The 57,671-nt window shown below is 44.2% G+C and carries 47 protein-coding genes and 1 pseudogene (1 of these 48 running past the window's edge); 19 read left to right on the top strand and 29 right to left on the bottom strand.

All coding sequences use genetic code 11. The features are described from left to right. Together A7325_RS12775 and A7325_RS12770 are read left to right on the top strand one after the other, a co-directional pair. Window positions 1-45 carry the final stretch of a hypothetical protein gene (locus tag A7325_RS12775; protein ID WP_068408717.1) on the top strand. 309 nt of this gene lie to the left of the window's left edge, so the window shows 45 of its 354 coding nt (coding positions 310-354); its start codon lies beyond the left edge, outside the window; its stop codon occupies window positions 43-45. Then, window positions 42-398 (top strand): TusE/DsrC/DsvC family sulfur relay protein, encoded by a 357-nt coding sequence (locus tag A7325_RS12770; protein WP_369811270.1) that lies wholly within the window; start codon window positions 42-44, stop codon window positions 396-398. The genes A7325_RS12775 and A7325_RS12770 overlap by 4 nt, the downstream gene beginning before the upstream one ends. Before the next feature lie 111 nt (window positions 399-509). Here the strand turns inward: A7325_RS12770 and A7325_RS12765 are convergent, their stop codons facing one another. Further along, complete coding sequence (locus tag A7325_RS12765; RefSeq protein WP_068408715.1) at window positions 510-1,082, bottom strand: tRNA (cytidine(34)-2'-O)-methyltransferase; 573 nt, start codon at window positions 1,080-1,082, stop codon at window positions 510-512. Between the two features lie 254 nt (window positions 1,083-1,336). On the opposite strand from A7325_RS12765, the gene A7325_RS12760 reads away from it, so the two are divergent. Then, window positions 1,337-1,477: an entericidin A/B family lipoprotein gene (locus A7325_RS12760; RefSeq protein ID WP_068408713.1), complete on the top strand. Its 141-nt coding sequence runs from the start codon at window positions 1,337-1,339 to the stop codon at window positions 1,475-1,477. Between the two features lie 69 nt (window positions 1,478-1,546). Here the strand turns inward: A7325_RS12760 and hemW are convergent, their stop codons facing one another. After that, window positions 1,547-2,869: a radical SAM family heme chaperone HemW gene (gene hemW / locus A7325_RS12755; RefSeq protein ID WP_082894411.1), complete on the bottom strand. Its 1,323-nt coding sequence runs from the start codon at window positions 2,867-2,869 to the stop codon at window positions 1,547-1,549. Window positions 2,870-3,153: 284 nt separating this feature from the next. Here hemW and A7325_RS12750 point away from each other — a divergent pair, with 284 nt between their 5' ends. The 5 genes from A7325_RS12750 to accC all read left to right on the top strand — a co-directional run bounded on the left by A7325_RS12750 (window position 3,154) and on the right by accC (window position 8,759). Then, window positions 3,154-3,645: an EVE domain-containing protein gene (locus A7325_RS12750; protein ID WP_068408711.1), complete on the top strand. Its 492-nt coding sequence runs from the start codon at window positions 3,154-3,156 to the stop codon at window positions 3,643-3,645. A 149-nt stretch (window positions 3,646-3,794) separates the two neighbouring features. After that, on the top strand, window positions 3,795-4,835 hold the full coding sequence (locus A7325_RS12745; RefSeq protein ID WP_068408709.1) for a hypothetical protein: 1,041 nt from the start codon (window positions 3,795-3,797) through the stop codon (window positions 4,833-4,835). A gap of 347 nt (window positions 4,836-5,182) precedes the next feature. Further along, entirely contained in the window at window positions 5,183-6,550 is a 1,368-nt protein-coding gene (locus tag A7325_RS12740; protein ID WP_068408707.1) for an MATE family efflux transporter, read from the top strand. Window positions 6,551-6,804: 254 nt separating this feature from the next. After that, window positions 6,805-7,233 carry an acetyl-CoA carboxylase biotin carboxyl carrier protein gene (accB, locus tag A7325_RS12735; RefSeq protein WP_068408705.1) on the top strand — a complete coding sequence of 143 codons (429 nt, stop codon included), beginning with the start codon at window positions 6,805-6,807 and terminating at the stop codon, window positions 7,231-7,233. A gap of 158 nt (window positions 7,234-7,391) precedes the next feature. Further along, window positions 7,392-8,759, top strand: coding sequence for an acetyl-CoA carboxylase biotin carboxylase subunit (gene accC, locus A7325_RS12730; protein ID WP_068408703.1), 1,368 nt, complete (start codon window positions 7,392-7,394; stop codon window positions 8,757-8,759). A 124-nt stretch (window positions 8,760-8,883) separates the two neighbouring features. Here accC and A7325_RS12725 read toward each other — a convergent pair whose 3' ends face one another. Further along, entirely contained in the window at window positions 8,884-9,495 is a 612-nt protein-coding gene (locus tag A7325_RS12725; protein ID WP_068408701.1) for a hypothetical protein, read from the bottom strand. A 287-nt stretch (window positions 9,496-9,782) separates the two neighbouring features. Next, window positions 9,783-11,567 (bottom strand): 2-isopropylmalate synthase, encoded by a 1,785-nt coding sequence (gene leuA / locus A7325_RS12720; protein ID WP_068408699.1) that lies wholly within the window; start codon window positions 11,565-11,567, stop codon window positions 9,783-9,785. Window positions 11,568-11,794: 227 nt separating this feature from the next. Here leuA and A7325_RS12715 point away from each other — a divergent pair, with 227 nt between their 5' ends. Further along, complete coding sequence (locus A7325_RS12715; RefSeq protein WP_068408697.1) at window positions 11,795-12,283, top strand: Lrp/AsnC family transcriptional regulator; 489 nt, start codon at window positions 11,795-11,797, stop codon at window positions 12,281-12,283. Here A7325_RS12715 and A7325_RS12710 read toward each other — a convergent pair. The 5 genes from A7325_RS12710 to A7325_RS12690 form a co-directional block, all read right to left on the bottom strand. Further along, on the bottom strand, window positions 12,280-13,608 hold the full coding sequence (locus A7325_RS12710) for a YbfB/YjiJ family MFS transporter (protein WP_068408765.1): 1,329 nt from the start codon (window positions 13,606-13,608) through the stop codon (window positions 12,280-12,282). The two genes, A7325_RS12715 and A7325_RS12710, sit on opposite strands and share 4 nt — an antisense overlap. A gap of 119 nt (window positions 13,609-13,727) precedes the next feature. Beyond that, the gene (locus tag A7325_RS12705; RefSeq protein WP_068408695.1) at window positions 13,728-15,083 is read right to left on the bottom strand and encodes an ABC1 kinase family protein; all 1,356 of its coding nucleotides are present in this window, start codon (window positions 15,081-15,083) and stop codon (window positions 13,728-13,730) included. 69 nt (window positions 15,084-15,152) lie between these two features. Further along, the gene (locus A7325_RS12700; RefSeq protein WP_068408693.1) at window positions 15,153-15,947 is read right to left on the bottom strand and encodes a HesA/MoeB/ThiF family protein; all 795 of its coding nucleotides are present in this window, start codon (window positions 15,945-15,947) and stop codon (window positions 15,153-15,155) included. Window positions 15,948-16,049: 102 nt separating this feature from the next. Then, window positions 16,050-16,958 carry a peptide chain release factor N(5)-glutamine methyltransferase gene (gene prmC, locus A7325_RS12695; RefSeq protein WP_068408692.1) on the bottom strand — a complete coding sequence of 303 codons (909 nt, stop codon included), beginning with the start codon at window positions 16,956-16,958 and terminating at the stop codon, window positions 16,050-16,052. 65 nt (window positions 16,959-17,023) lie between these two features. Continuing rightward, window positions 17,024-18,940, bottom strand: coding sequence for an AmpG family muropeptide MFS transporter (locus A7325_RS12690; protein WP_068408690.1), 1,917 nt, complete (start codon window positions 18,938-18,940; stop codon window positions 17,024-17,026). 474 nt (window positions 18,941-19,414) lie between these two features. Between A7325_RS12690 and A7325_RS12685 the strand changes: the two genes are divergently transcribed. The 3 genes from A7325_RS12685 (at window position 19,415) to A7325_RS13815 (ending at window position 21,875) form a co-directional block, all read left to right on the top strand. Further along, window positions 19,415-20,344, top strand: coding sequence for a LysR substrate-binding domain-containing protein (locus A7325_RS12685; RefSeq protein ID WP_068408688.1), 930 nt, complete (start codon window positions 19,415-19,417; stop codon window positions 20,342-20,344). A gap of 328 nt (window positions 20,345-20,672) precedes the next feature. After that, window positions 20,673-21,674 carry an LLM class flavin-dependent oxidoreductase gene (locus A7325_RS12680; protein ID WP_068408687.1) on the top strand — a complete coding sequence of 334 codons (1,002 nt, stop codon included), beginning with the start codon at window positions 20,673-20,675 and terminating at the stop codon, window positions 21,672-21,674. Window positions 21,675-21,722: 48 nt separating this feature from the next. Further along, the gene (locus A7325_RS13815; protein WP_156508559.1) at window positions 21,723-21,875 is read left to right on the top strand and encodes a hypothetical protein; all 153 of its coding nucleotides are present in this window, start codon (window positions 21,723-21,725) and stop codon (window positions 21,873-21,875) included. A 119-nt stretch (window positions 21,876-21,994) separates the two neighbouring features. On the opposite strand, the gene A7325_RS12675 is transcribed toward A7325_RS13815, so the two are convergent. From A7325_RS12675 to ispF, 6 genes and pseudogenes are all read right to left on the bottom strand, one after another. Beyond that, the gene (locus A7325_RS12675; protein ID WP_068408685.1) at window positions 21,995-22,954 is read right to left on the bottom strand and encodes an AEC family transporter; all 960 of its coding nucleotides are present in this window, start codon (window positions 22,952-22,954) and stop codon (window positions 21,995-21,997) included. Between the two features lie 223 nt (window positions 22,955-23,177). Continuing rightward, window positions 23,178-23,381: a ChaB family protein gene (locus A7325_RS12670; RefSeq protein ID WP_068408683.1), complete on the bottom strand. Its 204-nt coding sequence runs from the start codon at window positions 23,379-23,381 to the stop codon at window positions 23,178-23,180. A 203-nt stretch (window positions 23,382-23,584) separates the two neighbouring features. Then, a complete protein-coding gene (mnmG, locus tag A7325_RS12665) occupies window positions 23,585-25,480 on the bottom strand; it encodes a tRNA uridine-5-carboxymethylaminomethyl(34) synthesis enzyme MnmG (protein ID WP_068408681.1) in 1,896 nt (631 codons plus the stop codon). A gap of 258 nt (window positions 25,481-25,738) precedes the next feature. After that, window positions 25,739-26,287 carry a hypothetical protein gene (locus A7325_RS12660; RefSeq protein WP_068408763.1) on the bottom strand — a complete coding sequence of 183 codons (549 nt, stop codon included), beginning with the start codon at window positions 26,285-26,287 and terminating at the stop codon, window positions 25,739-25,741. A 201-nt stretch (window positions 26,288-26,488) separates the two neighbouring features. Continuing rightward, a complete protein-coding gene (gene grxD / locus A7325_RS12655; protein WP_068408679.1) occupies window positions 26,489-26,839 on the bottom strand; it encodes a Grx4 family monothiol glutaredoxin in 351 nt (116 codons plus the stop codon). A gap of 217 nt (window positions 26,840-27,056) precedes the next feature. Continuing rightward, window positions 27,057-27,533 (bottom strand): annotated as a pseudogene (ispF, locus tag A7325_RS12650) (2-C-methyl-D-erythritol 2,4-cyclodiphosphate synthase); the annotation flags it as partial. 289 nt (window positions 27,534-27,822) lie between these two features. On the opposite strand from ispF, the gene mnmA reads away from it, so the two are divergent. After that, complete coding sequence (gene mnmA / locus A7325_RS12645) at window positions 27,823-29,049, top strand: tRNA 2-thiouridine(34) synthase MnmA (protein WP_068408677.1); 1,227 nt, start codon at window positions 27,823-27,825, stop codon at window positions 29,047-29,049. Window positions 29,050-29,059: 10 nt separating this feature from the next. Here mnmA and A7325_RS12640 read toward each other — a convergent pair whose 3' ends face one another. Further along, window positions 29,060-29,833, bottom strand: a complete 774-nt coding sequence (locus A7325_RS12640; protein WP_068408676.1) for a hypothetical protein — start codon at window positions 29,831-29,833, stop codon at window positions 29,060-29,062. 133 nt (window positions 29,834-29,966) lie between these two features. Next, a complete protein-coding gene (locus tag A7325_RS13810; protein WP_156508558.1) occupies window positions 29,967-30,323 on the bottom strand; it encodes a hypothetical protein in 357 nt (118 codons plus the stop codon). A 209-nt stretch (window positions 30,324-30,532) separates the two neighbouring features. On the opposite strand from A7325_RS13810, the gene purB reads away from it, so the two are divergent. After that, on the top strand, window positions 30,533-31,924 hold the full coding sequence (purB, locus tag A7325_RS12630; protein ID WP_068408672.1) for an adenylosuccinate lyase: 1,392 nt from the start codon (window positions 30,533-30,535) through the stop codon (window positions 31,922-31,924). Window positions 31,925-32,069: 145 nt separating this feature from the next. Here the strand turns inward: purB and A7325_RS12625 are convergent, their stop codons facing one another. Then, window positions 32,070-32,261: an NF038104 family lipoprotein gene (locus A7325_RS12625; RefSeq protein ID WP_068408670.1), complete on the bottom strand. Its 192-nt coding sequence runs from the start codon at window positions 32,259-32,261 to the stop codon at window positions 32,070-32,072. Between the two features lie 152 nt (window positions 32,262-32,413). Between A7325_RS12625 and A7325_RS12620 the strand changes: the two genes are divergently transcribed. Continuing rightward, on the top strand, window positions 32,414-33,586 hold the full coding sequence (locus A7325_RS12620; protein ID WP_068408761.1) for a cupin domain-containing protein: 1,173 nt from the start codon (window positions 32,414-32,416) through the stop codon (window positions 33,584-33,586). Window positions 33,587-33,684: 98 nt separating this feature from the next. Here the strand turns inward: A7325_RS12620 and guaD are convergent, their stop codons facing one another. The 7 genes from guaD to A7325_RS12585 form a co-directional block, all read right to left on the bottom strand. Further along, window positions 33,685-35,130: a guanine deaminase gene (gene guaD / locus A7325_RS12615; RefSeq protein ID WP_082894410.1), complete on the bottom strand. Its 1,446-nt coding sequence runs from the start codon at window positions 35,128-35,130 to the stop codon at window positions 33,685-33,687. A gap of 70 nt (window positions 35,131-35,200) precedes the next feature. Beyond that, entirely contained in the window at window positions 35,201-36,193 is a 993-nt protein-coding gene (locus A7325_RS12610) for an XdhC family protein (protein WP_227515020.1), read from the bottom strand. Next, window positions 36,186-38,756 (bottom strand): xanthine dehydrogenase molybdopterin binding subunit, encoded by a 2,571-nt coding sequence (gene xdhB / locus A7325_RS12605; RefSeq protein ID WP_068408668.1) that lies wholly within the window; start codon window positions 38,754-38,756, stop codon window positions 36,186-36,188. The genes A7325_RS12610 and xdhB overlap by 8 nt, the downstream gene beginning before the upstream one ends. Before the next feature lie 40 nt (window positions 38,757-38,796). Then, window positions 38,797-40,461, bottom strand: coding sequence for a xanthine dehydrogenase small subunit (locus A7325_RS12600; protein ID WP_068408667.1), 1,665 nt, complete (start codon window positions 40,459-40,461; stop codon window positions 38,797-38,799). Window positions 40,462-41,160: 699 nt separating this feature from the next. Beyond that, complete coding sequence (locus tag A7325_RS12595) at window positions 41,161-41,853, bottom strand: 1-pyrroline-5-carboxylate dehydrogenase (RefSeq protein WP_068408665.1); 693 nt, start codon at window positions 41,851-41,853, stop codon at window positions 41,161-41,163. An 11-nt stretch (window positions 41,854-41,864) separates the two neighbouring features. Next, window positions 41,865-45,113, bottom strand: a complete 3,249-nt coding sequence (gene putA, locus A7325_RS12590; protein WP_068408664.1) for a bifunctional proline dehydrogenase/L-glutamate gamma-semialdehyde dehydrogenase PutA — start codon at window positions 45,111-45,113, stop codon at window positions 41,865-41,867. A 928-nt stretch (window positions 45,114-46,041) separates the two neighbouring features. After that, window positions 46,042-47,337, bottom strand: a complete 1,296-nt coding sequence (locus A7325_RS12585) for an NCS2 family permease (protein ID WP_068408663.1) — start codon at window positions 47,335-47,337, stop codon at window positions 46,042-46,044. 520 nt (window positions 47,338-47,857) lie between these two features. Here A7325_RS12585 and tolQ point away from each other — a divergent pair. The 4 genes from tolQ (at window position 47,858) to A7325_RS12565 (ending at window position 51,599) form a co-directional block, all read left to right on the top strand. Then, window positions 47,858-48,607 carry a protein TolQ gene (gene tolQ / locus A7325_RS12580; protein ID WP_068408659.1) on the top strand — a complete coding sequence of 250 codons (750 nt, stop codon included), beginning with the start codon at window positions 47,858-47,860 and terminating at the stop codon, window positions 48,605-48,607. Beyond that, window positions 48,604-49,062 (top strand): protein TolR, encoded by a 459-nt coding sequence (tolR, locus tag A7325_RS12575; protein ID WP_068408657.1) that lies wholly within the window; start codon window positions 48,604-48,606, stop codon window positions 49,060-49,062. Before tolQ ends, tolR begins: the two co-directional genes overlap by 4 nt. Before the next feature lie 94 nt (window positions 49,063-49,156). Further along, window positions 49,157-50,173, top strand: a complete 1,017-nt coding sequence (locus tag A7325_RS12570; RefSeq protein ID WP_068408655.1) for a cell envelope integrity protein TolA — start codon at window positions 49,157-49,159, stop codon at window positions 50,171-50,173. 133 nt (window positions 50,174-50,306) lie between these two features. Then, window positions 50,307-51,599: a PD40 domain-containing protein gene (locus tag A7325_RS12565; protein ID WP_068408653.1), complete on the top strand. Its 1,293-nt coding sequence runs from the start codon at window positions 50,307-50,309 to the stop codon at window positions 51,597-51,599. 181 nt (window positions 51,600-51,780) lie between these two features. Here A7325_RS12565 and A7325_RS12560 read toward each other — a convergent pair whose 3' ends face one another. The 4 genes from A7325_RS12560 to A7325_RS12545 all read right to left on the bottom strand — a co-directional run bounded on the left by A7325_RS12560 (window position 51,781) and on the right by A7325_RS12545 (window position 57,312). Further along, window positions 51,781-52,413, bottom strand: a complete 633-nt coding sequence (locus A7325_RS12560) for a c-type cytochrome (protein WP_068408754.1) — start codon at window positions 52,411-52,413, stop codon at window positions 51,781-51,783. 76 nt (window positions 52,414-52,489) lie between these two features. Then, a complete protein-coding gene (locus tag A7325_RS12555) occupies window positions 52,490-54,091 on the bottom strand; it encodes a flavin monoamine oxidase family protein (RefSeq protein WP_068408651.1) in 1,602 nt (533 codons plus the stop codon). A gap of 209 nt (window positions 54,092-54,300) precedes the next feature. Then, window positions 54,301-55,755 carry a cytochrome c gene (locus A7325_RS12550; RefSeq protein ID WP_068408649.1) on the bottom strand — a complete coding sequence of 485 codons (1,455 nt, stop codon included), beginning with the start codon at window positions 55,753-55,755 and terminating at the stop codon, window positions 54,301-54,303. Window positions 55,756-56,688: 933 nt separating this feature from the next. Next, window positions 56,689-57,312 (bottom strand): flavodoxin family protein, encoded by a 624-nt coding sequence (locus A7325_RS12545; RefSeq protein WP_068408646.1) that lies wholly within the window; start codon window positions 57,310-57,312, stop codon window positions 56,689-56,691. Window positions 57,313-57,671 lie beyond the last annotated feature (359 nt).

Genomic DNA, 57,671 nt, shown 5'->3' with positions numbered 1-57,671 from the left:
GCGAATGGCGCTACCTTTGATAAAGTGGTAACAATTGCTCTATGATGAATCCTAAAGATGATATTACACCTGCTGAGAAGATGACTGCAGTGGACTTAGACCAAGACGGGCATTTATGCGACCATACAGTTTGGACGCCTGCGATTGCGCAGCAGCTCGCGAATACTCTAGATGTAACTTTAAATGCTGAACATTTAGCCATCTTACAGCAGGTACGCGCATTTTTTACCAAATTTAATCACGCGCCAGCGACCCGCCCGCTGATTAAATGGCTACAGCAAACCTTGCCTGAGCATGACATCAGCAATCAAAAGCTCCAGCAGTTATTTAATACGGGTTTGGTTGCCCGTCATGTCAATCGTCTTGCTGGCTTGCCAAAACCGCCAAATTGTTTATAAAACACGTGGTTTATAAAAAAAGTAGCAAAAAAGCGGTTAAAGAAAATTAAACGACTGATTTTCTTTAACCGCTTTTTACCCAATCACCCTGCTAGCTTCTCTATCTCTACTCTATTTTGGGTCATAAACGGTCAAGGTGTCATAACCGATACTGCGACCTTCATCGCCGTCAAACCCTTGCTGTCGCCAAACCTCATACAAACATATTGCCACGCTATTAGACAAATTTAAACTGCGCGAATCCGCAAGCATTGGTAAGCGTAGCCAGTTATCAGCGCCGATATCGGTACGGATATCCTCTGGCAGCCCTGCCGTTTCAGAACCAAAAACCAGCGCCACATGATGTGATGATGGGCTATTAGACGCACTGCTATCTAAATGCTGAGTTGTTTGCCTGCTAAAATCATAGTCATAAAACGGTTTACTCAGCTTGGTCGTCAGCGCGGTGATAATCTCGCAACCAGCCGCTTGTAGCGCTTGCTTGGTCATTGCCCAATCGTCATGTACTTGCAGATGAGCGTATTCATGATAATCGAGACCTGCACGGCGTAGCTTCTTATCGTCGAGTTCAAACCCTAACGGCCTGACCAAATGTAACTGCGCCCCACTATTGGCACATAAGCGGATAATATTGCCAGTGTTGCTAGGCATTTTTGGCGCTACCAGCACGATATGAATGGTCATAAAAACTCCGTAAATGATTTAAGCGTATTGTCTAAACTTATATGGCAGACGTAATCAAAAGTTACAGTTTACTGCCAATAATTACATTTTGATACTGGGCACTGATTTTAACTTTGATTATCATGACCCTAATGGATAGCGAGATAATTTAAAAACATTGTTCTTGTATCCTGTAACCCCTCAGTGAAACTTATGTAAAACGCTAAGTTCCATTGTTATGACTTATAACACTCTATCTTTTTGAGGAAAATATTATGAAAAAATTAGTTATCGCATCTTTGACTGCTATGTTTGTACTAACTGGTTGTAACACTTTTAAAGGTCTAGGCCAAGACGTATCAAGTGCTGGTGATGCTGTTACTGGCGGCGCACAAGACGTACAAAACAAAATCTAAGTCTGAGCCTTTTTAGACTTATATTAAGGAAGCTTATCATTTGGTAAGCTTCTTTTTTATCTGCCCACTTTATAAAAATACTCTTAATATCTGATTAAGATACCTTCTACCCAATGCTGTTGGCTGTAGGTGCTCATTATCATCTATCAATAGCCCTTGTTTAATAAGTTGATTTACTTCTAGAGCAATATTGTCATAGCTCAGCCCTGTTCGAGCTTCAAACAAAGACCATGTCACGCCTTTATGTAAACGTAAGGCATTAAGCATAAACTCACTGACCAGCTCATCACTCGCAATTGCCTGCCAGCCGACCATTTTTGGCGCGCTTTCTTTTTTTATATTATTCATCGTGTCGATATCAAAAGTCATATAGTCTTTTGGCATACGAGATTTGCTAAAGCGATAAATACCCGTCTCTGTTGATACCTTTTTCAATACCTCATCAGACACTTTATCAGCCGTTAATGTTTGATTTCCATATCTATCATCAATGGTGACTTTACCGTGCGCACCAGCACCAATCGCTAAATAATCACCAAATTGCCAATAATTGACGTTGTGACGGCAAGGTTTATCGGACGCACCTGCCCAGGCCGACACTTCATAGTTGTCATAGCCCAAACGCTCAAGCAATGTCTGCCCCGCTTGCTCAATATCTGCCAAACTATCTTCATCGGGTAAAATCGGCTGACTGCGATAAAACACCGTATTTGGCTCAATCGTTAGCTGATACCAAGAAATATGCGTAGCACCTGCCTCATGCGCCATTTGAATATCGTTCAGGGCTTCACTCATCGTTTGCTGCGGTAGCCCATGCATCAAATCGACGTTGACACGTTCAAATCCAGCGCGACGAGCGGCTTTAATTGCTGATAATGCTTGGGCGGGATTGTGAATACGCCCCAGCGTGGTGAGCTGGCCAGCAGCAAAGCTTTGTACGCCAATCGACAAACGATTGATGCCTACATCTAAATACTGTGCAAATGGTGCATGCTCAAGGGTGCCTGGATTGGCCTCCATCGTCACTTCAATGTCACCGGCAAACTGAAAAATCTCACGCAAACCGTTAAATAAACGCTGATACTGGGCAATGGGCAGTAGCGACGGTGTACCGCCACCGATAAATATTGAGCTGATTTCTCGTCCTTGGGTTAACGCTTGCTGTGACGCTGCATCAAGTAATAGCGTATCAATGTACTCATCGTACATAGACAGCTGACTGTCCATCGGCAGCTCATGCGAATTAAAATCACAATAAGGGCACTTTTTCACACACCAAGGAATATGGATATAAAGTGCTAACGGAATATCTTTCACTATAAGCGCACTTGTTTCGTTACGACTACTAGCGTCAAGATTACTCGAAAAATGAGAAGATTTGATATTTGACATAAGCGGACTTATCTATAAAGGAGTAGCTGCGGTCGTCAGCAGAAAGTAGCGCTAGGATAACGGCTGGGCGCGCTAAAGAAAAGCCTAATCAGCATAAATTGGCCATAAAAGTATTGGGAACAATCGGCGTTTGCAGCAATAGCTGATAGTGGTAATGCTAGATAAGCTCGATAACTACAAAGAATAGAAATGAACACACAATGAAAATAAATGATGAGCAGCTTTTAAAGCCATCACTATTAAATCGTTATGATTACACTAATAATTTTACAAGGATAAAAACCATGGCATATTGGCTTATCAAATCCAATCCTCGCTGTTTTAATATAGAAGATTTACAACGTGCAGGCACGGAGATGTGGGATGGGGTACGTAATTATCGCGCCCGCAACTTTATGCGTGACGATATGAAAGTTGGTGACAAAGCATTTTTTTATCACTCTAGCGCCAAACCTTCTGGCGTCGCTGGTATCGTCACTATCAGCAAAGCTGGTTATCCCGACCCAACCCAGTTTCACCCCGAACATCGCCATTATGATCCTAAAGCAACTGAAGATGAGCCGCGCTGGTACATGGTAGATGTGACTTTTGAGCAGGCTTTTACGGATATACTGCCATTAGCGCAGCTTAAATTTTTGCCGGCGCTTGAGGACTCTTTATTGCTAAGAAAAGGCTGTGAGCAGCTGACTATTTTGCCGCTTGAACCCAAGCATTGGAACACGATTATGGATATGGCAGAAGAGCTGAATCTGTTGCCAGAGAATGATAGGATTTGACGGTAACGATGGCGTAAGAATTTTTATGGTATGAGTGCACATTTATCCACGCACATACCTGATAGATTTTGCTATATTTATGCACAGAAATTATTTTTTATTTACGCTTCTCTCTTATTGTTATAGCAATCGACCATCAGGACTCATTTATGAGCGCACCCAAGCTACTATTATCTGTGTTAACCGCCAGTATCCTTAGTCTAACTCTCAGCGCCTGCGGCAGTGATGGCGATAAAGTTAAGAAAGAATATGATCGCGTAGAAGATCAGGTAAAAGACGAATACGATCGCGTGGAAGATAAAGTCAAAGAGAGATATAAAGAGGTCGAAGACAAGTTAAGCGATGATGAAAAATCCATGGCTGAGATTTTGGAGTCGGTCTTTTTACCAGAAGAATCGCTTGATAAGTTCTTGGATAAACTAACGCCAGAAGGCGGTCGCGGCGGTCTTTATGTGGGTCACTTTGTCGAGATTGATGATGGTGACGACAGCGATATCGATATAGGTGCGGTATACTTTGATATCAGTAAAGATGGCGCTGGTAGTGTTGATGGTAGCTTTAGTTATCAGCAGCAAGCTTGCCAAGAAAACAATGTGTTAGGTATCAATTCAGCAATTAAAGTCGACAACTATATCGCTGGTAAAGTAACGGGTAGCCTTGATACATTAAAATTTTTAGATATTAAGTATGTCAGCGATTTAGGCATAGAGACACCAAACCTATTAACAACTTTTGCTGGTAACTTTGCAAAAAATGAAGCCGGTGCGCCTTGGAAAGGCAGTTTTGAGTACCAAGACGGTCTGGGCGGCAAGAAATTATCAAGCGGGCAAGATAACTGTAATGTCAGCTATACCATCAGCGACCGCTCTAACTTTAAGACTTACCCACTTGATTATCAACTTGGCGAGCTAAACCTAAATATTACCGGTAATGGTAGTCAAAAAACTGTTACTTGGCAAAATCCTAGCAACACTAAGCACGTCTTAGTCAGTCAAATTGATGTTAATAAAGCAGAATCGGGCGCTAACGGTTATGTTCAGAATCTGCTATTAAGTAATCTTGAAACTCAGTTTGCGCCTGTTATTCCCGATCACTCAACCAATTATGCGATTGTCGTACAAGCATTCGATGCCAATAACAGCTTGATTGGCTATCAAGCGCTGGTGCATGATTTACCTGAATCGTTGTAAATAGTTGCTTTTGTCTGTACTGCTACCCTAGCTAAAGAAGAGCCAAGTATGAACGAACACTGTTAAACCACTAACCCCATGCTTTAGCTTATGTGCTATTTTTCTGATGATGACCTGTCAATTCTACTTACGGATTGACGGGTCATTTTTCATTTTGGTCTTAACTGTTTAATTTTTTACTCTGTCGGCATGTTGTTATTAATAATCATTAAAAATGGACTTGCTCATATTATTTATCGGAGTATTATCGTCGCACCAATCCTATTTCACTGTTTCGCTATTAACTTGTTGATGGCAGCATTTGCTCATCCACAATAATTACTGCAAAGAATAAAAAGTTGCTCATTATGGTTTTCCCATTATCCTTTAGAGATTTTAAAAGTTACAGCTTACGCTTAGGCGTACTCGCCCTCCCTATCTTAATTACTCAGTTTTGCCAAGCTGCGCTCGGTGTCGTCGATGCCATTATGGCGGGCAGAGTTTCTGCCCTTGATTTGGCGGCCGTGGCTGTAGGCTCCGGTATTTGGCTGCCGCTGTTTTTATTGGCGACCGGTATTTTGATTGCCACCACGCCGCTTATCGGCGAAGCAATCGGACAAAACAATCATAGCCAAGTGCCGCATATTACCCAGCAATCGTTATGGACGGCCGGCGTCATTGGTATTCTCGGCTTTATCATTGTCAATCTAGCGCCCAACATACTTGGTGTGATGGGCGTACCTGAAAATATCCAACCCATCGCTGCGCAATATTTACATGGGGTATCGTTCGGTTTTCCGGCAATCGCGGTCTATGCCGTGCTGCGCAGTTATTGTGAAGCGCTTGGCCGACCAGAGCCGGTGACGGTTATTAGTATCATCGGGCTACTTGCCGATATTCCGCTTAACTATATTTTTATCCACGGTTTATTTGGTATGCCCGAGATGGGCGGCGCTGGTTGCGGGGTAGCAACGGCCATCGTACTTTGGATTAATGTCCTATTACTAGCGACATATACCAGCTTTACCAAACGTCAGCAATTTGCCAGTACGCGCTTCTTTTATGCTTTTGCCCGTCCTAACCGCACGCAAATTAAAAAATTACTAAAACTTGGTATTCCAATTGGTATCTCTATCTTTTTTGAAGCCAGTTTATTCAGTTTAGGGGCATTAGTTATCAGTCCGCTCGGTGAGATTGCGACCGCCTCGCATCAAGTGGCATTGTCCGTGACCTCGCAGCTGTTTATGATACCCATCTCGGTGGCGATGGCGCTGACGATTATGATATCCAACCGCTTTGGTGAAAAAAATCTGATGGCGCTGCGTCAAGTATTAGCCACAGGGCTTGTATGGACGGTTATCATTGCGCTGGTTTCTATGCTTGGCGTTTGGTTATTTAGACCGCAATTGGCGGCGGCATTCACCGACAATCCTGTGGTACGCGCGCAAGCCATGCACTTACTCATTTTTGCCCTCGCTTATCAATTATTTGATGGCTGGCAAGTTAATGTCGCTGGTATATTACGCGGTATGCAAGATACCACTGTGCCGATGTGGGTGACGCTATTTTGTTATTGGTTGGTTGCTTTACCGCTTGGCGTCTATCTGGTGCGCTTCACTGACCTTGGTGCGCAGGGTTTTTGGATGGCGCTCATCACAGGCTTATTATTATCGTCTATATTATTAAGTCTGCGTCTGCGCTATCAGCAAAAACGCTTGACGACATTATGGGCCTGATACTGTCATACGCTTGGTTCAAACGTAGCGTCTAGTAACCATGACTGGCGCTACCTTATGACATCGACTATGATAAATCATTGAATATTTCTTACGCTTAAGCACGCTTACGTCATAATATGTAAAAAAACTCAGTTAACAACTGTACATCGATTGCTCATTGGCGTGAATATAGGTATCATTAGCAATTACCAATACAATATTTAGTTACACTATTTTTTTTCTAGAAATTAGTACAAGGCAAAATTAAAATTATGGATATTGAAAAAATACGCACCCTGATCGCACTCATGGAAGAAAGTGAACTGGTTAATTTAGAAATCAGCTCAGATGACGAACACATCAGTCTAACTCGTCACTATGATGCGCCCGCACCAACGATGATGGCTGCGCCTGCCACAGGTGCTGCACCTGTCGCTGCCCCAGCAAAAGCCGCCGTCAAAGCTGGCAGCGTTGAAACCTCGCCAATGGTGGGTGTTTATTATTCAGCGCCAAGTCCTAACGACCCGCCATTTGTAAAGGTCGGTCAAAAAGTACAAGCAGGCGATACGCTTGGTATCATTGAAGCCATGAAAATCATGAATCCTCTTGAAGCGACTCAAAGCGGCGTCATTGATGAAATCTTAGTGGATAATTCTGAAGTGGTACAGTTTGGTCAGCCAGTCATACGCTATAAAGCGTAACGCTATCTGCCAACCTTTACTTTGTAATAATTGATACTTCGTTATTATTCATCGACATCAGCGCTCGATTTGTCTAAATTTGATGTAGCGCAGTTTGCATTTACAATGTCTAAAATAGCGAGGCTATCAATGACTGCCGCTTTGACAAGGATGACCCCATGATAAAAAAACTGCTCATCGCCAATAGAGGTGAGATTGCCCTACGTATCGTTCGAGCTTGCAAGGCGCTTGGCATAGAGACCGTCGGTGTCTATTCAACGGCGGATGCCAATTTGATGCATCTGCGTTTTGTTGATGAAGCAATCTGTATTGGCAAACCCAACGCCAACCAAAGCTATCTCGATATTAGCACCATTTTGACCGCCGCTGAAATCACTGGCGCTGACGCCATTCACCCCGGTTATGGTTTTTTGGCAGAAAATGCTGAGTTTGCTGAACGCGTTGAAGAAGCTGGTTTGACCTTTGTCGGTCCCAATGCTGACCACATTCGCTTAATGGGCAATAAAGTATCCGCCATTAATGCCATGAAAAAAGCAGGCGTACCAACAGTTCCTGGTTCAGTGGGTGCCGTCACTCTGCATAACGCTGAAGAGCAAGCGCGTAATATCGGCTTTCCCCTCTTGATTAAAGCTGCTTCTGGTGGCGGTGGCCGCGGTATGCGCGTTGTTGAGCGTTTTGATGAGCTTATTGGCCAAGTACAAGCTGCCAAACAAGAGGCTGAGCTGTGGTTTGGTGATGATACCGTTTATATGGAGCGTTATCTCCAAAATCCTCGCCACGTAGAAGTGCAAGTACTAGGCGATGGTAACGGCAATGCCATTCATCTATATGACCGCGATTGTTCATTACAACGTCGTCACCAGAAAGTCTTAGAAGAAGCACCTGCCCCAGATATCCCTGACGATGTGCGTCAGCCTATTTTAGATGCTTGCGTCAAAGCTTGTGAGCTGGTGAAATATCGCGGCGCGGGTACGTTTGAGTTTTTATTTGAAAATAATGAATACTTTTTTATTGAGATGAATACTCGGGTGCAGGTTGAGCATCCAGTGACTGAGATGATTACCGGTATCGATGTCGTCGTTGAACAGCTTAAAATCGCCGCCGGCTACGGTTTATCGTATCGTCAAAGCGAGATTGAAATTCAAGGTCATGCCATAGAGTGCCGTATCAATGCCGAAGATCCAGCGACCTTTATGCCTTGTCCTGGCACAGTGAGCCAGTTGTTTGCCCCAAGTGGCGCGGGCGTGCGTTTTGACTCGCACCTCTACCCTGGTTATGAGATTCCAAGCTATTATGATTCCTTGATTGGCAAGCTGATCTGTCACGGTCAAACACGTCAGCAAGCGATATCTAAAACCCTGCATGCGCTTGACGAATTGGTGATTGAAGGTATCAAAACCAATATATCCTTGCATCGTGATGTGATTTTAGCGGATGATAAATTTGTTAATGAAGCGCAAAACATTCATTATCTAGAAAGAGAGTTATTAACGTCTAATAAAGATAAAGCTGATTCTGCTTCTTAGTTAGTCTTAGTCTTTTTGTTTAAGCAGAAATTAAAAAAACCGCTACCTAAAAGATAGCGGTTTTTTTATATGTCTAAATTTTATAAAGTGCTGCTTAAATTTTATAAATAACGCTAAAAGAATGCTAAGGTAATATTCTGGTGAAATTCATAAAGCATTCTGTACCCTCAGGATCGGCACACCACTGCATTTTATTGCCTTCATGGTTCAAAAACGCTATTAATGCCTCGCCAGTTTGATCTACCTGATTACCCGAGCAATCGACTTCGTTATTATCATAAACCGTTTTTAGCGCAATAATAGGCAAGCCTTCATCACGATGGGTGACTAAGTAGCGCCCGTAAGTCCATTCTTTGCCACTGACTGCCCACATCTCATTATCGGCAGCAAAATTATAAATTTCCCGACATTGAGTAGACTTAGCGGTTAACAGGTTTTTACTGCTAGTTGGCTGCACCTTAACGATACGCTTTTCATTTTGGGTCAACACGCCACCCTCAGCGCCAGTGCCTACTTTTGGTTCATCAATTTTGCCCTGCTCTATCTTTGACGCCGCTTGCTTAGCTTGCGCTTCTTTAGTCATCGTAATACCACTGTCTAAATCTATCTCCCACTGTCCGGCGATAGCGGGACTGATATGGGTGGTAACGGTAGGTTTGCTAACCGCTTCACCGTTCACTGGCAGTGACGCTAAAATAGAGGCCAATGAAAATGAAGCAAAAGATATAGGTTCCATAATTAACCTTTTTTAATATTATAATAATAAATAAGACGTACATTAGCGTAAGTCTTAGACACCAAAAACACAAGTAACATTATGCTATTAGTCGTACGACTTTGACCAACCCTGACCTCAACGTAAACCTTCACCAATAAATTCATGCCCAATATTGTTTTTAAAACTCACCTACCAAATATTAAGTGTATATACACAAAAATAACGCCATGGCTAATTTGCAAAAGCCATGGCGTTATAGATTAACATCGTAAATCGAACTATTTTATTATCGGCTAAAGGCGATATTAAGCAGCAACTGGACTAGCCGCTTGAGCAAAAGCAGATAACGCGCCTTTCAGCATCGCTGATACCGTGCTACTACAAGTGCCGATGCCTGAGTAAACATCACCGTCAACATTTAGTTGAATGTAAGCTGCGGCATTGGCGTTGGTTTTATTGTCATTGTTGGTATCATCATCGATACCATTACCGCTGTTGTGCTGCGGATTAATCGCGTGTTCAGCGTAGTTGATAACATGGATAGATTTACCTGTGTGCTGCGCAAGCCCATCAATAAACGATGACAAAGGACCGTTACCGGTTCCGTCAATAGTAATGGTGTCGCCATTCATCTGTACTTGACCGTTAAAGTAGACCTCGCCGCCCTTGTTATTGACACTATAATCTAGAAGCTCGAAGCTGCCTTGCTGCAAATATGTCTCTTCAAAGGCTTGTAAGATTTCATCGTTTTGCAATTCACGAGCAGCGCTTTCCGCTTGTTTTTGGACCACGCCGCTAAAGTCAATTTGCATCCAGCGCGGTAAATTAAAGCCATAATTGCGCTGCAAGATATAAGCAACGCCGCCTTTACCAGATTGGCTATTGATACGGACCACATCTTGATAGCTGCGACCGATGTGCGCCGGATCAATTGGCAGATAAGCAACGTCCCAAACGTTATCGGTTTCATCTTGATGTTTTTCATTGTAATCAAGAGATTTTTTGATGGCATCTTGATGCGAGCCGCTGAAGGCGGTAAACACAAGCTCACCAACGTATGGATGACGCGGATGTAGTGGCAAGTTATTACACTCGCTCACCACTTGTACAATCTCGCTCATATTACTAAAATCAAGCTCTGGGTCGATACCTTGACTAAACAAGTTCATCGCCATCACCATGATATCCATATTACCCGTACGCTCGCCATTGCCAAGCAAAGTGCCCTCGATACGATCGGCACCAGCAAGCACGCCAAGCTCGGCAGCAGCTACCGCACAGCCACGGTCGTTATGTGTATGTAAGCTTACCGTGACATGCTCACGCTTGGCAATATGACGACAAAAATACTCTACTTGGTCGGCAAATACGTTTGGCGTTGATGCTTCAACCGTCGCTGGCAAGTTTAAAATCACTTCTTGGCCGTTTTCAGGCTGCCAAACCTCACAAACTGCGTCACAGACTTCGACCGCATATTCAGTTTCTGTTTGGCTAAAGCTTTCAGGCGAATACTGAAATACCCATTCTGTTTCAGGATATTTGGCTGCGTATTCAACCAATAAATTAGCGCCAGTAATGGCAATCTCTTTAATTTCTGCTTTATCTTTAGCGTATACTTTTTCGCGTTGTACACGACTGGTTGAGTTATAGACGTGAACGATGGCACGCTTCGCGCCTTTTAATGACTCAAAAGTACGAGCAATCAAATGCTCACGCGCCTGCACCAATACTTGCAAGGTCACATCGTGAGGGACATGATTTTCTTCAATCAACTTGCGAGCAAAATCAAACTCTACTTGCGCCGCCGACGGAAAACCAATTTCAATCTCTTTAAAACCCACATCGACCAAGGTTTTAAAAAAGCGCATTTTTTGTTCAATGGTCATCGGATCAATCAGCGCCTGATTGCCATCACGCAGGTCCACGCTTGCCCAAATTGGTGATTTCTCAATCGTCTTGCTCGGCCATGTACGATCTGCTAGCACAGGAGCAAACGCAAATGGACGATATTTACGGAAATCAAAAGCGGCATTTTTTGGGGTGACTTTTGCAGGCGCGCGGTCTGCATTGCGTGTTGCTTGATTAGGCATAATCAATCCTTAGATAACATAAAGAGCTGAGTTGAAGTATAGTTTTAACTGGGCAACTAATGACCAAGCACTCTTTATCATACGAGATAATAAAAGTTTATACCATTATAATAACAAAGTTTCTGTGCTAGAAATCAGCTTTATTTAGCTACTATTTATAAAATTTTAGTGAAATAGACCACTGTCTCACCTATAATTAGATTATTCCACTAGATAGGTGATATCCGATGTTAAATAATCATACGAACAATGTTTTACCTATAGATATTGATGCTACCGACAAACAGTTATTACGCTTACTACAAACCCAAGCACGTATGAGTATTACCGAGCTTGCCGAGCAGGTGAATTTATCGGCGACCCCTTGCGCGCGCCGTATCAAACGCTTGGAAGAAGCAGGTATTATCACCGGCTACCATACCCAGACCGATGCGCAAAAACTTGGCTATCCTTTAGCCGTTTTTATTGCGATTAGTATGGATCGCCATACTGCAGATCGCTTTGAGCATTTTGAAGAGAAAATTCAAAGTTTCGATGAAGTGGTGAGCTGTAGTATTGTCACCGGTCGCACCGAAGATTATCTAATCAAAGTACGGGTGCGTGATATGGCACATTATGAAGAATTTTTATTACATAGGCTCAATCGCATCGAAGGCGTCGCTCAAGTGCATACCAGTTTTGAGCTACGAGAAGTCTTTAGCCGTAGCGTGGTCTAGTTTGACTGCTTTTGAGCTTGACGCTGAAAAAAGAAGACTAAAACCAATCCCACTAATAAACCGCTCGCTGCGACCAATAAACCCGCGTTAAAATTATCCTGTTTCCCTGCCAGCGCTACCGTGACCAGCGGCCCTATGAACTGCCCTATGGCATAGGCCAAAGTTGCCAGTCCAATCAGCAAATTTGAGTAAGCGGGATTGATATTTTTAATTAAATTTAGCGTCATTGACACCATACCGACAAAGGTTAATCCTAAAATCACCGCATTACCGTACAAGCCAATAGCGCCATCAAACCATAGCGGTAAACACATGCCAAACGCTTGTAATAACGTCAACCCCATCAAGGTTCTGCTTTCGCCAATACGCTTGGCAAGCGCGCCCCAAATAGGGTTCGATAGCATGGCAAAGATACCAACCACCAACCAAATCAGTAGCCCTGCATAGCTTTGTGCTGTCAGGCGCTGCGTTGCCATGACTGGCAAAAAAGTCGCCGACGTAATATAACCAAACCCCGCCAGCACATAACTTGCCGACAGTAATGCAATCGCCTTGCTATGACCAGCGGCCGCTTCATATAACGAACGTTTAAAATTACGATAAGCTTGCGGTACAGATAGGTTTTGATTGTTATGGTTTAATTCGGCAGGCTTCGATTTGAGAGCCTTTTGCTGAAAGGATTGTAAATTAGAGGACGTGGATTGAGATGAGTGTGAAGCGGACGAAATCAAGCTTTGTGGTCTGATAGCATAAAGTAGCCATAATAACGGCAGACTGATAACTCCTGCTACCAGCCAAATAATATCAAAATGATAACCGAGCGTTAATAGCCACCATGTCAAGACGGCAGAGGCACTGATACCGACGCCAATCCCCGCATAGTGCAAAGCTGAGAGCACTGAGCGGCGCTCATTGCTAAAGTTTTGAATAACCAGCGATGAGCTTAAAATCATGGCCACACCGCTGGCGATACCCGATAGTAACCGAATAACATACCAGCTATTTAATGACAGATTTGGCACCACCAATAGCATGGTGGTCACGATGCTGACGGCTGTCCATGTTATGAGCATTTGCCATGTCAAACGCTGGGGCACAAACATCGCAATCAGCGCCCCAATAAAATAACCACTATAATTGACCGAAGCCAGCCAACCTGCAATGACCGTCGATAACGATAATTGCGTCATGATATCAGGTAAGGTGGCGGTAAATAAAAAGCGCCCAAACCCCATCACTACTGCCAGACAATACAACCCTATGCAAGCAATCGCCGTTTGATGGGTAATAATAGTAGCAGCACGGCTTTTAAGAGCAGTCATCATGACAGAGCCATTTTGTGGCAAAACGCCCACAATCCTTTGTGTTAAAAAAAGCCATACCTAACCAATTAAAAATAGAAAAACGTCTCAATACAACACTTACTGCTATCACGTGCTTACTACTAAGAAATATTGCGAATTGGATTGCTTGCTTGTTCAGCTGCTTTTGTCTGCCCTAGCATTTGCACGCGCTGATCGCTAAACATATCCATGTCAGGGGCAAGCGTGCGCATAAAGCGATCAAAATAGAGCATTTGCTTGGTCAATAAGGCAAAGTCACGTGGGAAATGAATACCATGACGCTTGCCGACCTCAACAATCTCTAGCATCATTTTATTGAGCTCATCAGCTTGCTCTTTACTATTAAAAGGCACACCGCTGGTAAAGGCTTTGTCTTCTGCCATGATGGTTTTCATCATACGCTGCAAATCATTGCCCAATGCCGCGACGTCAACCTGATTGCCGCCATGAGTCATTTCCATATCAACCATATGGCGCGCCATTGCTTGATAATCACTGTCTTGCATTGCTTGCATCATACCCATACAGGCGCGCCAGCTTTCCGCTTTTAATTTACCAACGATACCGAAGTCTAAGAAACCAATACGCCCATCGGTTAATAGCATCAAGTTACCCGCGTGCAAATCTGCATGGAAACTATTACACAGCATCAAACTGGCAAACCAAGTATTAAGGGTATCTGCCATCACTTGCGCCGGATCATTACAATACTGACGCATGGCGGCTTCATCTACCATAGAAACGCCGTATAAGCGGCTCATAGTCAGCACGCGCTTGGTGGTCAGCTCCTCATAGACAGTTGGCGCAACGACGCGTGTATTTCCTGATATCGCTAAAAACTGCTGAAAATCACGGATATTTTGCGCCTCAGCAATAAAATCGGTTTCGGCAAGCATCCGCAGACGAATCTCATCGATGATTGGCGCAATACTGGCAAAGCGCATCGAAGGCATTAGTAGCTCAACCAACTTGGTCATAGCGTGCAAGACGCCCAAATCGGTTTGCATAATCGTTTCAACGCCTGGTTTTTGTACCTTTAGCACTACTTCATCGCCATTATGTAAACGCGCGGCATGCACTTGGGCAATAGACGCTGAAGCGAGTGGTTTTTCGTCAATATAAGCAAAAATCTCTTCAAGCGACAGGCCAGCGGCGGCCAGCTCTTCTTTTAATACCTGTTCAATATAGGCATAGGATAAGGGCGTCGTTTGATCTAAACAGCTTTGAAACGCCTCTACATATTCGCGCGGAAATAATGACGGCGTACTGGCGATAAACTGCCCGATTTTAATATAAGTCGTGCCCAATTGCTCAAAGGTTTCTTTTAACAGCATCGCATCGGGTTTTTCACCCTTTGCCACTCTCAGTGCTGACAAACCAGCAACGCTTGCGGTTTGGCGCACACGATTAACGACATTAAAGGTATGCTTTAATAAATGCGGACGATGAATTTTCATAAAAAAACAACTATGGTAATAAAAAGGAGGTTATGAGGATAGGAAGAGTTAAAAAGCTTGAGCAACTTGCTAATGTTTGGCACAAATCGGACAATGCACATCTTTGCGATAGCCCATCAGTCGTTGCTGCATCTGGCTACCATCCCATATTAACAGCTTATTTGTCAGTGGATTTTTGGTTAATCCTAGATATTGTAGCGCTGCATTGGCTTGCAAGTTACCCATAATAGCGGGCGTAGTGGCGAGTACCCCTGAATTGGCACAAGTACGTTCATCCGCTGCTGCATCGACTGTTACCGAACCAAAGACGCAATGATAGCAGCCGGTATTTAAGTGCGGCTCATATAGTGCCAATTGTCCTTGCGTGGCTATCGCTGAAGCGGATAATAACGGAATCTGGTAACGCACACTAATGCGGTTGATGATATCGCGAGTGGCAAAATTATCCGTGCAGTCTAAAAGTAAGTCAGGCTTACCAGATGCCATCTCAAGCAGCTCATAAGCATTGTCTTCACTCAATCTGGCCACGGTCCCACGCGCCCTAACCAAAGGGTTAATTTTGTTCAGCATATGAGCCGCTGTCAGCGCCTTAGGTTTGCCAATATCTTCAGGTAAAAATAGCGTTTGCCGTTGTAGATTACTGGCTTCAATCACATCATCATCAATCAGCTGCACTTGCCCAAGCCCTGCCCGCACTAACATCTCAGAAGCAGGACAACCGAGACCGCCTGCGCCAATCATCACGACTCGCGAGGCTTTTAAACGTAGCTGCGCATCGATATCCCAGCCATCAAGTAATATCTGCCGCGCATAACGCAGCAGCTCTGCATCTGTTAGCTGTCCTGTTTCTTTGGAGTGCGTCATACTTTCTACCACTATTTTTCACCACAAGTTATAAGCAAAATATCCATTATTAAAAACCTATTCTTAAAGACTCACCTTTAAAAACGTACTCTTAAAAACCAATTATAACAGCTGACCTAAAGTCACCCTGTCATTACCGCCAAAGTCCTGCACAGTATGAACAGACTCAAAACGATTGTCCAAAAATAGCTGACGAACTTTCGCACCTTGATCAAAACCATGCTCAATTGCTAAAAGCCCACCTTTACGTAAGTGTTGCGGCGCCTGCTTAACAATATGCGCTATATCGGCAAGTCCATGATTGGGGGCGCTTAAGGCGCTAATCGGCTCGGCGACCAGTCTTGCTAAATGCTCATCTTCTTCATCAATATAAGGCGGATTAGACACAATCACATCAAATAATGGCTCATCCTGAGCAGACAGCACTTCATACCAACTGCTTTGGATAAACTTAATATCAGCAGCAACCTCATTTACCATTGCATTATGCCTAGCGACTTTTAACGCTTCTAGCGATAAATCAACGGCAACCACTTGCCATTTCTCAGCCTTATTGTTTGGCTGACGCTTATCTAACTCATGCGCGAGGCTAATCGCTATACAGCCAGAGCCAGTGCCCAAATCTAAGAGGCGATTTGGTTTATTATTGCCATCGGCACTTTTTGGTTGAGAGTTTATCCAAGCTAATACTTGTTCGATCAATACTTCAGTATCGGGCCTCGGTATCAATGTATGCTCATTGACTTTAAAATTCAGCGACCAAAATTCTTGCTGTCCCGTTAAATACGCCAAGGGCGTGCCCTGCTGCATCTTAGTCACACCCGCATGAAATTGCGTAAGCTCGCTATCGGTCAGTTGATAGTTTTCATCCGTGATTAAAAAAGAGCTTGGCTGCTCAATGACAAACAACAACCAATCAGTGAGCCAAAACGAGGGCAAATGACTGCTTGCAGCTGCATTCGTCAATTGCTGAATTTTTTGTTTTATTTGCCCAATGGTAGCTGCTTTCATAGATAACTCGTAAAATTACTGTTTACTAAATAAGCCTGTTGAACTGGCTATATGTCATGCATTAACTACTCTGAAGCGCGGGGCGGCTCTTTGGTATCCGTTAGGTTTGGATTGGCTTTGGTTAACTTATCGCCAATACCGCTGCCGCCTTCACCATCGCTATCGCTATCGCCATAAATATCGTCGTTATCACCAATAACGATATATTTATCAACAAAGTAAATCAGCGCTAAAATTGGAATACCAATCGCAAAGGTAAAAATAAAGAAGAACGGATAGCCCATACTATCAACGATAGAGCCCGAATAGCCACCCATGACTTTAGGTATCAAAGTCATCAATGAAGAAAAAATAGCGTATTGTACCGCGGTAAAACGTATAGAGGTCAATGCCGATAAGAAAGCAATAAATACGGCGCTGGCAAGACCAGCGGCTAAATTATCAAATATCACCGCCATATACATGATCGGCAAGCTGCCAGGGTTGTAAGTCAGCACCACAAATAATAAATTGGTCGCACAAGCGAGAATAGCGCCAATCATCATGGCGTGCATGATACGAAAACGCTGCGCCAACAGCCCACCTAAGAAACCACCAGCAATCGCCATAATGACGCCAACCAGTTTGACCGCATTGGCAATATCGGTTTTACTAAAGCCCATGTCTTGATAAAAGACGTTTGATATCACCCCTGCCACGATGTCTGAGATACGGTACAAACCAATCAAGGCCAATAACAATAACGCCTTTTTACCATAGCGTCTAAAGAAATCTAAGATAGGCTCAATCCAGGTTGCCATCGCAATTTCTTTTTTCACCAGACCGACTTTTACCAAGGCATAACCCGCTGCCAGCGCTACGGCTAAGCTTGTTAGCAAATGCAGCGTCTCACTGATAAAGCTGACAAACACGCCTTCAAACTCAGGCAATCCTTGTCCTATCAAAACATAGGCGGCGATAAATGCGACGACGGCAAACACAAACAATAAAACCAATCTGACATAGTCTTCGCGGGTTTCAGCCACTAATGGCGCTTTATTAATAATTTTAGGTTGATTAATCATAAAATAAAGCAGCAGCAATGGCGCACAAGCAACCAATGCTAAAAAGTAGAACTTAATGCTCGGCATGGCTATCAGCGGTATCAGCGCAATGCTACTATCAAAAACTTTATTAATCAGAATATTGACAAGATATATAGCGCTAAACAACAACGCCGGTATTAATAGTAACGCTGAGTAAATTAAGAAAACTTTGAGGTTGTTTCTTTGTTTATTATTTTGCAAAATCTCAGCGGTTGGCTCATAACTGGCAAAGGTAGTCAATATACCTAAAGTCATCACTCCGGCCATAATATAATAGGTATTGCGCCACGCTTCATAACTATAAAAGCTTTCCGTTGAACCAAAATAATCTGCTAAATACAGCGCGCCTGCCCCAGCCACAATCATACCAATGCGGTAACCTGACACATAAATAGAGGATAAAATAGACTGCATCGATGGCGGTGCCAGCTCAATGCGGTAAGCATCAATGACGATATCTTGGGTGGCAGAAGAAAAGCCCAGCAAAACCGCCGCACCCGCCATATAAACCAATACGTCTTCGCTAACAGGATTGACTGTCGCCATCAAAAAGATAGCCAATACAATCAGCAGCTGCGATACCACCATCCAGCTACGGCGGCGACCCAACCATTTGGTCAAAAAAGGCACCGGCAGCGCGTCGATTAATGGCGCCCAAATAAACTTAAATGAGTATCCCAATGCTGCCCAGCTGAACATGGTGACGACACCGCGGTCAATGCCTGCTTCTCTTAACCATAACGACAGACTGGAAAAAATAAGTAAAATAGGAATACCGGCCGAAAACCCTAAAAACAACATGATAATAACGCGCGAATCTAGATAAGCCTTGGCGGCTTCTGCCCATGATTTTTCGGCAATCGGTTGTTCAGGCGTTACAGGTTGGACAGCAGACATAATCACTCACCAAAAATTGAGATAAAAAACACAACTGCGCACAATTTTTATCAATCATTTCTCAGTAATACGGATAAAAAGGATCGATAAAAATTGCTCAGCGTTGCACAAAAACCATCGTTAGCACAAAATTGAATTATGGTACTTGAGAACGCTAACCTTGACTAGATGTTTTTGCATTAACTTAATAACCATAGCATTTGGCAACACCATTTATTTCAATACGGTAACGTCGTGTATCAGTAGCTCACCTAAACATTAAAACAATCTTTCTCTCGTTGTCTATTGCTTCAAACATCTATTGTCAATTTAAGAAAAATAAATTACTCTATATTCCAAATTAGTATAAATTCATAGCCATTTATTATATACGAGAATAATAACTTTGATTTACACTAGCGACTTATTGAATACTTGTAGTTTTTTACTTTTATATACAGACGAGGTTTGTATATTTATATATAGGGTTAAATGATGGCAATCGACGTAGTGGTCAATCAGCGGCATCTACAAATCCAGCTCAAACAGTTGGAAACAGTGTGGCATACGGTAATCAATGGCTATAATTTGAGTCAAGCAGCTACCGTGCTGCATACCAGCCAATCGAGTCTATCAAAGCATATCGCGGCACTTGAGAACCAGCTTAAAACCGAAGTGTTCGTGCGCCAAGGCAAACGCCTGACAGGGCTGACGACCATGGGCACGGCACTCATGCCGCATATCGAATCTATCTTTGCTGAAATCCGGACCATCGAAAACCTCAGTTTGGATTTTAATAATCCCAATATTGGCACACTGACCATTGCGACCACGCACACGCAAGCGCGTTATGTATTGCCAAAAGTGGTCAAAGAATTTAAAGATCGTTTTCCCAAGGTCAATTTAATTCTGCAACAAGCAGATCCCGAGACCATCGCCCAGATGGTTATTCGTGGGCAGGCGGATATTGGCATTGCAACCGAATCTTTGTTGCACAATGATTATCTACGCTGCTACCGTTATTACGACTGGACGCATCGGGTTATTGTACCGAGCGACCATGAGCTGGCGGGTTTAGAATCGATTGATTTACCAACCCTTGCCAGCTACCCGATTGTGACTTATCACGGCGGCTTTACGGGACGCGGCGCGATTGATAAAACCTTTAGCGATGCAGGCCTTGAGCCTGATATCGTACTCGCCGCCCTTGATGCCGATGTGATTAGCACTTATGTTGGATTAGGATTGGGTATTGGTATTATCGCTGAAATGGCATTTGAGCCAAGCCATTATCATAATTTAACCGCCATTCCTGTCGATCATTTTGGGCGTTTTACCAGTTGGATGGCGGTACGTGATGATGCAGAAATCCGTCAATACGGACGCGCCTTTATGGAGCTATGCCAAAAGCAATTTAGTCAGTAGTTATTAACTGAGCCAGTAGCTTTTTAAGGAGTAGCTTTTTAAAACTCAGCGCTTAAGCAATTCGTAATAACTTCAAGCACTTAGCTTAATCATCGTTTTTCTCATAAATACAAACGGCACCGTTCTCAATAGATAGCGGTGCTTTTTTGCTCTTATATACGGCGCAAATTATTATGATTTGTTACTATCTTAAGTGCTGACCTTTATATTCTCTATAACTGCCCCATCATATGAGCTATTGAATCATCAGCCTGCTTTTCATTCCTGATATTTAAAAACTAACTATAAAAACGTCGTTACAAGGCGACAACTTAAAAATAGGTGAATCATGAGCAACACAATTCCATTATCATTTTTAGATTTAGCACCCGTACCCGAAGGCAAAACCATCGCTGAAGGCATTGCCCAAACCGTTGCTATCGCGCAGCAAGCAGAAAAATCTGGTTTCAACCGCTATTGGATGGCCGAGCATCACAATATGCCGGGTATCGCTAGTGCAGCGACATCGGTGCTATTATCGCACATCGGTAGCCAAACCAAGCGCATACGCATCGGGGCTGGTGGCGTCATGCTGCCCAATCATGCACCGCTTATCATCGCTGAGCAGTTTGGTACCTTACAGGCGTTATACGGTGACCGTGTCGATTTAGGTTTAGGCCGCGCGCCAGGTACCGATGGTGCAACATTTCAGGCGCTGCGCCGTCAAATGCAAGATGCTGATCGTTTCCCGCAAGACGTCCAAGAGCTCATGTATTTCTTAGGTGATGGCACCGATGACAGTCCTGTGCAGTCATTCCCAGGGGCGAAATCAAACATTCCTATTTGGATATTGGGCTCGTCACTTTTTGGTGCCACTCTAGCGGCGCATTTAGGCCTACCATACGTTTTTGCCTCGCATTTTGCGCCGCAGATGATGACACAAGCGATTAATGCCTATCGCGAACAGTTTAAACCATCGGCGCATCTAGATAAGCCTTATGTGATGCTGGCGGCTAACCTGCTACTGGCTGACGACGACGCAACTGCTCATTATCACTTTACTTCAGCACAGCAAAGCTTTGTCCGCTTGCGCCGCGGTGAGCGTGGACAAATGCCAATGCCAACTCATGATATGGATAACATCTGGAGCCCGGCGGAAAAAATGATGGTAGACAACGCTTTATCGGTGTCATTTGTTGGTTCTGTCGAAACGGTCAAACCAAAACTGGCAGAATTTATCGCAAAGTATCAACCAGATGAGCTGATTGTCACTGCCAACGTTTACGATCAAGCAGCGCGTCTGCGTTCACTTGAACTTACATCTGAGTTAAACTTGTTTACTTTACAATAACTTGCGCCGCTTGCATAATTATTGATAAACCTTAAGGAGATTATGGTCATGGAACCTTCTGCCTTTATCGGCTCATCAATATTTTTATACATCGTCGCTTTTATTGTGGTCTTGATTATTGGCGGTTATTTGACGTATCGTGTTAGCCCTAAACGCAAACATCGCCGCGTGAATAAGCATGATAAAGACAATATGAGATAACGACAATAAATGTTAAAAGTCCCCTTTTCCAATTGAAAAAGGGGACTTTTTTATAACGACTGTTTTTATTTTTATTAAAAGCGAAAGCATTTCTCATATACCTAGCATTATTATCGGTGCTATATCCACCCTAATCCGCGTAATATCGCCGCGCCAATCGCCATACCAAACATTGCCACCACGGTGGTAAATGCTAAAATATTGGCCGCCAATATATCATTACCGCCCATGGCTTTCGCCATCACATAACTGGCCGCCGCCGTCGGTGACGCCACCATCAAAAATAACACACCCATATGCACGCCTGATAAGCCAAAACCCAATCCGACTGCAATAGCGATTATAGGCGCAATCACAATACGTCCAATACTGGCTTGCATAGACAGGCCAGATGGATGCAACATCGACTTTAAATCGATACTTGCACCCGCGCAAATCAGTGCCAACGGCAATGCCACCGCTGCCAATAAGTCGCCAGTCGTATGAATAACCCCGCTAATAGGCGGTAACGGCAGGGCTTTATAAGCAAAAGCTGCGACCAAGGCGATAATTAACGGATTGGTAAACAGTTTTTTGACAATCATTATGCTGCGACTGATCCACGTATCGTCCGCGCTTTTAGACACCCGGCTTAAGGTAATGACCGCTAAGATATTAAATAATATCGTCACTACCCCCATATAGACGGCACCAATACTTAAACCCTGCTCGCCGTAGGCATTAGCGACGGTTGCCAGACCGATAATCGCCATATTACTGCGAAAGATACCTTGTACAAACACCCCTTGGTCGGCAGGCTTATCGACAAAAGCCTTGGCATAAATTTCTGCGCCTATAAACAAAATAAAGGTCACGACAATACCAGCAATGATTAAAGTCATTTGTTTGGCATAATCGACCTCACTATCAACCACGCTAAAAAACAGTAAGCACGGCAAACAGTAATTAAAGACAAAGCTGGATGCTTGATCGATAAAAGCTTGGCTTGCCTCGCCGCGCCTTTGCATAAAAAAACCCAACCCCATCAAAACAAGGTTGGGCAATACGATGGTAATGGCAAAAATAATAGCAGCGGTCATAAATAAGCTCAGGTTATGAATATATCCAAAGCTATATTGTTAAATAAACAGCAATGGTGAGTAGGTATTTTAAAATGGGTTAGCTTGGATAACGGAAAGCTATTTTATTATAGTGTATATAACGCCGCTATTGCTGATTTGAATACGAGGGTGTGTTCTCAATTCAATCGATGTATATCTAAATGGGCTAAAAATGGTTAAATTTTTAAAATGAAAACACGCCCTAATCAGACTTTTTCACCCACTTGCCATCCGAGTTTTTCTCATAACTGTTTTCGACAGCGGCCCATGCGGTAGCAAACCAGCGTGATTCATCGTCATATTGTTTACTGGCGCTATTGAATGCGGCCAAAAAGATTTCTTGCGCATGCTTTGGCAGATTATCTTTTACCGAATCGGGTAATTCAGACAATTTATCGTAAGGCATAGATTTTCTCCTTGTTATTCACTTTTAATTATTTTTAAAGCTTTCTATTTTTTAAACCAGCACGTCTTAAATTATCAAGTTTTACATCGGCAAACTGTTTTGAAATTGTTAAGGTATTTACCATAAAAAAGCCCATAACGCTTTGTCATTACGGGCTTCTTTTATAATCATAGGTTAAAGCTTCAAGATTTGCTAAACCATTATTATGAGTTTAACGCCGCTTGGGCTTTCTTTTGTTTTTTGACGGTCATCGCCAATAGCTGAATGGCAGCAGGCGTGACTCCGCTGATACGTCCCGCTTGGGCAAGCGTGGCAGGACGAATTTGCGCCAGCTTTTGCACAATCTCATTGGACAATCCTGACACCACACTATAGTCAAAATCCATTGGCAAGGCAGTATTTTCCAAACGCTTCATCTGATCGATATCTTCTTGCTGACGGTCAATGTAGCCGGCGTATTTAACAGAAATCTCAATCTGCTCACCGACTTGGCTATCAACCTCAGAACCAGTAATCGCCGCGATATCCGTAAAATGTATTTGCGGACGTTTTAATAAATCATACGCAGTCGATTCTTTAGACAGCACCTCGCCTGTCTGCGCCGTGACTTGCTGACCTAAAGCATTAACAGGGGTTGCCCAAATGTCTTTAAGGCGCGAGGTTTCGGTAGCAATGGCTTCCATTTTTTCTTGATAGGCTTGCCAGCGCACATCATCTACCAAGCCAAGCTTGCGACCAGTCTCAGTCAAACGCTGATCAGCATTGTCTTCACGCAGTAGCAAACGATATTCGGCGCGGCTGGTAAACATACGATATGGCTCAGTGGTACCATGCGTAATCAAGTCATCGACCAGTACGCCAAGATACGCTTCATCGCGGCGCGGCGTCCAAATATCAAATTCACTATTTTCACAGGTGACCAATGCCGCATTGGTGCCGGCTAATAAACCTTGTACGCCCGCTTCTTCGTAACCGGTCGTACCATTGATTTGACCAGCAAAGTACAAACGATCGATTGATTTGGTCTCAAGCGTTGGTTTTAGGTTTTGTGGATCAAAATAATCGTACTCAATCGCATAGCCTGGACGCGTGATGTGTGCGTTCTCAAGACCTTTCATACTATGGATAAAGTCTAATTGCACATCAAACGGCAAGCTGGTTGAGATACCGTTTGGATATAGCTCATGTGTGGTCAAACCTTCTGGCTCAATAAAGATTTGATGACTGTCTTTATCGGCAAAACGGTGAATCTTGTCTTCAATTGATGGACAATAACGCGGCCCTACGCCTTCGATTTTGCCCGAAAACATCGGTGAGCGGTCTAGGTTTTCACGGATAATGTCATGGGTACGCGCATTGGTATGAGTGATATAGCAATTGACCTGTTCAGGATGCATGGACACATCGCCCATATAGCTCATCACCGGCAGCGGTGTATCGCCTGGCTGTACCGTCATGACACTAAAGTCAACGCTACGCGCATCAATACGTGCTGGCGTCCCGGTCTTCAAGCGACCAACGGGTAATTTCAATTCGCGTAAACGATCTGCAAGCTTGATAGAAGGCTGATCGCCTGCGCGTCCCCCTTTTGAATTCTCCAAACCAATATGAATGACACCGCCTAAAAACGTTCCTGAAGTCAGCACCACAGTTTGGGTGTTAAAAATAATCCCCGTTGCCGTCACAACAGCGGTCGCGCGACCATTTTCGACTAAGATATCATCTGCTGCTTGTTGGAATATATCAAGGTTTGGCTGATTCTCTAACGTATGACGAATAGCGGCTTTATAAAGGATGCGATCCGCTTGCGCACGCGTAGCACGCACGGCAGCACCTTTACGGCTATTTAACACCCGAAATTGGATGCCAGATTTGTCCGTCGCTAATGCCATCGCGCCGCCAAGCGCATCAATCTCACGTACCAAATGCGACTTACCAATACCACCAATCGCAGGGTTACAGCTCATCTGCCCTAGCGTCTCGATGTTATGCGTTAAAAGTAAAGTTTGCGCCCCCATACGTGCGGCCGCCAGAGCAGCTTCTGTGCCAGCATGACCGCCGCCGATCACTACCACGTCGTAATTTTTTGGGTATTGCATGTATGCCTCACTTGACTCTCAACGCAACCGTGAGCCAGAGGCTATGGTTAAATAGCATGGCTGCCGGTAAATAAACGTCAGTCGAATTTAAAAAAAGATAACGACTCAGATGAGCCATTAAAGATAGGTTAGATAGCCGGTAATTATAACAATTTTTTGCCGCTGAAAAAACGTTATACGAAAAACTATTCAAATTAACTATTATTGCAATTAACTATCAAGGCGTATCAATAGAAGCTTGATGAACCTAGGTGGGATTTATTTACCAGGGCTGAGCGGTACAATACGGTCGGACTGCCCACTTGCCAGCATATGGTGGCTGCCATAACCTTCTGGGTTAATCTGCAAATAGGCATTCATCTGCCCAATAGCATCACCATCATCGCTGGCCAAGATTTGCTCTTTAATCATCTCAACAGGCGGCAATGGCAAGTTTTTTAGCAAAGCTAAACGCTGAGCGTTATCACCCTTTAGCACAACCATCTCAATAAGTTGCCGTGCATCAATGGGTAAATCAGGGGTGTTTTGTGCCAATAATGCCATATGATAAGCACCAGCTGCATCTTGATCCGCGACGATACGCTGCTCAATGGCAATATAAGTCGCTTCAGTTGCGCCGCCTGCTACGCTAAGCTGATGGATACATTTAAGGGCAGAATTTGGCTCATTGCCCGCCATATCGATTAAACGGGTTGATTCGTTTTTTAGATACTCGCGGCGTTTTTCGATAACCGCTTGTTCAGCCGCCTCTTGCTGCTCCGTTAATTCTGTGTTTGGCAATTCCGTGTTTGCTAAGTGATTACTCATATAACTCTCGCTTTTAGGCAAAATATATTTATCTTGGACACTATATGGGGCTAAAAGCGATAAAAACAATAAATTGCATAGACAATAAAAAACCCGAATAGCCATTCCTCTTCATGAAGAAAGGCTATTCGGGTTTACTTTGCTACAATTTCTACACGATTTATTGAGGCTTATCAACTGCCCAATAAAAACGCTTAACCATTAAGCAGCTGGGCTATTGGCTTCAACCAAAGGTTTTAGCTCGCCTGATTGGTACATTTGCAAAATAATGTCTGAACCGCCCATCAATTCACCATCGATCCATAACTGTGGAAACGTTGGCCAATTAGCAATCTTCGGTAACGTAGCACGAATTTCTGGGTTTTCTAGAATATTAACATAAGCAAACGGGCGGCCAATTTGGGTCAAAACCTCAATCGACTTGGCAGAAAAACCACACTGTGGAAACTGCGGTGTGCCTTTCATATAAAGGATGACTTTATTGTCTTTGATTTGATCACGAATCAGCTGTTCAACATCGTTTGCAGCAGTATTTGGGGTTTGCTCACTCATAAAAGCTCCTATTTATTAAAACTATTATCAAAAAGAGATATGTCACGCTAAATTTGGCCTGTGGCTGCTACATGGGGCGATTGCCGTTTATTGCAACCCTCATCACTGACTACTAAGCCATTTGGGATTAAACATCAGGCATATTAGCATCTGAAACGTTAACATCAGAAATAGTATTGCTAGCCGTATTGTCGTCAGACATTGTCATATTTGGTACCAATAATACCACGGCATTGGCCATAATGCCCTCTTGGCGACCAGTAAAGCCCAGTTTTTCAGTCGTTGTGGCTTTAATGCTGACATTACTCACAGTCGTTTGCAAGTCACTGGCGATATTTTCGCGCATTGCCAAATTATAGGGTGCCAATTTTGGGCGCTCACACATCACAGTAATATCAGCATTCCCTAAAGTATAACCGGCAGCTTGGACTTTACCATACACATAACGGAGTAGTACGCGCGAATCCAAACCAGCGTGCGCGGCATCGGTATCTGGGAAATGTTGCCCAATATCCCCAAGTGCCAATGCACCAAGCAGCGCGTCAGCAAGCGCATGGAGCACCACATCGCCATCAGAATGCGCCAGCAAACTATGGGTATGCTCTATCGGCACGCCTGCTAATATCACATATTGCTGCTGCTCGCCCGTATTATGAAACGCATGGACATCGATACCTTGACCAATTTTTATCATTATTATTCCAAGTGAATTACTAAGTGAATGAAGGGTGATTGAAATAATTTAGAACCGCTATCTAAATTTCTAAAGCGCTTTTAGGCAACATGAGCGTGCATAGCTCGCCACCGCTTACGATTAACTGCTATAATATGACGCTTATTTTATCACAATACCCAGACCAAAATACCCCGTCCAAAAAACGAAATGACCTCATCAGTTGCCTGAGTCTATCACTCTTAGTCGTTTTATTGATGAATAGCGTCATGTCACACTTTGGATGAGGTATAAATTGTTGAGCAATTTTATGTCAGCCACGCCAAACACCGCAAGTCTACCCGTTTCAGACGCTTTTAGCATCCATCGTCCTTTGACGCTTGCCGATATTGACAATCCTAGCAGTAAGCATGTCATCGTCGGTATGTCAGGCGGCGTCGACTCTTCCGTATCTGCCGTTTTGCTCCAGCAAGCAGGCTTTAAAGTGGAAGGTCTGTTTATGAAGAATTGGGAAGAAGATGACGGCACCGAATACTGTACGGCGATGGACGACCTAGCAGATGCGCAAGCGGTATGTGACAAAATCGGTATCAAGCTGCACACCGCCAACTTTGCAATGGAATATTGGGATCGCGTTTTTGAGCATTTCTTAGCAGAGTACAAAGCCGGACGCACGCCAAATCCAGATATTTTATGCAATAAAGAAATCAAATTTAAAGCGTTTTTAGATTATGCGTTGACTCTCGGTGCTGACTATATTGCCACCGGTCATTATACGCGCCGCAGCGTGAACTATGAAAATAACAACGGCGAAACCGTCGCCCAGCTCTTGTGTGGACTGGATAATAATAAAGACCAAAGCTACTTCTTACATGCGGTCGGCGGCGATAAAATCGCTAAAACGCTATTCCCCGTTGGTGAGCTTGAAAAACCAGTCGTGCGTCAAATCGCTGAAGAACATGACTTGGCGACGGCTAAAAAGAAAGATTCTACTGGTATTTGTTTTATTGGTGAGCGTCGTTTTAAAGACTTTTTGCAACAGTACTTGCCAGCACAAAAAGGCGATATCGTCACTGACGACGGTCATGTGATAGGTCAGCATGATGGCTTGATGTATTATACTTTAGGTCAGCGCGGCGGCATCGGTATCGGCGGCGTCAAAGACCGTCCAGAAGAGCCTTGGTTTGTACTGGCAAAAGATTTGGCTAAAAACCGTTTAATCGTCGGTCAAGGTCATGAGCATCCGATGCTAATGAGTAATGAGCTACAAGCTTATAAGCTTGACTGGGTCGATGGCTTGCCGCCTGCCGATATTTTTAGCACGGAAGGCTTACGCTGTATGGCAAAATCTCGCTATCGTCAGCCCGATCAGGCTTGCCGTGTTTATACGCTAAATGATGACGGCAGTGAAGTCCGTGTGGTATTTGATGAGCCGCAACGTGCCGTTACCCCTGGTCAATCAGCGGTATTTTATATCGATGAGGTGTGTCTTGGTGGCGGTGTGATTGCCGCCATCGATGCGCCTTGTGGGTTTTGATTCTTAGGTCTTACTCAACTACTGAGTAAACATTATAAGTCAATTGAGCAATTGGCTGAAGCTCTGAGGTAAATTGATAAAAGCGAATATCATAGCTTCCCGGCGTCCAGCCATCATATGGTTTAAAACTTACCCAATTCTGGTTAGTGCCGGCGATAATATTCTTTTTCTCAAATAACAGCACTTGTCCTGTTTGATTGTTTACCCATTTTACGAAAACAAAAGGGCTGGAAGGAACCTTCCCATCTGTGTCCAAATGCGCAAATAGCTTAGTATCTTTATTTAGGGTTGACGTATCTAAAGAGGTTGGCGGTATTACTTGATTTAAAGATAATTTGACATCGCCTACCAAGGGTTGATTGTCATTTGATTTATATAGCTCTTCGACAGCTCGCTGGGCAAACCGTCTTTTGTCTGAGATAACATCACTAGCGCCTTTTGCCATAAATTTGTCAACATACTGACCTAAGACGTAATCCGGCATATCATTAACGATGCTTAAAGCTTGCTGCTGTGAGTAGTCGTTAATAGAGGGAGATGATATCTTTGCGTTTGGATCAGCTAATAATTTTCCTGTTGCTATATTATTTGCGTAATCCTCTAATTCCACTAAAGTATTGTTTGTTTGATTAGAGCCATTTTGATTATTTATGTTTATAGGGTTTTGTTGTTTTGTCTGAATAACTCGATCCATTTGCTGTTTGGTCATATACAAATAGGTGCTAAAAATACCAAATAAAAAGGCTACAAGAACAGATGAGATAAATAAGATTTTGTCTTTCATAAGATATCGATGGTTTAATACTAAAATTGATTGAATTGAAGGCTTCTGATTATAACTTTTAGAATATAAAAAAAGCATCCACTACCCGTGTGAATGCTTTTAAAAATAAATCGACTTATTAAGCCGATAGATATTATTTAGCACATTGAACTATGTAACCATTAAAATTAAGGCTGCCAGCAGATATTCCTCCTGATATTTTAGAGCCTAAAGTAACAGTATTGCCCGAACATTCGTAGCTGCTCTCTTTACCGCCATTAACATTAGGAATTGCGAAAGTGCATGTACCTTCTCTAGGGACATATACATTTTTACCTTCAGATTTACATTTGGCAATAGTAGGCTTAGGAGGAGTTGTAGGTTTTGTATTCGGATTCGCAGGTGCTGAATTAGAACCCGTATAAGATGAACCACTACTATCTGAATCACCACCACAAGCAGTTAAAAACAAAGTAGATCCTAATAATAAGACGCCCAATAACTTATTCATTGTTTGTTCCTAGTTTGATATGAGTTTGAATTAATCCAGCAATATATCACTAGTTATTTACCAAGTAAACATTGTTCTAGTAATGTGATATTTACTTTTTTAACCTACTGTTATTTATAAACAGGTTATAATTGTGCCACTAAAATTTTTGTAATGTGTTATTTACTATTTTATTTACTATTTTATTTACTGTTAAATGAGGCTTGTCCATGACTCCACTTACCGCACTCTCTCCAATCGATGGCCGTTACGCATCTAAAGCCGACAGCTTGCGTCCTTATCTATCTGAATTCGGTCTGATTAAAGCCCGCGTTACCGTCGAGATTCGTTGGTTGCAGTCATTGGCAGATAATAGCGCAATTGGTGAATTAGCAGCGTTTGATGCCGATACCAATGCCTTTTTAAACAGCATCGTTGATAACTTTAGCGAAGCGGACGCGCAAGCGATTAAAGATATCGAAGCGACCACCAACCATGATGTAAAAGCGGTTGAATACTTTATCAAAGATAAATTCCGCGGCAATCAACAATTAGAAGACAGCTTGGAGTTTATTCATTTCGCTTGTACCAGTGAAGATATCAATAACTTGTCATACGCATTGATGCTAAAAGACAGCCGCGAAATTGTGGTTGCAAAAATGCAGCAAGTGACCGATAGCATTGTTGATTTGGCGATTACTCATGCTGACCAGCCAATGCTATCACGCACGCACGGTCAAACGGCCAGTCCAACGACGCTCGGTAAAGAAATGGCAAACGTTGCTTATCGCTTAGCCCGTCAAATCAAGCAAATTGGGCAAGTAGAGCTACTCGGTAAAATCAATGGCGCTGTTGGTAACTATAATGCGCACTTCTCAGCCTATCCTAATATTGATTGGCAAACTCATGCTGAGCAATTTATCAATGAGCGTTTAGAATTGACCTTTAACCCGTACACCACGCAAATTGAGCCGCACGATTATATCGCTGAGTTGTTTGATGTGGTCAGACGCTTTAATACTATCTTGATCGATTTTAACCGTGATATTTGGCAATATATTAGCTTAGGCTATTTTAAGCAGCGCCTAAAAGACGGTGAAGTAGGTTCTTCTACTATGCCGCATAAGGTCAACCCAATTGATTTTGAAAACTCAGAAGGTAACTTAGGCGTGGCGAACGCGATGCTTGCACATTTGGGTGAAAAACTACCAATTTCACGTATGCAGCGCGATTTATCAGACTCGACTGTACTGCGTAATATCGGTGTTGGGCTGGCGCAAAGTATGATTGCTTATGATGCGTGCCTAAAAGGCGTTGGTAAACTTGAATTGAATGCACAGCGTTTAAATGACGACTTAGATAATGCCCAAGAAGTATTGGCTGAGCCGATTCAAACGGTCATGCGTCGTTACCGTGTTGAAAACCCGTACGAAAAACTTAAAGCCTTGACCCGTGGCAATGCGATGACACGTGAGGCCATGCTGACTTTCGTAGAAAGCGATGAATTATCTGCGGTTTCAGATAGCGATAAAGCGCGCCTACGTGAGCTGACGCCGGCGACTTATACTGGTAATGCCGCTGAGCAAGCTCGCACGATTAAAGACTGGATTGCTAAGCTTTAATCTCTGATCAAGCTTAAAGTAGCTAGCGGACATATTTTGAAATAGATATAAATGAGTAGGACAGCCTATTCATTTATATTAAGAAAAACATTAACCTTACCTACTATTACTTGTCTTAAAAGACAGTTAGTTAATGGGTAAGGTTTTATTTTTTATCTTTTTTATCATCGTCATCACTATCGCCCGGTATGATAGCTTTACCGACCGCCACAGTACCTTTGACCACGCCTTTGGTGGTTTTATAAGCGATTTTAGCTGGCACGGTCACAACCTTGTGCACACAAGCTTGTAATAAAAATACGCTGGCGATAATAACGATAAAATGTAATTTTTTCATAAACTTCCTACGATTGATGAGGTGTTCTGACAGCAACTATTCATACGGTAATACTCGCTATCAGCTAGGCGATAATCATAAACCATTAAAACTTTCCTATAAAGCATCTCTTGTTATTTCTCTTATACCCATTTTTAGACATGGATTTATCAATGACCACAATTCCTCTTTGCTTGCCCGACTCTCTCACGCCTGAGCAGTTTTTAAGCGAATATTGGCAAAAAAAACCGCTCCTTATTAAACAAGGCTTACCGCAGCTAATTGGCATGTTTGAGCCAGACGATATGCTTGGCCTTGCTATTGAAGAAGACGCGGCTGCACGCCTGCTCACTCAAGCCGCTACTAAGCAAGACGGCCTAGCGCAATGGCAACTTAAAAAAAGTCCCTTAACTGAAAGCGATTTTGACAATCTGCCAGAGCAATGGACCGTACTGGTGCAGAATTTAGAGCAATGGTCGCCTGAGCTTGGGCAATTGTGGCAAGCATTTGACTTTATTCCGCAGTGGCAACGCGACGATATCATGGTGTCTTATGCGCCAAAGGGCGGCTCAGTCGGCAAGCATTATGACGATTACGATGTGTTTTTAGCGCAAGGCTATGGTCAGCGTCGTTGGCAGCTCGGCAAATTTTGTGATAAAAACACTGAGTTTGTCGCCGATGAGCCTATCCGCTTGTTCGATGATATGGGCGAGATTATTTTTGACGAAATACTAGAAGCGGGTGATGTGCTTTATGTACCGCCGAAATTATCGCACTTTGGCGTCGCGCAAGATGATTGCCTAACCTTTTCGTTTGGCTGTCGTCGTCCAAACTTAATGCAAATTATTGATAGTCTGGCTGATATTGCTACCAACGATAGCGATTTATTTATTCCCATGTTACTGCCACAAGCACTACAAGCGTCGGGTGAATTGACAGCAAGCAGTATCGAGGCGATTAAAGACCAGCTCTTACAAATGCTGCAATCTGAGCGCGGCAACGATATCATTCGTCAAGCGGTATCTGAAGTGGTTAGTAAACGCCAGTATGATGCGCTGGTGCCAGAAGAAACGCTAGATACTGATGAGTTGATGCAGGCCCTATCAGAAGGCGCGACATTACAAGCCGACTATAGCAATCGATTGCTGTATAGCCAAACCAATGATGGCGTGACGCTATATGCCAACGGTCAGCGCCTTGATGGTTTGGATGCGGAAGCGGCCGCTGTGCTAATGCGTTTAACCAATGGTGAGCATTTACAAACTCAAGATGTTAAGGGTATTGACCCAGACGATTTGAGCGAATGGTTAGAGAATGGTTGGGTGTGGCTAGATTACGCTGAGTAATATAATACCTATAACCACTCACTAATTATGAGTGTTGTTGAAAAATTCACCTTGAAATAAGCTGGCTATTTGTCAGCTTATTTTATGTCACCCCTTTTTTATACCGCGCCTTTTTTATAACGGCTCATGCCAGCAATGACTGTTTCTTCAATCACTCTATCGTCGCCAAGCATCATCAGCACAAATAACTGCTCATCGAGTGATTTCGTCTGCGTCATTCGGCGCGCGAGTAGCTCTGTCGCGCCCATGTCTATTATCACAAAATCCGCTTCTTTATTTGGCATAAAATTACCGATTTTATCGTCTAATAATAGCGACTGCGCGTTACCTAAAGTAATCTGATACAAGCCTTGATGCGAGGATAACGGTTTGTTTTGTAATTGTTGCACTTTATAAGCTTCCGATAACGTGGTCAGCATCGACAAACTGGTTCCGGCGCCGACGTCGGTAGCGATACTGACACCGGTATAGCGTAAAGTCTTAGACAAATCAAACAGACCACTACCCAAAAACAAATTGGACGTTGGACAATGGGCGATTTGTGTACCAGTATCACGTAGCACCTCATACTCTGGGGTGTCAAGATAAATACCATGCGCTAAAGTAGTACGCCTTCCCAGTAACCCCAAATCATGATAAACGTCGAGATAGCCCGTATGTTTGGGATAAAGCTCACGTACAAAGGCAATTTCAGTAAGGTTTTCGGCCAGATGCGTTTGCAGATATACACTCTCATAGCTGCGATATAACTCGCCCGTCATTTGCAGCTGTTTTGGCGTCGAGGTGATGGCAAATCTTGGCGTAATCGCCACATGTTGACGCCCGCGCTCATGCCATTTATCAATGATATTTTGCGAATCACGGATACCTTGCTCAGTCGGTACACACAAATTCTCGGGCGCATTTTGATCCATCAGTACATTACCGGTAATCATGCGCGTATTTAGGCGAGTACTTTCTTCAAAAAACGCTTCAACCGACTCAGGATGACTGGTCGAAAACACCAAAGCGCTGGTCGTACCATTGGCAAGTAGCTGGTTTAAAAAGAACTTTGAGGTATCATGCGCAACCTGTGGGTCACTAAAATTGGCTTCGGTGATAAAGGTGTAATTATTGAGCCAATCGAGCAATTGCTCACCAAAAGCGGCAATCATATCTATCTGAGGATAGTGGACATGAGTATCAATAAAGCCTGGCATGATAAGCTTGTCTTGATAATCGTGAATCTCTACGGGCACTTTGCCCTCTTGCGCGTGACTACTGGCATATCGCGCCATGATCACATTTTTACTGCCATAATCTAGCACGCGACCACTCACATCATCGACGACCAAAGCACCTTCGGCAATATACTCAGGATAAACATTAATGCCTGCGATTACAGGGCGCAATATGACGTTTTTATCAACCACTGGTAGTGTTGCATCATTGGCATGTATATCATTTGTGTTTGTATCACTGTTGTTGGTGCTTTTTTCTCTCTTAGCCAGATTGTCTTCGGTCAGATAATGCAGCAGTCGTGCTTGATAAATATGTATGGTCATAAAGGCGTCTCACCTAAATAGAGTAAAAGGCAATAAAGTTTTATTGCTAACTGTTCGCTTTAAATAACATTTATGCTTGATGATATAGCTGCAAAATTTGACTGGCGATAGATACAGCAACTGCCATTGGTTGTTTACCGCCAATCTCAAGGCCAATTGGCATCGTTACCGTATCAACGACTTTTTCGCTATAACCGCGCTGTAGCAACTTTTCTCTAAAGCGCTTGGCTTTGGTTGCCGAGCTAATACAGCCGATATAAGGCCGCGCATTGCTTTCCTTTAATGCAGTCTTTGAATCAGTAGCTAGCAAACAATCTAAAGCTGCGCGCACCAAGTCAAAATCAAGACTGTGATCATGGGTCATGATTAAAATAAAATATTGCGTGCCTTTATTTGTAGATAGCCTGCGAGCGCCATTAGCTAGAAATGGGCGAATAAAATCAACCGGATCGTCGTCAATATGTACACGAATATGCGCTGGTAATTGGTCATTCACCTGTCCGTCCGCTGTGCCAGATTCAGCGCTTAGATAACGCTCAAACATCTCAGAGCGACTGTCTATCCAGTCCACTTGACATGGCAGCTCAGCCAGTATGCTCATTAATGCGGCAGCTACGTGCCCGCCCCCAAAAACCAATAGCGACATCGGCGGTGTCAAATGAAAGCATTCAAACATCACCGTCACGCTACCACCGCAGCACTGTGCTAACTTAGCGCCCAATGGATAATGTTTGCTGTAGACTGCTTCACGGCGTACCGCTTGTGCTTTTGTAGACCTGCCTGCTTTTAATGGTTGAGAGGAGGCTTTCGAATTATTTGGCTCAAGCTCGCCATTTAATAGTTGCCGCGCTGTTAGCGTCACATCATGCTCTAAACTCCCACCGCCCAGCGTATCGCAGCAGTCATCGAGCGTGACAATCATTTTAGACTGTAGTTCGCGAGGTGCCGAACCATTGACGGCAACGACCGTCGCCAATACATGGGCAACCCCCTGCTGCTGATATTGCGCCAGTCCCTCATACCATTTCGTTGGTGGCATCGGCGTGATAAGTGACTTATTCACTATGAGCTGGTCCACGAGCTGTTGAGACGTTGGGGTTTTCTATCGCCTCAGGCTCTTCATCAAACAATTGACCTTCAGACGCAGGCGGTTCGATATCTTTACCATGCGCTACTTGCTGCGGCAGTACGCGATCGTCATCAATGCCCCAGTCATCGTCAGCTGGTGTTAAGCTTTCAATGGTTTCGGTATCTGGTTTAGAAGCGATTTCCCACGCTTGACCTTGTAGACGCATGACGGCTTTTAGTACGGCCTCTGGCGTTGCAGGCATGGTCAGCTCTGGGTTCTGCTTATAATCACCCAAGCTTGCGATGGCATTATTAATCGCACACCAAACGCTCGCTGCTAGCATAAACGGTGGCTCACCAACGGCTTTAGAATTATAAATGGTCTGCTCTTCATTTTTACGATCAAACAGTTTGACGCGCCATTGTTTAGGCAAATCATGTGCCGTAGGAATTTTATAATTAGCGGGGCTGTTAGAAGCAAGCGTGCCTTTTTTATCCCAAATAAGCTCCTCAGTGGTCAGCCAGCCCATACCTTGCACAAAGCCTCCTTCAATCTGACCAATATCAACTGCAGGATTAATCGATTGTCCGACATCATGCAAGATATCACAGCGCAGCACTTTGTACTCTCCCGTCAAAGTGTCAATCTCAACTTCTGCGCAGGCAGCGCCCAAGGCAAAGTAAAAAAACGGTCGACCCCACGCTTTTGAGCGGTCGTAAAATATCTTGGGCGTTTTGTAATAGCCGGTCGAAGACAAGCTGATACGGTGCTGATAAGCGAGCAAGACAAAATCTGCAAAGGTAAGCACTTCTTTAGTACCGATATGAACGTGATTGCGCTCAAAACGAATATCTTCGGCGTTTACTTGAAAATGCTCGGCAGCAAACTCAAGCAAACGATTTTTAATGGTGATACAGGCATTTTGCGCTGCTTTACCATTCATATCCGTACCCGATGAGGCAGCAGTCGGCGAGGTATTTGGCACTTTATCGGTGCGAGTAGCTGTGGCTTTGACGGTATCTAAATCGACATCAAATTCATTAGCAACGACTTGGGCAATTTTAATATATAACCCTTGACCCATCTCGGTGCCGCCATGATTGACTTGAATCGTGCCATCGGTATAAATAAGTACCAAAGCGCCAGCTTGATTGAGGGTTTGCACGGTAAATGAAATACCGAATTTTACAGGCGTTAACGCTAGACCCCAGCGTTTATCATTGCCTTCAGCTTCAGCCTTTTTATTTGCTTCGATAAGTTGCTGACGGCGCTTATCGTAATCGCTATCCTCTGCGAGTGTCTGCATAAGAGTCGCCAAATCAAAATGCTCAATCGGCTGACCATAATGGGTGCTTTGACCATTTTGATAGAGATTTGCCAAACGCACGTGCAACGGATCCTTTCCTAAGGTATAGGCGATATGATCCATCATATATTCTGCGGTTAGCAAACCTTGTGGCCCGCCAAAACCGCGATAAGCGGTGTTAGATACCGTATGGGTCTTGCAGCGGTGACCTGCTATCTGCGCGGCTGGATAATAATAGGCATTATCACAATGAAACATCGCCCGATCGACAATAGCATCGGACAAATCAGGCGAATAGCCACATAGTCCTGCTAGCTGCATATCGACGCCAAGTACTTTTCCGTCCTCATCGACGCCGACCTCATAGCGATTGGAAAACTCGTGCCGTTTACCAGTCACCACCATGTCATCTTGTCGATCTAAGCGCATACTGACTGGCATATTTTGGCGCTTAGCCACGATAGCGCACAGGCACGCCCACGCCGCAGCTTGCGTTTCTTTACCGCCAAAGCCGCCGCCCATTCTACGGACAATGGTAGTCACCGCATGAAAGGGTAAATCGACTACTTCAGCGACCAGTTGCTGCACTTCGCTTGGATGCTGCGACGACGTATAAACTTCAAGGCCGCCATCATCACAAGGCACAACGTAAGATACCTGCCCCTCAAGATAAAAATGCTCTTGCCCAAGCATATGAATATGCCCTGCAATACGCGTCGGTGCTGATTTTAGCTCAGCTTGCGTATCACCGCGCTGCATAAAGTGGCTCGGCCGTATAAACTGCTCTTGCTCTAATGCGTCATCGATAGTCAAAATGGCTGCTAATGGCTCATATTCTATCAGCGCATTCAGCACTGCCTTTTTGGCCGCACGATGACTGGTTGCGACAACCGCAAACAAGGTTTGATCGACGTATTCGGTGACTTTATCTGCCATTAATGGATCGCCATCGAACACGGGCCCGATATCAGTTTTGGCAGGTAAATCTTGAAAAGTAATGACATCGACTACCCCATCGGCCGCCCATACTGCACTCAAATCCATATGTAAGATACGGGCATGGGCGTGAGTGCTTTTACCAATCGCTACATGCAGGGTGCTTTGTGGTTTTAGCATGTCATCGACGTAGGTAGCCGTTCCCATCACATGGCTGATAGCACTGTCATGTTTGACTCCCGTACCGATTTTATTTTTTGGCGGGCGCTGTCGGCGTATACTATAACTGTCAAATAGTGAAGAATGATGGCTCATAGTGTCTCTTCCTTGTATTCTTTACAAATGGCGATAAACGTTAAGCGCTCGCAGGTTGTATATCCGCGACCAATTGCTTGGCGCATTTAATCATTAAGCGCTGCACGACATGCATACGATACTCACGACTGGCTCTAACGTCCGTCATGGGCGAGACATCTAACGCCAACTTTTGCGCCGCTGCTTCAAAACTGGCAACCTCAACAGATTGTCCAATCAGCATTTCCTGACAATTTGTCGCTAATAAAGGAATCGCCGCCATACCGCCAAGACCGAATTTTGCATCTTTAATCGTTAACCCATCTGCTGCCAAATCGATTCTTGCTGCCAATAAGCAAGCAGAAATGTCGTCTTCATAACGCTTACTTACCTTATGAACATATAAATGCTGATGGTCTTGTAACAGTGGAATATGCAGCGCCACGATATAACTGCCAGCGCGCAGTTTGGTCTGTTTATAATCCAAGAAAAATGCCTGCAAAGGTATAATCTCATCAATATAACCATTTTTATTAACATCGCTACCATCAATAGCTGCGCAATGACGCAAATGAATTTGTGCATCTAATGCCAATAAAACTGGCGGCAAATCGCCAATTGGCGAAGCATTAGCGACATTACCGCCAATGGTGCCCATATTGCGAATTTGCGGCGAGGCAATGCGTTCAAATAAATGCGCAAAACTTGGAAAATACTCTTCAAGGACAGGCAGCAGTTGCTGATAACTCATGCCCGCGCCCAATATTAAAGATGGTACTGCTGATTTCATTTCGCCATTAACTTTGTCACTGTTAACTTTATCGACATTAACCCTAGATTTCTCATCAGTATGTTGATGTAAGTCTTGTAGCGACCAAATTTTTAGCGCCTCAACCGCTGATAGCTGCACAATTACCTCATGATCGACCAAGTGCTGGGTCACGCTTAACCCCAAATCAGTACCGCCCGCCCAAATAGTTGCGTTTGGATACGTAGCTAACACCTGATTGAGCTCGTCAATGGACTGCGGAATAAACAGCTTACGTGATGCTTCGGTAAGTACAGGCGCAATAGTATTGTTGGCATTTGTAGCAGCATGTTTGCTGTTTGCCATCGTATCGGTTGCCAGCTTTATCGTTAAATCTTTAGCAATGATTTGCTCAGCATCGCGCTGCTTGCCAATTTTACCCATCGCTAAACCCGCATCGATAATAGGACGATAACCGGTACAGCGGCACAGATTTCCGGATATAGCAGCGACAATATCATCGTAACTAAGATCGTCCGATGCCAGTCCTGCTGCCAGTTGCAGACGATGGTTTTCATAAGTACTCGCCAGCGTCATGACAAATCCAGGCGTGCAAAAGCCGCACTGCGAGCCATGACAATCAACCATGGCTTGCTGAGCTGGGTGCAATAAGGCGCGATCTGGGTGATTGGCGGGATTATCGGCAATATAAGCGGCCGTTATGAGATGATGACCATCCATCAATGACAGTAGCGTGATACAAGCATTAAGGGTATAAAAAGGTGCTTGCATAGATTGGTCTGCGTCATGAGCAGGCAAGCGCTGCGCCATGATGGTACACGCGCCGCAGTCGCCACTCGCGCAGCCTTCCTTGGTATCGGTTTGCTTTTCGTGCAGGCGTAGATACTCAAGAACGGTGGTGTTCGGGTTTAGATCAGTGACTTGTTTGTACTGACCGTTCAAATAAAAACGAATCATAGCAACGCTCGGCTGTCAGGATAAAAGGCAGATAAAAACTATAGTTTTATCTGAAATCGAATATAAAATGTTAACAATCAATATCTGCAAAGGTCAGGCGTTATTACGACACCGCCCTAAGGTAGTATTCAATTATCATGTTAATAAAGTTTATACGATGACGATCATCATACCTACATCAATACTGATAGTTATACGGGTATTGAATAAGCTGACTGCCTATCTGACTACTGACTTGCTCAGGCTTAATCGGTTTGCGGTTTGAACTTTTTAATTCACCAATCATCTATGCGTCAATTAAAAAGCGGTCATAAAGGTTTGGGTATAGGTGAGGCTAACTACCCTATTGGAAAAGCGGAGAATATAAGCATGGGTCACACTCCTTTTTAGCTTAAAGTACCTCAACATTCCGTGTTGAAGCTGTCTATTAGCATTCAATGAATAAATGCTGACTAAACGGTTAACTTATACTAGCACTAACTTTATTTAACTTACAACTCAAAAAAGCACATTATTTTGTTTAATAATTCAAAAACTTTTTAATACTATATATTTTTAGCCAACCTTTTTGATTAATTTTATCCTTAATTTTTCATAAAACAATAAAAAACGATCAGTAATCATTTCCCAAATTGCTTGGAAAATGGCTACTGACCGCCGCTTATACAATCCTAGTTTTTTTATTTAGCTTTACAGCACTTACTCAGTGCCAAGCTCGAGCAAGCTCGCATTACCGCCAATCGCTGTGGTATTAATGGTCCTTACCCGCTCAGTGACAAAGCGGTACAGATAATCGGGCGTTAGCATCTCTGACATCCCCTCCATATCAGTGACCGCAATGACCTGCGTCAAGATACCATCGGTCTTAGCAAGCTCTTGGCTGATGGCTTGCACTTCGCTTTGGTTGCCAGCGACCGCAACTTGCGCCAATCGATCGATATATAGCAGTGTAATAGTTTGCGAATCATTGGCAACGCTTAAGACATCATCGCTGATGCCAGTGTCATGCAATATTTTTGCCGCTTCAACACACATCTCGCTCTGACTTGGACAATGCAGTATCACCTCGTTGCCAGTCAATAAAGCTGCCACCAGCTGACCAAGTACCGCCATCGCGCGGGCAGATTCGCCGCCGATAACCATGGTTTTACCGCGAGCTGTCACATACAAATCATTGGACTCACCCGTTGCGCCCGTCATACGCTGCACGTCATCGAGCATCGGCGCGGCATTTAATAAATGGGTAAATAAACGCTTGGCTTTATTGGCGTCACCAGTAAGTAAGGCCAATTTAGCAACAGCCGCTTGCAGATAAGTTGCTCGCTCTACCGCGCTTAATAACCGCCAAGCTTCACAAACTTGGGCATGATTCTTTTTAAATTCATTCGCCATCTTGCTACTCCTTATGCGATTTGGGTAAGGGTTTCAGTGCTATTATTTTCTACCGCAGTGTTCGGCTCAGTAATGACTGACTCAGTGCATAGTTGCATCAGTCGCGCAACGTAATGCGGCCCGCCAGCTTTTGGACCTGTACCAGATAGACCACAACCGCCAAACGGTTGCACGTTAACGACGGCACCGATTTGGTTACGGTTAATGTAAGTGTTGCCAACAAAGGCACGGCGCTCGATATGCTCGGCGATATTTTCAATACGGCTGTGGATACCCAAGGTCAAACCAAAACCTGTGCTATTAATCGCATCAATAAGCTTATTTAAATCGCGCGCTTGATAACGTAGTACATGCAATATCGGGCCGAAGTGCTCGCCACCAATCACATCGATACTTTTTACTTCAATCGCGGTTGGCAAGACAAAGGTAGAGTGCTCTTCGCTAACCACTGAGCTTGCGCTCATCGGCGTCTGCGCCAAAATCGTCGCCGTTGGTTCAGCCGCCATACGTTCGATATGCGCGTCCAGACTTTGTTTGGCATCAGCATCAATCACTGGACCGACATCGGTTGCCGCATACAATGGATTGCCGACGACCAATTCAGCCATCGTTCCTTGTAACAGCTCGATTAAATTGTCCGCCACTTCTTCTTGCACACATAAGATACGGCACGCAGAACAGCGCTGACCTGCCGAACCAAAGGCAGATAATACCGCATCTTTAACCACTTGCTCGGGCAATGCGGTTGAATCGACAACCATGGCGTTTTGACCGCCGGTTTCGGCTATCAATACTGGCAACTCACCACTGATTTGCTGATGCAGGCTCTGATTGATATGCTGCGCCGTTTGGGTTGAACCGGTGAAAATAACGCCTGCAATATTATCGGCAGCGGTCAACGTGCCGCCAACTTCGCCCGCGCCAACGACAAACTGCAAAGCGTCTACCGGCACGCCAGCTTGATACATCAGCTGCACAGCAAAATGGGCAATCAAGCTGGTTTGCTCAGCAGGTTTGGCGACCACAGTATTACCTCCGGCAAGCGCCGCCATGATTTGACCAGTATAAATTGCCAAAGGAAAATTCCACGGGCTAATACAAACAAAGGTGCCGCGCGGCTTATACACTTGACGTGATTGCTTACCCGCTAAGTCGGTAAACTCATAAACCTTGGCGTCGAGACGTTCTGCTTCATCGGCATAAAAACGGCAAAAATCAACCGCTTCTTTGATTTCATCAATGCCGTCTTGCATGGTTTTACCCGCTTCGATTTGGCAAAGTGCCATCAATTCGGCATAGTTTTCTTCATACAAGTCCGCTACTTTGCGCAAAATAGCAGCGCGCTTGGCCGCAGGTACGGCTTGCCATACGCTTTGACCTGCAATGGCAGCATCAATGGCTTGCTGCGCAATATCAGCATTGGCGTAGGTAACTTCGCCTGCGATGACTTCGTGGTTCCAAGGCGCACGTACGGTCTGCGACTCAAGTTTTTCAGAGTTGCCATCGACTTTATGTGCATCAACTGCGTTGCCGTTAATAATAGAAGTCGCCGACCAAGTTTTATGCAAATGGCTATCGATAGCGGCTTTAAATAGTAGCCACTGCGACTCTACAAAGATATTAGGGCCAAAACTGGCTCGGCGCGCGCCATAGATATCTAGCGGCAACGGAATATCAGGGTTATGCAAAGTAGCATTGGTCAATAACTTATCGTACGGATGCACGGTCAGCTTATCAATCGGGTAAGACTTATCTAATAACTGATGCACAAACGAGCTATTGGCACCGTTTTCTAGTAAACGGCGTACCAAGTACGGTAGCAAGTCTTTATGAGCGCCAACGGGTGCATAGATACGAACAGGGATTTTATAAGCTTGCAGAATATGGTCATAAAGTGCATCGCCCATGCCATGAAGACGCTGAAACTCAAACTCTCGGTGCGCACTCATGGTCATCACTGAAGCAAGCGTGTGCGCATTATGGGTAGCAAACTGGGGCCAAATCAAACCGCGCAAATGCTCTGACAATAAGAAGCGCGCACAGGCAAGATAAGCAGTGTCTGTGCCTTCTTTACGCGTCCAGACCGGATAGCCTGATAGACCTTTTTGCTGCGCCAATTTAATCTCAGTATCCCAGTATGCGCCTTTTACCAAACGCACCGGAATACGGTCACCGACTTCAGTTGCCAAACGCGCAAGCCACGTCAGAACGGCAATCGCACGTTTAGAGTAACCTTGTACCACCAACCCTAAGCCATCCCAACCAGCGGTTAAGTTATCACGGTAAAGAGACTCAAACAGCTTTAAAGAAATCTCAAGACGGTCTGCTTCTTCGGCATCGATACTGATATCGACATTGACCTCACGAGCCGCTTCAATCAATAACAAGCAACGCTGACGCAGTAGTCCCATCACTTGCGCTTCTTGCGTCGCTTCATAACGCGGGTGCAATGCCGATAGCTTAATAGACACTGACGGCTTTGGCATACCTTCTTTTACCTTAATGCTAGCCGTCGCTTTAATCGCATGCAGGTAATCGTTAAAGTATTTTTCCGCATCTTTATGGGTAATCGCCGCCTCACCTAGCATATCAAACGAATAGGTATAGCCTTTATTACGATAAGGCTGGCTGTTTTTATTGGCGCCCTCGATGGTTTCGCCAAGTACAAACTGATGCCCCATAATGCGCATGGCTTTTTGCATGGCACTACGAATGACTGGCTCGCCCATTTTTTTGGTCATACGGTCCAAAAACCCAGCAGCGGTAGTATCACGATCAATACTGACAACGCGGCCCGTCATCATCATGCCCCACGTCGAGGCATTGACCATAAAACCGTTGTCATTTTTGATGTGTTTTTTCCAGTCAGCGACGCTCATTTTGTCGTGGATAAGCGCATCAGCGGTATAATTGTCTGGCACTCGAATCAAGGCTTCTGCCAAACTCATGAGCAAAATACCTTCTTGGGTATCAAGGCTATATTCAAGCAATAATGAATCAACCATTTTTACGGCTTTGCCATCATTACGCACATGCTCGACTAATTGACGAGTTTGCGTAGCAGCCCCTTCACGCTCGGCCTCTGTTGGTTTGGCGAGCGACAACAAGTCCGTCAACCAGCGCTCCTCGTCCACACTATATAAAGGTGAAATACGGGAGAATAGCTCGTTCGACGATTGACCGAGATAAGCGGGCTTTAATATATCGAGCGGATTAAATAAAATCGGCTCTTGCGGGGTAAATTGGTCTACTGGGTTCATAACAACTCCATAACTATCGTTTAAAAACCATAATAAATGGTGCGGTGGGAGCTTTGATTGCTAAAGATATAGCGGCAATTATTGTCAAACATTCTTAAAACTTCACCCCTACTATTCTTGATAACAAACATTTTTGCTATCGAATAGTGGATAAATAATGACAACTATAGAAATAAGCCAATTAGCAATAAACAAAAGACCAAACAGCGCCATTATAAAACGAGAAAATCCAGCATAGGCTGGAAACGGTCAAGTAGGTCGTTTTAGTGTTAAACGGGCTACGTTAACAATATAAAGGCAACAACAAACAGCTAAGCGGCATTAGTGCCTTCTTCTTGTTAGTAGTGAAAGGAGGTGATGCTCAAAGACAAGTGACGTTTCATAGAGGTTTGCGTTCATAAAATCTAACATTTATAACATCTGAGTTTTATGGAAACTTAAAGCCTAATAAACACTTATCTGTCATCTTATAGAATGCTAATTCACTGTAAGAAAAACCTCTACGGCGTTGATTGAGGTGATGCGCTTAACTTCGACATGGTAGCATGAAAAAAATTTTCCAACTAACGAATTTACCTATTTTAACCAAACAAAATACTGTTTAAAAACAAATGGTTATTAACCACTTATTAGAAATGACGCTTTAGTTATAAATTTATATTTACTATGGCTAATTAATCGTTTTTGAATCAATGACTTGTCTTTATTTATTTCAGCCATTTAATTTAAACCCATGCAGAATATGAGCGAATCAATAACGTAATCATTCTATTTCGTGCTGAAGATAGCGGTTTATAGTATTTATCTTTGCTTATAGCGTTTATCTTTACGCATAAAAAACCCTTCTCATTTAAAATAAGAAGGGTTTAATGAGCAAAGCTGAGCATTTATCAAATGACTAAAAATGACTGCAATTTAAATTACAATCTTAGATAAACACAATCTTCGCAAGTAACACGGCCGTTAATATCCAAACAGGAATACTCACGTCAGAGAACTTACCGGCGACGACTTTAATAGCAGCAAAGGTAATAAATCCAAGCGCGATACCATCAGCGATTGAGTAAGTTAATGGCGTAAACAACAACACAACGACAACGGGCGCCGCCTCTGTTAGATCTAACCAATCAACATCTTTTAGAGTACCCATCATCAGTACAGCGACATAAAAAATAGCGCCTGCTGTTGCATAGCCTGGAATCATACCAGCAAGTGGAGCAAAAAACATACTTAATAAGAATAGCACCCCGACCGTCACAGCGACTAATCCAGTACGTCCTCCGGCTGCAATACCTGACACACTCTCAACAAAGCTGGTGGTCGATGAGGTACCTAGTAGCGTACCGGCAACCGTGGCGCTCGAATCTGCCAGTAGCGCTTTGCCCATATTAGGTATTTTGCCATCCTTACCAATTAAGCCTGCTTGACTGGTCGTTGCAATCAAGGTACCGGCGGTATCGAATAAATCGACGAATAAAAAGGCAAAAATAACACTAATCATCGCTACGTCAAATGCACCAGCAATATCAAGCTGCATCAGCGTTGGCGCTATCGGTGGCGGTGCCGATATAATGCCAGTAAATTGTGTGTTACCAGTAATTAAGCTGATAAGCGCTACCAATAAAATCCCTATCGTTACCGCGCCGGGTATTTTTTTATGCGACAAGCCAACGATAACAATAAAGCCCAATGCCGCCATCGCAGGTGAGAACGCGGTCATATCGCCCAGTCCCACTAACGTCGCGTCATTATTGACGATGACGCCTGCGGTTTGTAAGGAGATAAAGGCTAAAAACGCACCGATACCAGCAACTACGCCTTGTTTAATACTGTCCGGAATAGAGTTGATAATCAATTCACGAATTTTAAAAAGGCTTAATAATATAAATATACAACCGGACAAAAATACCGCGCCAAGTGCGGTTTGCCACGCGTAGCCCATTCCTAAAACCACGCCGTACGTAAAGAAGGCGTTAAGTCCCATACCGGGGGCTAGCGCGACTGGCAGGCGAGCATAAATCCCCATAATAAAACACCCAACTGCGGCGGCAAGACAGGTGGCGACAAACACCGCACCTTTATCCATACCAGCGTCAGCAAGGACGTTAGGGTTGACAAAAATAATGTAAGCCATCGTTAAAAACGTGGTCACACCGGCTAAAATCTCTGTTTTGATTGTGGTGTTTTCACCATTAATACCAAAATAGCGTTCGATTGCGTTCATAAGAGTCGCTTCCAAATTGCAGTAAGTAAATTATCATTATTTAACTGTATTGATAAGTGTCGCTTCCAAATTGCGACGCTCGATGCTGCGTTTAAATCAAACATATAAAATACACCCAAATTGCGACGATAAATGACGCTTCCAGATTGCGACTGTAAATGACGCTGATACACTAAGGTTAGAGACGATGTTTTTAATCCGTTATCCACACATAATTTGGTAAAGACGAACCATCATGAAAAATGACAGCAACAAACCATAACATTCTAGTGAAATTCGCTCAAAATTTCAATGAATGGCGCATCTTCTTAGTATAAGAGTGCAAATTAGTTGACCATATGGACAATATTATAAAATACTCGTGCTGTCATTATTTTTTTATAAAAATTTATCGAGAGCAATTTATGCACTGCCACTAACATATTATTAATGATATTTGCGTGATTTAGCAGTACACTAACGGGTTGATATAAAATCCCTTATTAGATTAACTATTATTCATTATCCATGAGCCGCTTACATGCCTGAATCCTTAAATATTATCGACCTAATCACCCAAGCCAGTTTATTGGTACAGATTGTGATGGCATTGTTATTATTGGCGTCATTGCTCAGTTGGGTGATTATTTTTCGTATGAGTGCGCGTCTTGGCACCGCCAGAAATTTTGACCAGCAGTTTGAAACCTGGTTTTGGTCAGGGGAAGATTTGGCAAAGCTGTATCAAGGCGTCCAAGGCTCGCCTGAGCGCCAAGGGCTTGAGCAGATTTTTTATGTTGGGTTTTCTGAATACCTAAGAATGCATAAAAAACGTCAGCCTAAAGACGACATTATCGACGGCGTTGAGCGTAAGCTGCGGGTTGGATTGGGTCGTCAGCAGCAATTGTTAGAGTCGGGGCTAACGACGCTGGCAAGTATTGGTTCGGTGGCGCCTTATGTCGGTTTATTCGGTACCGTTTGGGGTATTATGAATGCCTTTTTGGGTCTGTCACAAAGCGAGCAAGCGACCTTAGCGACTGTCGCACCGGGTATTGCCGAAGCCTTGATTGCTACGGCTATGGGTTTATTCGCCGCGATCCCTGCGGTATTGGCGTATAACCATTTTACCGCCAAAGCGAGCCGCTTATACGACTCTCGTGCCTTGTTTTGTGACGAGATGACAGGCATGCTACAGCGCGAGACCAGTATTGAGATTCCGCAAGCGGGTACGCAAGTAAGCCAAACCAATCAAAGCGTTCAAAATAGCCAAAGTACTCAGGTAACTGGTCTATGAAACAAAGCCCTTATCGCCGTGAGAAAAAAGCGCTAAATGCGGAGATGAACGTCGTTCCTTATATCGACGTCATGCTCGTGCTGCTGGTGATATTTATGGTCACCGCGCCAATGCTGATAACGGGCGTCGATGTTGATTTGCCAAAAGAGCAAACCAATACCATCAGTCAAAGTCAGCTGCCTGTGATTGTTTCTTTGACCGATAGCGGCGAGATTTTTATCAGTTATGAGAACAATATCGACCTGCCGATTAGTGAGCCGGAACTGATTGATACCTTAACCAACTTGCAAAATCAAAATACCGATGCTGGCGCTCAGCCTTTACAAGTGATGATTAACGCCGATAAAAACAATCAGTATGGCGCTATCATGACACTGATGGCAACCTTGCAACAAGCAGGCATCCAAAAGGTAGGACTATTGACGGGTGCGCCATTACCCGCGCCTTCTTTATAATCTATCTACCCTGCTTTTAGCTTAACTTTGATTGGCTCAGCTGGTTATAATAAAGTCGTTCATTTGATAAATATCGTATTTGAGTATCCCAACTATGCGTAATGCGCCCACCGTTTATGTACCGACCGAACCTGAAGGTAACGGGCTGACTTTACCGACACTTTTAAGCTTGTTGGCACACGGTCTTGTGATTGGCATACTAGCTTATACGTATCAAAACATGGAAGTCGAGACCGCAGGTAGCATCGAAACCGTGATGATATCTCCTGAGCAATTGGCTGAGATGCAAGGAGAAATACTGGCCAATCGTGCCGCAGCGGCGAGCGCGATGCCAGCCGATAGTGGTGCAGGTGGCTCAGCAACCAGCATGCCAGAGACCAGCTTTGATGACAGCGTCAGCTACGACAATCCAAGCGAGCCGACTTCGCAGCGCGTGCCTGTTTTTACTCGTTCTGACGAGGCGGTGAACCCTCGCCCAATGCTGATGAGCGAAGAGCAACACCAGCGCCTACTTGAGCAAAATCAAGAATATGAGCGCAATATGGCTGAGTGGGCAGCGCAGTTGGATGAATCTGTACTAGATGAGCATGATCAGGTTGAACAAGAAAGAAGAGCGCAGCTGATAGAAGAGCAAAAAAGGCTGCGAGATTTTCGTAATAAACAAAATAACCCTCCTAAGATTAAACGTCCTACTGCCAATGATAGAAATATAGAAATCAATACGGGCGGCTCAGGTAGCGCAGGACAGACCCTTAGTTTAGGAGATGATGGTCAATCAACACTATCTGGTGACGCCACCACTTCCAGCACTGCAAAGGGTAGCAGTCGCTCGGCATCAAGCGGTAGTCGCGGCGCCAGTAATAGTGAAATCATCAATTTAATCAAACGCAACTACAATCCGCCAACAGCAGCAAAAGGCTCAACGCAGCGTGCCACCTTGACCATCACAGTCAATGCCAGTGGCACTGTCGTGAATGTCTCAGCGTCAGGCCCTGATAGCGCAGTCAATGAAGCCGCCAAACAAGCGGTGCTCAATACCGGCAGCTTACCGATTGATGCTGATGATCCCAAATACCCCACTTTTACCATACAGTTTAAGGGCAGCAATTAAGCAGTTGCCCACACACGATATTATTGCTAACGTTACCTTAAGCAACTTGCACCCGCGGCGATATTATTTTAACGTTATCATTGATTTAGCATTTATAAAAACAATTATCCCCATCTAGGAGTTTGACTTGGTTATGCGCATTCATAAAAAACTATGCCTCTCTTTACTTGCCACTACCTCAAGCTTATTGCTTGCTCCTAGCGTCTTGGCGGCGCCTGTCGTTTTAGAATTGGATTATGAGATTCCGGTACAACAAAGCCAAGTGGCTTTTGTCTCCTTTGCTGGCGATTCTACTTTATCACCGATTATCTTAAATGATTTAAGCAAAACTGAGCTAAAAGTAACCAGTCAAAACCTACCGCAGCAGCCACACAGCAGTAGCGAGTTAGCCGGTACCCTGCCGGTTTGGCAAAGCATGGGCATCCCTTATCTTGTCATCGGTAGCACGCGCAGCAATCGCGGTAAAGTTGTCACAGATTATGAAGTCGTTGAGGTTAAAACCGGACGCGTGATCGAAGGCAAGCAAACGTTAACCGCTGATAATAATAAGGAAAGTATGCGTTACGCCGCCCACGTGATTGCGGACAAAGTATATGAGCTGATCACCGGCATTCCCGGCGACTTCTCAGGGCGTATTGCTTATATCGAAGAAATCGGCACCGGCAAAGAGAAAATCTCGCGCTTAAAGGTCATGGATGCGGACGGCGAAAACGCCAAAACCATCACAGAAGTGGCAGGCTCTATCTTCTCGCCGACTTGGTCCCCTGATGGCAATCGCATTGCTTATTCAGTCCAGCGCGATAAGTCTCACCCTGTTATCTATATTCAAAGCGTAAGCGGCGGCGGGGCTACGCCATTGACGCCATTCCCGGGTAGCAATCTTAGCCCGTCATTTTCACCCGATGGTAGCAAGATATTGTTTTCTAGTAGCTTTGAGGGTAGCGCCGATATTTATGAGATGAGCGCTAGTGGCGGTCAACCACGACGTCTGACCAATTGGCCAAGCAGTGAAGTACAACCAAGTTATGCCCCTGATGGCAAATCTTTTGTCTTTGTTAGTGACCGTGCAGGGTTTAACAAACCTCGCATCTATCGTTATGAGTTTGGTTCAGGCCGTACCACGCAAGTATCGAATGGTGGCTATGCCACTAGCCCGCAGTTTAGTAGCGATGGCTCGCAAATCGCCTTTTTAAGTGGTCGTTCAGCTGCCATCATGAACAGTAGCGGCGCCATCACTGCGAACTTAGGCGCGACAGGTATCGATGAAGCACCAAGTTTTTCACCGAACGGTAAGCGCGTGGTTTTTGCTTCAAAGCAGGGCGGTAAAGGCGTACTGACTATTAAGTCCTTAAACGGCGGCGAAGCGTTCGGTAAATCTGGTCAAGGTACTATCCGCTCCCCAGTTTGGTCATCTAGCCCTAGATAACTTAGCCATCTTTATTGCGTAAAATAGGCTTAGACTGGACTGAATGCTCAAAAATAAAAAAGCGCTCGATAAACATATCGGGCGCTTTTCTCGCGAGAATAATAATCTTCTTATTAAATAGCTCTTAACTCTTGAACCTTTAAATGCTATGAGCTGGAATAATAAAAAGCATTATTCATTCCTATTCATCACTTGGATCACTAGCCGGCGGCACCGCGTGTCTCAATTGTTCAACATCTGCGGCGGTGACCGTATCCGTATAACCATTTAAATCAGTGACCACGTACTGCGTGACCGCGGCCATCTGTTCATCGTTCATCATGTTATGGAACGATGGCATACCGCGAAAGCCATTAATTAAGATATCAATGATGTAATACTTTGACTGCATTTTGCTGTTATTGGCAAGTGGTGGATAATAGCCGGCACCATAAGCACCCTCGCCTTTGTGCATATGACAAGCTGCGCAAGAGTCATGGTAGAGTTTTTTGCCATCTGTTGTCACAAAGGCATTTGTCCCTTCAAACTTGGTTTCCCATTCAGCAATACTTGGATCATTATCCATAGTAGGAAGCGAGCTGTGATCAACGACATTGACGGCTGGTGCAGTAAGCTCCTCACGACTCATGTAAACACCGCCCCAGCTACCGGTATTACGGCTTGCTTGATAATCGTCCGTTACGATGGGGTCTTGCTCATGTAGAGTTGCCACCGTTTGTACATCATCTGATTGTTGACTACAGCCTAAAAGTGCTGCACTACTCATCGCACCCAGCAACATCACAGTCAGCAGTTTAGGGGTCATTTCTCTCATGACTTTTTTCTTCACGATTGCCTTCTTTACGATTGCATTGTCCATGATAGCCTCTGAATTTTTATAGTTATTCATATTAACCCAGCATTTTTGCTTTTTTATGTAGGCGCTTGGCGGCATCCATGCCAGATAAAATAGCGCCTTCTTGCCATGCTGGAATGTGTGAGCAATGCTCGCCCGTCAGTACAATACGGTTATCGATACTGCATAAGGTGTCATAATGCTGACGGCGGGTAGACTCATTCCAAATACCATAACAACCCAGTGTCCAAGGAATGCGGTGCCAGACCACTGACGTACCAGCGCGGAACTCTTTTGGATACTGCGGGTGAATATATTTACCGTAGGCAAGTGCGACATTAATTCGCTCTTGCGGGGTTAACGTATTAAATTTATATGAGGTCGGTCCATAACCATAGGCCCCTAATAATACCCCAGTACCGTCTTTAAACATATTTTCTGAAGGATAAGCAATTTGGGCTATCGGCATATCGGTATAGGTCAAGCCGCCATAGATCCACTCGTCTTCTTCCCAAAAGCGGCGATTAAACTCTAAACCTACTTTATAAGAAGTCTCATAAGGTACCGCTGCCATCGCTTGTTTCATCGGCTTTGAAACATTAATATCAAGCTGGGTCAGTACAGTTAGTGGAATATTACAGACACACCAATCGGCACGGATGGTCTTAGTCGCGCCATCTGGACTGTTGCTGTCGACATAATTGACCGTAACGCCGCTTTCATCTTGATGAATCTTAGTCACTTTGGCATTGAACTCAATCATATCGCGGCATTCGCGCGTGAAGGCATCACCGATTTTACCCATACCGCCAACAGGTTGAAACATCGTTGGCTGATGCGCATAGGTCATATGATTACCATAAATATCGGCCCACATGCCCGAATCCAAAATTTCACTGATCGGTAAAGGTTTTGATGGTGTTTCATCAGGCATCAAGCCACCTCCCGGTAAGACACTATAGCCGCGATGCTTACTGGTCGCATTGCCGGCGCGGTAGCGGTAGTCTTTATCGAGCACGCCCCAACCTTTTAAGCCTTCAAGTAGCTTTTCTTTGTCTTCCTTATTCACAGAACGATCCAAACCGCCAACATTCACCGCTTTTGACAATAATTCTGCTACGTGTCCTTGGATGTCGTTTTTTACATCACCTAAGCGCTGCGGCACACCATTGAAATGAGTACTACGGTGCAAATAAGCGCGGTCATTGGTTTGAATAAAGGGCTGCATCTCAACGCCAAACTGTTTGCAGTAATGGAAAACCGCATAATGATGGCTTGGCAGACGCCATGGTCCACCATTAAAATAGTTACCCTCTTCAAAATCACAAGTAACTTCTTCACCGCCAAGCTCAGTATACCTATCGCCACTATTCAGCGTCCAACTACGACCGCCGCCACGATTTTGAAACTCGAGGACTTTGACGTCATAGCCAGCTTTACGCAGCTCATACGCCGCGGTCAGTCCGCCAAGACCGGCACCTAAAACGATGATGCTAGCACCGGGAGGCGCCCCTTTTAAGTCCATCGTTTCTTTAAAGCTTGATTCTGAGGCAAATCCTAACGTCGTCATCGCCTGATACATGGCGGTCGCGCCCGCTGTTTTACCAATCATCGAGAGCAGTTGGCGCCGCGTTGGTGATTGAAGCATGTCTTTCATAATAATATCCTTAAAGTAGACGTTCGTACATAACCGTAGGCACTTGTTCTATTTCTAGTAATAAACGCTTATATCATTTATAAGTCTCTGTAATTTGATCAGCTTGGCTTAACTCTGCGCTTATTTGCCAAGCTGTCATGCCCTACCGTTTTGCCGTTAATCCTTGTCTGGTAATAAATTCTAAACCCGTTGCAACTGATAAACTATGATTAACGACGGCGTCTAGAACGTAAAATGGCGCGCACAATAAATATAATAATCAATATCGCCACAATGATGCCGACAATCGCCAGTAAGCCTGCGTACTTAATTAAAAAAGGCTTTTCGACACCTGTAGACGCGATGCGCTCAATATCAGCGGCACTGACCTCACTGTTTGCATGACCGCCAAAGCTAGTACGGACATAGTTGGTGATACCCGCAATCTGCTCACTGCTGAGCTCTCCTGAAAACCCTGGCATGATAGGCGAAGTATTGGTCGCACTCTCTACCCCATGCAAAATCATATTAACGAGAGCGTCAGGCTTTTCGCGGCGCAGACTGCTCAGTCCAACGATAGGCGCATAACGCGCGTCAGGTTGGCCATAACCATCAACCCCATGACAGCTACCACAAACGGCTAAATATAACGCTTCTGGTGAGTTACTACCGTTACTTACTTCTGACTTTGCTTGCGCCAAGTAGTCTTTTTGCGCCAGTAAGTCATGCGTGATTGATTCGTTCACAGGCGTTGGCAAGCGCGCCACATTGACGCTATTGACCTTGTCTTCTGTTTGGATAGCAGGGATGGCTTTTAGATAAGAGGCAATCGCGCTCAAATCTTCATTTTTTAGATAACGCGTACTGTGCGCGACCGCTTCACCCATCGGTCCACCTGCATAGGCGCGCTGGTCAAGTTCACCGGTGCGTAGATACGTGATAATATCCTGCTCGCTCCAACTACCGATACCGCTCGACTCGTCAGGGGTGATGTTTGGCGAATGCCAATTACCAAGTGGTGCGCCTGATAAATACATTTTTTTATCAAAGCCCATGGTGCTATTACGCGGCGTATGACAAGTGCCGCAATGCTCGAGATTGTTGACCAAATACTCGCCACGTTTTTGGGTCTCATTTAGACCGTCGCGCTTCTCAGTAGACGGTATATTGAGCAAGTTCCAACCGATCATTAAGCTACGGAAATTAAAGGGAAAGGGTAATTTGGTTTCTTGCTTAGGCGCTTCATCGACAGCCGGTACGGTTTGTAGATAAGCAAACAAGGCGCTGATATCCTCTTCTTTCATGCCGCTATAAGAAGGATATGGCATGGCAGGATATAGCATATGGTCAGGCGCCCGACCTTTTTGCAAAGCATTCTTTAAATCTGCTTCGGTATAATTGCCGATACCGTAACGTTTAGAAGGGGTAATATTGGTTGAATAAATCTTCCCCATAGGGGTTTCAATCGCTGTGCCGCCCGTATAATTTTCGCCATGACAAGCCATACAGTCAGCAGCGCGAGCGATATAAGCACCGCGGTTGACAAGCTCACTATTGGCGGGGCTTACATTAGGTAAGCTAGCATCGGGTAAATTGGCATTAGGAAGGTTAGCACCTTCAGCCATTGCGGCGCTGGAGGTAATACCAATGACAAGCATCGATAACATCACAGAAAGTGGCTTCATAATATCCTCATATAGCTGGCACCTAGGGTGTTGTAATTATTATTAGAACGATTGGTCAGGATAAGACATTTGATATTGAGTGAGATTATTGACAATGGCGTCAGTACTCAACGGATAATCCATTACATGATTTAGCAAATCGTCCAGTAAAATGCTTAATAAAGTGGCGTGATAAAACAACTTAATAGAGATAGTTTCTAAACAATGTCTGCTCACCCCACTAATGTAAAACTATTTCGCCACTATTACTTAAATAGTAACTCATTCACCGCACACTTTTACAAAAGTTAAAAAAACCTCTTAGGAGATTTAATTTATATTCAATCACTATATATTTTCATATTATGAATTTGGGCAAGATAATTAATCCTTTAAAAAACAATTACTAAACCTAGGAAATTTATGAAATCCATTATTAAAGCGTGGAGATAAATCGCTATATATAGCAAAAAACGACTTCTGCACTTGTTATTACAGGTTTTAAGCGTACATAATGGATACATAGCGACCGTTTGTCATTCCCTCTGTATTTAGCATGAAGCTTGTTCTACTCGCCAAAACCCTTTTGACTGATGCAGCATTTTATTTATGATAAGCGCTGTCTAATATCGCCAACCATTGCCATGTTGCCAATAACGCTCGAGATGTCCTTATGAAATCACTCTTCTTTATATTTACGTTGGCAGCGACAATCCCTGTAACAGGTTGCCAATCTTTTCAGTTCGTCGAAAGTCCGATACCTGTTAAAACTGTTTCTTCTAAAAGGGTGTCTTCTAAAACGCTTATTGTGGAAAATTTATCCAATGCGCGCCGACCCGCTAACGCTGTTCCCTCTCAAATCCATTCGACTACAAATAATGGCCAATAAAAAAGCAGCTATCGGTTTGATAGCTGCTTTTTTTATTATGAATCGAAGACACGCCTTAGTTAATTCTAATCTTCTGCAATGACTATCTGCTGTTTAGGCTGATGCTTGATAATGGTCTTGGCCAAATGATCGCCAAACCAAATGGCGGTATCAATATCGCCTGCGCCAGGCGTGACTTCAGGCGGTCCATCTAGCGACTGCGTCATCAAACCCAGAAAGCTCGAAAGACGATTTAAATCATGCGCTTCATGACCTGTTGGCATAAGCGGCAAACCTATCCAATTCATCCCGTGCTGCATGGTATAAAGACAAATCTGCTGCAAGACGGCAAGCTTATCGCCGCTCAGACCGCCTGAATTGGCAAAGCCTGCGGCCCACTTACCTTCCCATTTACGATGATACCAACGCTTGGATGTCTCATCCATAAAGGTCTTAAAGCCTGCCGTCACGCTGCCCATATATACGGCACTACCAAAAACCAGTAAATCCGCCTGATCCAAAAACTCCCAATCGACATCATGAACATCGACCGCTTTGGCTTGTGCGTCCGGCAATTGCTGGCGCGCGCCCATCACTATGGCTTCGGCAACACGTCTAGTATGTCCGTAGTTACTATGGTAGATGACAGCCATCGATACGTTAGGCGGATTGTCCGTGGAAGCTGAGGAAGGCGTGATAGATGTAGTCATACGAACTCTAATAATGGATTGGGTGAATAGTAGTGATGCTGCAAATGTTCAATAGTTTTTATTATAAATAGGTGTAATGGACATTATTCATGCTGGCGTAGTGTCTAACGCTATATACTGTCTATATTTGCAAGGAATCAACGCCATGAATCAAAAAACTGCCCTTTTTGTCGTGATAAACACACCAAGAAGAACGGACGTAAGCTTGGCAAACAGCAGTATCAATGTCTCGCTTGCAGCCGGCAGTTTTTAGGTGGCATCAGACTCAATAATCAAACCCTATGGAGGGAATACACCCAAGGGAAACAGACCTACAAACAACTGGCTGACAAGTATAGCTGTAGTCTTAAAACCATACA

Source organism: Psychrobacter sp. SHUES1 (genome assembly GCF_001652315.1).
GTDB classification, from domain to species: domain Bacteria; phylum Pseudomonadota; class Gammaproteobacteria; order Pseudomonadales; family Moraxellaceae; genus Psychrobacter; species Psychrobacter faecalis.
The sequence above is the reverse complement of the archived record's forward strand: the minus strand, read 5'-3'. Positions and strand labels throughout refer to the sequence as shown.

Bases quoted from the DNA above. Each gene is read 5' to 3' on its own strand.
- A7325_RS12565 (WP_068408653.1), top strand. From the start codon at position 50,307: ATGCGCATTCATAAAAAACTATGCCTCTCTTTACTTGCCACTACCTCA.
- hemW (WP_082894411.1), bottom strand. From the start codon at position 2,869: ATGTCAAATATCAAATCTTCTCATTTTTCGAGTAATCTTGACGCTAGT.
- A7325_RS12555 (WP_068408651.1), bottom strand. From the start codon at position 54,091: ATGAAAGACATGCTTCAATCACCAACGCGGCGCCAACTGCTCTCGATG.
- A7325_RS12725 (WP_068408701.1), bottom strand. From the start codon at position 9,495: ATGGAACCTATATCTTTTGCTTCATTTTCATTGGCCTCTATTTTAGCG.
- prmC (WP_068408692.1), bottom strand. From the start codon at position 16,958: ATGAAAGCAGCTACCATTGGGCAAATAAAACAAAAAATTCAGCAATTG.
- tolR (WP_068408657.1), top strand. From the start codon at position 48,604: ATGAAACAAAGCCCTTATCGCCGTGAGAAAAAAGCGCTAAATGCGGAG.
- A7325_RS13815 (WP_156508559.1), top strand. From the start codon at position 21,723: ATGGAACCTTCTGCCTTTATCGGCTCATCAATATTTTTATACATCGTC.
- guaD (WP_082894410.1), bottom strand. From the start codon at position 35,130: ATGACCATACATATTTATCAAGCACGACTGCTGCATTATCTGACCGAA.
- purB (WP_068408672.1), top strand. From the start codon at position 30,533: ATGACTCCACTTACCGCACTCTCTCCAATCGATGGCCGTTACGCATCT.
- accC (WP_068408703.1), top strand. From the start codon at position 7,392: ATGATAAAAAAACTGCTCATCGCCAATAGAGGTGAGATTGCCCTACGT.
- A7325_RS12585 (WP_068408663.1), bottom strand. From the start codon at position 47,337: ATGAACGCAATCGAACGCTATTTTGGTATTAATGGTGAAAACACCACA.
- A7325_RS12620 (WP_068408761.1), top strand. From the start codon at position 32,414: ATGACCACAATTCCTCTTTGCTTGCCCGACTCTCTCACGCCTGAGCAG.
- A7325_RS12715 (WP_068408697.1), top strand. From the start codon at position 11,795: ATGTTAAATAATCATACGAACAATGTTTTACCTATAGATATTGATGCT.
- mnmG (WP_068408681.1), bottom strand. From the start codon at position 25,480: ATGCAATACCCAAAAAATTACGACGTGGTAGTGATCGGCGGCGGTCAT.
- A7325_RS12710 (WP_068408765.1), bottom strand. From the start codon at position 13,608: ATGATGACTGCTCTTAAAAGCCGTGCTGCTACTATTATTACCCATCAA.
- A7325_RS12640 (WP_068408676.1), bottom strand. From the start codon at position 29,833: ATGAAAGACAAAATCTTATTTATCTCATCTGTTCTTGTAGCCTTTTTA.
- A7325_RS13810 (WP_156508558.1), bottom strand. From the start codon at position 30,323: ATGAATAAGTTATTGGGCGTCTTATTATTAGGATCTACTTTGTTTTTA.
- A7325_RS12760 (WP_068408713.1), top strand. From the start codon at position 1,337: ATGAAAAAATTAGTTATCGCATCTTTGACTGCTATGTTTGTACTAACT.
- A7325_RS12660 (WP_068408763.1), bottom strand. From the start codon at position 26,287: ATGAGTAATCACTTAGCAAACACGGAATTGCCAAACACAGAATTAACG.
- xdhB (WP_068408668.1), bottom strand. From the start codon at position 38,756: ATGAGCCATCATTCTTCACTATTTGACAGTTATAGTATACGCCGACAG.
- A7325_RS12750 (WP_068408711.1), top strand. From the start codon at position 3,154: ATGGCATATTGGCTTATCAAATCCAATCCTCGCTGTTTTAATATAGAA.
- A7325_RS12600 (WP_068408667.1), bottom strand. From the start codon at position 40,461: ATGATTCGTTTTTATTTGAACGGTCAGTACAAACAAGTCACTGATCTA.
- A7325_RS12550 (WP_068408649.1), bottom strand. From the start codon at position 55,755: ATGAAGCCACTTTCTGTGATGTTATCGATGCTTGTCATTGGTATTACC.
- A7325_RS12690 (WP_068408690.1), bottom strand. From the start codon at position 18,940: ATGTCTGCTGTCCAACCTGTAACGCCTGAACAACCGATTGCCGAAAAA.
- mnmA (WP_068408677.1), top strand. From the start codon at position 27,823: ATGTCAGCCACGCCAAACACCGCAAGTCTACCCGTTTCAGACGCTTTT.
- A7325_RS12740 (WP_068408707.1), top strand. From the start codon at position 5,183: ATGGTTTTCCCATTATCCTTTAGAGATTTTAAAAGTTACAGCTTACGC.
- leuA (WP_068408699.1), bottom strand. From the start codon at position 11,567: ATGCCTAATCAAGCAACACGCAATGCAGACCGCGCGCCTGCAAAAGTC.
- A7325_RS12625 (WP_068408670.1), bottom strand. From the start codon at position 32,261: ATGAAAAAATTACATTTTATCGTTATTATCGCCAGCGTATTTTTATTA.
- A7325_RS12685 (WP_068408688.1), top strand. From the start codon at position 19,415: ATGGCAATCGACGTAGTGGTCAATCAGCGGCATCTACAAATCCAGCTC.
- A7325_RS12670 (WP_068408683.1), bottom strand. From the start codon at position 23,381: ATGCCTTACGATAAATTGTCTGAATTACCCGATTCGGTAAAAGATAAT.
- A7325_RS12675 (WP_068408685.1), bottom strand. From the start codon at position 22,954: ATGACCGCTGCTATTATTTTTGCCATTACCATCGTATTGCCCAACCTT.
- A7325_RS12770 (WP_369811270.1), top strand. From the start codon at position 42: ATGATGAATCCTAAAGATGATATTACACCTGCTGAGAAGATGACTGCA.
- A7325_RS12595 (WP_068408665.1), bottom strand. From the start codon at position 41,853: ATGGCGAATGAATTTAAAAAGAATCATGCCCAAGTTTGTGAAGCTTGG.
- A7325_RS12560 (WP_068408754.1), bottom strand. From the start codon at position 52,413: ATGAGAGAAATGACCCCTAAACTGCTGACTGTGATGTTGCTGGGTGCG.
- A7325_RS12545 (WP_068408646.1), bottom strand. From the start codon at position 57,312: ATGACTACATCTATCACGCCTTCCTCAGCTTCCACGGACAATCCGCCT.
- A7325_RS12705 (WP_068408695.1), bottom strand. From the start codon at position 15,083: ATGAAAATTCATCGTCCGCATTTATTAAAGCATACCTTTAATGTCGTT.
- grxD (WP_068408679.1), bottom strand. From the start codon at position 26,839: ATGAGTGAGCAAACCCCAAATACTGCTGCAAACGATGTTGAACAGCTG.
- accB (WP_068408705.1), top strand. From the start codon at position 6,805: ATGGATATTGAAAAAATACGCACCCTGATCGCACTCATGGAAGAAAGT.
- A7325_RS12700 (WP_068408693.1), bottom strand. From the start codon at position 15,947: ATGACGCACTCCAAAGAAACAGGACAGCTAACAGATGCAGAGCTGCTG.
- A7325_RS12765 (WP_068408715.1), bottom strand. From the start codon at position 1,082: ATGACCATTCATATCGTGCTGGTAGCGCCAAAAATGCCTAGCAACACT.
- putA (WP_068408664.1), bottom strand. From the start codon at position 45,113: ATGAACCCAGTAGACCAATTTACCCCGCAAGAGCCGATTTTATTTAAT.
- A7325_RS12745 (WP_068408709.1), top strand. From the start codon at position 3,795: ATGAGCGCACCCAAGCTACTATTATCTGTGTTAACCGCCAGTATCCTT.
- A7325_RS12680 (WP_068408687.1), top strand. From the start codon at position 20,673: ATGAGCAACACAATTCCATTATCATTTTTAGATTTAGCACCCGTACCC.
- tolQ (WP_068408659.1), top strand. From the start codon at position 47,858: ATGCCTGAATCCTTAAATATTATCGACCTAATCACCCAAGCCAGTTTA.
- A7325_RS12570 (WP_068408655.1), top strand. From the start codon at position 49,157: ATGCGTAATGCGCCCACCGTTTATGTACCGACCGAACCTGAAGGTAAC.